This window comes from Streptomyces toyocaensis (genome assembly GCF_000725125.1).
GTDB classification, from domain to species: Bacteria; Actinomycetota; Actinomycetes; order Streptomycetales; family Streptomycetaceae; genus Streptomyces; species Streptomyces toyocaensis.
In genome coordinates this window covers 1-56,794 of sequence record NZ_JFCB01000037.1, presented here as the reverse complement: position 1 = coordinate 56,794, position 56,794 = coordinate 1, and the positions used below count along the sequence as shown (strand labels likewise).

The window sequence follows — 56,794 nt, the reverse complement described above, 5'->3', positions numbered from 1 at the left end:
CCTGGCGCCGTGTCCGGGCGGGCCGTGGGCGCAGGGGCGGACGGGGCGGACGGAGTCGAGGCCGCCCGCCCGGCGCCGTGGCGGGGCGGGCGCGCGGACCGGGCCGGACGCCGCGGGGTGGCTGGGCGGGCGCAGGATGCCGTGGTCGGGGTGCGGCCCGGAGGAGCGGCGGTTGCCGAGGGACGGCGAGGTCAGGCGGGGGTGCCGAGTTCGGCCCAGACCGTCTTGCCCGCGACGTCCCGGACCCGCACGACACCCCAGTCCAGGCAGAGCCGCTGCACGATGAACATGCCGTGGCCGCCCGGCCGGCCCGCCTGGTGCGGGGTGCGCGGGGCCGGCTGGCCCGTGCCCCGGTCGGTGACCTCCAGCCGGATCACCTTCCTGTCGCAGGTGATGGCCAGGTGGTCGGGCCCCTCCGCGTGCAGGCACGCGTTGGTGACGAGCTCGGAGACGACGAGCAGGACGTCCTCCGCAGCGGCCCGCTGGTCGGCGGAGGACGCGGGCAACCAGCCCCACTCGTACAGCGCCTGACGGGTGAAATCACGGGCGAGCGGCACGACGCCGCTCTGGCCGTCGAAGTCCAGCCGGCGGATCCGGCCGCCGTCCGGGGACACCGGCGGAGCGGCCACGCCGCTGTCGGGCGCGCCCCCGGCCGGCACCGCGTCCCCGGGCATCCCGGAAGCGCCGCCGGGCTCCTGACCGCGGTCGCCCGGCGAGTAGGGCCGGGTGGTGCTCATCAGCGCTTCACCTCACCGTGTCACCAGTTCACAATGAAAAATTCGCCGTACTCGGTTGGTCACGCGCGCACGGCACATCCGGTTCCCGTGTCCCTCGCGACCACCGCGTCCGGCACGTTCAGGAAGTCTCCTGCCCGGGCAGACCGAGGGGACACCCCCGTATTCGCACGAAAAGGCGCGACGGACGGTCCCCTCCGGCCGCGGGCGCGGCGGGTGCGTCCCGCCGCCGGGCGTGCCCCGGCGGCTCACGCCGAATCGTCGGCCAGAGCCGCCTCAAGAGTGTCGTGCACGGTGAACACCGCGTCCGCACCCGTGATTTCGAACACGCGCGCGACCACGGGCTGCATACCCACGAGGTGAACCCCGCCTCCGCCCGCCTCGGCCTTCAGCCGGGCACCGAGCAGCACGTTCAGCCCCGTGGAGTCACAGAACTCCAACCGGGAGCAGTCGATAACGAGCCGCTTGAATCCCTTGGCGAGGCAGCCCTCCAGTGGCTCACGCAACAAATCGGCGGTGTGGTGATCCAACTCACCCGCCGGAGTCACGACGGCACTGGGGCCCTCTTCTCGCACCTCGACCAGAAGCCGGCCCGACTGTGCGCTGCCGACCGTCCCGCGGTCCATGCCGTCTCTCTCCCGAGGTCGTGGCTGCATGCTGACGTCTTTGAACATTACGCCTTCCGGCCACGCATCGACACTCTAACAATCACGCACAAACAGACATATGCGAACAGATCTCACTTGCGATGAGGTTGCGCGAGCCGGTAGGGCTAGTAGGACACGTACCCGACACGGCCGGCTTTGGAGGCGCCGCACACCGCAGTGCACGTATCGGCTTCGGCAGCCACATGCCGAGAACGATGGAGGACATCATGTCACCCCGGCTCGACGCATCGCCTACCCCCGCAGCGACGTCGACACCCACTCCGGAACATCTGGATCCCATCGAGCAGGACGACCTGGGTGTCGTCCCGGACGACCTACTCGCCGGACTGCCGGAGATCCCCCCGTACGACGAGGTGGGCGCGGTCGACGCACGGGCCCTGTCCAAGACCCTCTTCGAGCGCCTGGAGTCGCTCGAGGAAGGCACCCACGAGTACTCGTACGTACGCAACACGCTCGTCGAACTGAACCTCGCCCTCGTCAAGTTCGCCGCCTCCCGCTTCCGCTCGCGCAGCGAGCCGATGGAGGACATCATCCAGGTCGGCACCGTCGGCCTGATCAAGGCGATCGACCGCTTCGAGATGTCGCGCGGTGTGGAGTTCCCCACGTTCGCGATGCCGACCATCATCGGCGAGATCAAGCGCTTCTTCCGCGACACCTCCTGGTCCGTACGCGTCCCGCGCCGCCTGCAGGAGCTCCGGCTCGACCTCGCCAAGGCCGGTGACGAACTGGCCCAGATGCTCGACCGCGCGCCGACGGTGGCCGAGCTGGCGGAGCGCCTGGGCATCACCAAGGACGAGGTCATCGAGGGCATGGCGGCGTCGAACGCCTACACGGCCTCCTCCCTGGACGCCCAGCCCGAGGAGGACGACGCCGAGGGAGCGCTGGCGGACCGGATCGGTTACGAGGACCACGGACTCGAAGGCATCGAGTACGTCGAGTCGTTGAAGCCGCTGATCGCCGAACTGCCGCCGCGGGACCGCAAGATCCTGTCCCTGCGCTTCGTCGCGGGCATGACCCAGTCGGAGATCGGCGAGGAACTGGGCATCTCCCAGATGCACGTCTCCCGCCTGCTCTCGCGGACCCTGGTGAAACTGCGCAAGGGACTCACCGTCGAGGAGTGACGGACCGCACGTCCCCCCACATGACGTGACCGCGCCCCGCGCCCCGCGGGTGCCCGATGCCTGTTCAGGGCAGCGGGCACCCACAGGGCGCGGGGCGCGTCTCATGGACCGGGTGACGGGCCCGTCCCGCCCGGCCCCGCGGCGCGGCTCACACCGGCCGCGGCTCCACCCTGCGTCCCCTCCGCCAGACCGCGCGCACCAGGGGCACCCCCGGCCGGTAGGCCAGGTGGACCGGGGACGGGGCGTCGAGGAGCAGCAGGTCCGCATACGCGCCCGGGGCGATGCGGCCGATGTCGTCGCGGCGCAGGGCCCTGGCCCCGCCCGCCGTGGCCGACCACACGGCCTCGTCGGGCGTCATCCCCATGTCCCGCACCGCGAGCGCGATGCAGAAGGGGACCGAGGAGGTGAAGGACGAGCCGGGGTTGCAGTCGGTGGACAGTGCGACCGTCACCCCCGCGTCCAGCAGCCTGCGGGCGTCCGGCCACTCGGCGCGGGTGGAGAACTCGGCCCCGGGAAGCAGGGTGGCGACCGTGCGGCTGTTCGCGAGGGCGTCCACGTCGGCGTCGGTGAGGTGGGTGCAGTGGTCGGCGCTGGCCGCGTCGAGCTCGACGGCGAGCTGGACGCCGGGGCCGTACGTGAGCTGGTTGGCGTGGACGCGCGGGTGCAGGCCCCTGGCCCTGCCCGCGGTGAGAATCGCGCGGGCCTGGTCGCCGTCGAAGGCGCCCTTCTCGCAGAAGACGTCGATCCAGCGGGCGTGCGGCGCGCAGGCGTCCAGCATCTCGCCGGTGACCAGGGCCACGTAGCCGGCCGGGTCCTCGGCGTACTCGGGGGCGACGATGTGGGCGCCGAGGAAGGTGACCTCGTCGGTGTGCCGGGCCGCCAGGCGCAGGGCCCGGGACTCGTCCTCGGTGGTCAGGCCGTAGCCGGACTTGGTCTCGAAGGTCGTGGTGCCCTGGCGCAGTGCCTCGGTGAGGAAACGGGTGAGGTTCGCCTCCAGTTCCGCGTCGGTGGCGGCGCGGGTGGCGGCGACGGTGGTGCGGATGCCGCCCGCGCTGTACGGGCGGCCGGACATACGGGCGTTGAACTCCTCGGTGCGGTCGCCCGCGAAGACCAGGTGGGAATGGGAGTCGACGAAGCCCGGGAGGACCGCCCGGCCCCCGGCGTCGACCCGGTTGTCAGTGGCGGGTGCTTTGCTTGATTCACCGGTCCACACGACGCGGTCGCCCTCGATGACGACGGCCGCGTCCCGGACCAGACCGAGGGGAGACCTGTCGCCCAGGGAGGGGTCGTTGGTGACCAGTGCGGCGATGTTGCTGATGACGGTGCTGCTCATGGTGTCCTCATGGGGGGTCGTCAGGCGCGCAGGGCCTCGACTGCCTGCGCGAGGGCTCCGGGTACGTCGGGTACGAGCGTGTGCGCCCCGTCGCGCACGACGTGCCGGCCTCCCACGATCGTGTGACGGACGTCCGCTGCCGTCGCGGCGAATACGGCCGTCTCGGCGCCGAGCCCGGGCAGCGGCCCCGCGGTTCTGACCGAGTCGAGGGCGAGGGTGACGAGGTCGGCGCGCGCCCCGGCCTCGATGCGTCCGGCGTCCTCCCAGCCGAGGGCGGCGTGGCCGTCGGCGGAGGCGGCCCGCAGCAGGGCGGCGGCCGTCCAGTGGCCCCGGGTGCGGGTGCGCAGCCGCTCGTTCAGCTCCATCGCGCGCGCCTCCTCGAACAGGTCGATCACGGCGTGGCTGTCGGAGCCGAGGGAGAGCGGGGAGCCCTCGTTCTGCAGGGCCGCCGCGGGGCCGATGCCGTCGGCGAGGTCCCGTTCGGTCGTCGGGCACATGCAGGTTCCGGTGCCGCTGCCGCCGATGAGCGCGATGTCCTCGGCGGTGAGATGGGTGTTGTGGACACCGGTGGTGCGCGGTCCGAGCACCCCGTGCACGGCCAGGAGTTGCGTGGGGGTGCACCCGTGCGCCTCGCGGCAGGCGTCGTTCTCGGCGGTCTGCTCGGACAGGTGCACGTGGAGCGGGGCCCGCCGCTCCTCGGCCCACCCTGCCACGGTCGCCAACTGCTCCGCCGGTACGGCCCGTACGGAGTGGATGGCCGCCCCGATCCGCGCGTGATCCCGTTCCTTGAGAAGAGAACAGCGTTCGGCCCAGGCGTCCGCGTCGCCGTCGGAGAAGCGGAGCTGGTGGGTGGTGGGCGGCCGGCCGAAGCCGGAGGAGAGGTAGGCGGTGTCGAGGAGGGTGATCCGGATGCCGGCCTCGGCGGCGGCCTCCACGAGCGCCTCGCCCAGGACGTTGGGGTCGGCGTAGGGCCTGCCGCCGGGGGCGTGGTGGACGTAGTGGAACTCGCCGACCGTCGTGATGCCCGCCAGTGCCATCTCGGCGTACACGGCCCGGGCGAGGGCGTGGTAGGTGTCCGGCGTGAGCCGTTCGGCCGTGGCGTACATGACCTCGCGCCAGGTCCAGAAGGTGCCGGAGCCCACCTGGACGGTGGAGCGCAGGGCGCGGTGGAAGGCGTGGCTGTGGGCGTTGGCCAGTCCGGGGAGGGTCAGTCCGCGCAGGATCTCGGCGCCGGGCGGCGGGGCGGGGGTGTCCGGACGGACGGCGGTGATCCGGCCGTCCCCGACCTCCAGGGTCACGCCCGGCTCGATGGAGGTCCCCCCTGTCCGAGCGGAGCCGAGAGCTCGGGGGAGGGTGCCGAACCAGGCGTGCTCCAGCCAGTACGTCCGCGGGGTGGCAGTCACGTGCGGGCCAGTCCTTCCAGTACGTCGGCGAGGGCGAGGACCCCGGCCACGCAGTCGTCCTCGGTGGCGGATTCGGCCGGGGAGTGCGAGACGCCGGTGGGATTGCGCACGAACAGCATCGCGGTCGGGACGCGCCCGGAGAGGATTCCGGCGTCATGTCCGGCGCCGGTGCCGAGGACGGGCACCTTCAGGTCCCCGTCGCCGCCCAGGATGCGGGCCAGTTCGTCGCGCAGGGCGTGGTCGAACCCGACGACGGGGGTGAAGGACTCGCGTGCGACGTCGAGGCCGACGCCGTGGGCGGCCGCGTGCACGCGGGCGGCCTTCTCCACCCCGGCGACCACGGCGTCCAGACGCTCCTGGTCGGCGGCGCGGGAGTCGAGCCAGCCGCGCACCAGGGAGGGGATGGCGTTGACGCCGTTCGGCTCGACGGCGATCTTGCCGAAGGTGGCGACGGCACCGGCGAGTTCCGCCTCCCGGCGGGCGGCCAGGACGGTCTCGGCGTACGGCAGCATCGGGTCGCGGCGGTCGGCGAGCCGGGTGGTGCCCGCGTGGTTGGCCTCTCCCCGGAAGTCGAACCGCCACCGGCCGTGCGGCCAGATGGCGGACGCGATGCCGACGCGGTCGCCGGACAGGTCAAGCGCCCGGCCCTGTTCGACGTGGAGTTCGACGAAGGCGCCGATGCGGGCGAGCCGTTCGGGGTCGGCGCCGATGGCGCCGGGGTCGTGTCCGGCGGCCTCCATGGCCTGCGGGAGCGTGATGCCGTCCCCGTCGGTGAGCCGGTGGGCCTGCTCCACCGTGAGCGCGCCCGCGGTGAGCCGGGAGCCGACACAGGCGAGCCCGAACCGGGCGCCCTCCTCGTCCCCGAAGTTGACGATGCCGAGGGGCTTGGCGAGCCGCACGCCCCTGCGGCCCAGTTCGTCGAGCGCGGCGAAGGCGGACACGACCCCGAGGGGCCCGTCGAAGGCCCCGCCGTCGGGTACGGAGTCCAGGTGCGACCCGGTGACCACCGCGTCCCCCCGCGCGGGATCCCCGAGCCAGGCCCACTGGTTGCCGTTCCGGTCGACCTCGTAGGCCAGCCGCCGGCCGCGGGCCTGCTCCTCGAACCAGTCCCGGCAGTCGGCGTCGGCGCCGGTCCAGGCGAACCGACGGTACCCGCCGGAGACGGCGCTGCGGCCGACGGGCAGCAGCTGACGCCACATCTCCTGGAAGGAGGGCTGCGGGCCGTCGTTCCGCGGTACGACGGGGGTGCGTTCCCGCGGCGGCGCCTGAGCCCCCACGGAGGAGTTGCCGCCGCTCATGCCGGGTCACCCTCACGCATCGGCACGCGCACACCCCGCTCGCCGGCCACCGACTCCGCGATGTCGTACCCGGCGTCGACGTGCCGGATGACACCCATCCCGGGGTCGTTGGTGAGCACCCGCCGGATCTTCTCCCCGGCCAGCGCCGTCCCGTCGGCCACCGTGACCTGCCCGGCGTGGATCGACCGCCCCATGCCGACCCCGCCACCGTGGTGGAGGGACACCCACGAGGCCCCGGACGCCACGTTCACCATCGCGTTCAGCAGCGGCCAGTCGGCGATCGCGTCGGACCCGTCCAGCATCGCCTCGGTCTCCCGGTAGGGGGAGGCCACCGACCCGCAGTCGAGATGGTCCCGCCCGATGACGACCGGAGCGGCCAGCTCCCCGCTCGCGACCATGTCGTTGAACCGCTCACCGGCCTTGTCGCGCTCGCCGTATCCGAGCCAGCAGATGCGCGCGGGCAGCCCCTGGAAGTGGACCCGCTCCCCCGCCATCCTGATCCAGCGGGCCAGGGACTCGTTCTCCGGGAAGAGCTCCAGGACCGCCTTGTCGGTCTTGGCGATGTCGGCGGGGTCGCCGGACAGCGCGGCCCAGCGGAAGGGGCCCTTGCCCTCGCAGAAGAGCGGCCGGATGTAGGCGGGGACGAAGCCGGGGAAGGCGAACGCGCGGTCGTAGCCGGCGAGTCGCGCCTCACCGCGGAGGGAGTTGCCGTAGTCGAACACCTCGGCGCCGGCGTCCTGGAAGCCGACCATCGCCTCGACGTGCCGGGCCATGGACTCACGGGCGCGGGTGGTGAAGCCCGCGGGGTCCTTCGCGGCGGCGTCGGCCATGTCCTCGAAGGCGACGCCGACGGGGAGGTACGCCAGCGGGTCGTGGGCGGAGGTCTGGTCGGTGACGATGTCGATGGGCGCGCCCATGGCGAGCAGCTGCGGAACCAGCTCGGCGGCGTTGCCGAGGACACCGATGGACAGGGGGCGGCGGGCGTCGCGGGCCTCGGTGGCCAGCTGGAGCGCGTGGTCGAGGCTGTCGGCCTTCACGTCCAGGTAGCGGTGCTCGATGCGGCGGTCGATGGCGCGGGGGTCGCAGTCGACGCAGATCGCGACGCCGTCGTTCATCGTCACGGCGAGCGGCTGGGCGCCGCCCATGCCGCCGAGGCCCGCGGTGAGGGTGATGGTCCCGGCGAGGGTGCCGCCGAACTTCTTCGCGGCGACGGCCGCGAAGGTCTCGTAGGTGCCCTGGAGGATGCCCTGGGTGCCGATGTAGATCCAGGAGCCGGCGGTCATCTGCCCGTACATGGTCAGGCCGAGGGCCTCCAGGCGGCGGAACTCCTCCCAGGTGGCCCAGTCGCCGACGAGGTTGGAGTTGGCGATGAGGACGCGCGGGGCCCACTCGTGGGTCTGCATGACGCCGACCGGCCGGCCGGACTGGACGAGCATCGTCTCGTCCTGCTTGAGGGTCCTCAGCGTCCGCACCATCGCGTCGAAGGAGCGCCAGTCGCGGGCGGCCTTCCCCGTCCCGCCGTAGACGACGAGCTTGTCGGGGTGCTCGGCGACCTCGGGGTCGAGGTTGTTCTGCAGCATCCGCAGGGCGGCCTCCTGCTGCCAGCCCAGGGCGCTCGGTTCGGTGCCGCGCGGCGCTCGGACGGGGCGGGGTCCGGGTCCGGGTCCGGCCATGGTGTGCCTCCTCGTGCTGCGGATGATTACTGCAGATATTCATATCCTCGACGTCTGAATAGACCTAGTCAAGACGGGGGGTGTGTCGGCGCCGCCGCGAGCGGGATGTTTGGCTGGAGGCATGCGCGCGAACAGGGAGCACGCCGATGGGACGGGGGACACGATGACGTACGACGACGGCCTGACGGACGAGGTGGACCCGCGGGGTACAGGGCGGGCGGCCCGGCGGGACGAGGCGGTGCGGGCCGCCGTCGAGCAGGGACTGCTGGACGGCGACACCCCCCTGGTGGCCCTGCTCGACGTCACCGGCATCAGGGAGTCGGCGGCCGGGCTGCGGGCGGCGTTCGACGCGGTGACGGCGCCGGGCACGCCCGTGCTGCACGCGTTCGCGGTGAAGGCGAGCCCGCTGGTGCCGGTGCTGCGGCTGCTGCGCGAGGAGGGCATCGGCGCGGAGGTGGCCAGCCCGGGTGAGCTGGCACTGGCGCGGGCGGCGGGGGTGGAGCCGGAGCGGACGGTCCTCGACTCGCCCGCCAAGACCGCCGCCGAGCTGCGGGAGGCGCTGGCGCTGGGGATCGCCGTGAACGCGGACAACCCGCAGGAGCTGGCGCGCATCGACGCCATGATGGCCGGGTCCGGCTCCCGGTCCCCCATCGGTATCCGGGTGAACCCGCAGGTCGGCGGCGGCTCCATCGAGGCGCTGTCGACGGCGACGGCGACGTCGAAGTTCGGGGTGGCGCTGCGCGACGAGGGCGCGCGGGAGTGGGTGGTGCGGGCGTACGCGGACCGGCCGTGGCTGACCCGGCTGCACGCGCACTCCGGTTCCCAGGGCATCGCGCTGTCGATGATGGCGCGGGGGATCGCGGAGACGTACGCCCTGGCGGAGGAGATCAACGGACGGGCGGGACGGCGGCAGATCGACACCATCGACATCGGCGGCGGGCTGCCGGTGAACTTCGCCTCCGAGGCGAGCAGCCCGACGTACGGGGAGTACGCGCGGCTGCTGCGCGAGACGGTGCCGGGGCTGTTCGACGGGCGGTACGGGCTGGTCACCGAGTTCGGCCGGTCGCTGCTGGCCAAGCACGGCACGGTGGTCGCGCGCGTGGAGTACGCCAAGAGCGCGGGCGGGCGTCCGGTCGCGGTGACCCACGCGGGCGTCCAGGTGGCGACGCGCACGGTGTACGCGCCTCAGTCGTGGCCGCTGCGGATCGCCGCCTACGACGCGAAGGGGCGGCCCAAGGAAGGGCCGGCGGTCGTGCAGGACGTGGCGGGACCGGCCTGCTTCGCGGGCGACCTCCTCGCGCAGGGGCAGGAGCTGCCGCTGCTGGAGCAGGGCGACTACGCGGCGGCGCTGGACACGGGCGCGTACTACTTCGCCCACCACTACGCGTACAACTCGCTCCCCCGCCCCGCCGTCCACGGCTTCGTCCCGGACGGGACGGGGGGAGTCGCCTTCGCGACCGTACGCGCCCCCCAGACGATCGAGGAGATCGTCGCCGAGTCGGGGGCGGCCCACGCCGACGCCCTCACCACGGGCCTGCCGCGCTGAACGCACCTGCGGGGCGCGGGCACGGACCACCGCACCCGCGCCCCGCGGGGGGCCCGTTCCTCAGGCCGCCGCGGCGAGCCGTCGGCGGGAGCCGCCCGGGGCCGCGTCACCCGCCGCGACACCCGTGGTGCGGTAGGCCTTCACGGCCTTGCCGGCGGGCCGCCCCGCATCCGCGCGCAGCCAGTCGACGCGCACCCACAGCAGGACCTCGCCCTCCTGCTCCAGCCGGCCGATCCAGGACGCCTTCCACCACAGCCCGGCCCCGCACCCGGCGAGCAGCAGACCGCCGGCGGCGGGTGCGGCGAACGCCGTGCCGAGGGCGGCGAGGAAGGCGAGCAGCAGCCACCAGCGGTGCGCCCGGCGCCAGTTGCGCGCGGTCACCGCACGGTCCTGGAGCACGTCGTACCTGCCCGCCCGCGCCGCCGTGCGGGCCAGCGCGCGGTACCGCCCCCGCCGCCCGTAGGCCACGACGGCCGCCGCCACGAGGAACAGCGTGGCGCCCGCCAGGACGCCGATCCGGCGCCCGGTCGCTCCCGGCACCAGCACCCCGATGCCCGCGGCGAGGAGTCCCAGCCACCACAGTGGCGCGGCCCCGGCCCGCACGACGACGGCCACCCGCGCCAGCCCTTGTCCTCCGCGCGTCACGTCCTGCCTCCCGTCCTCCGATACCTGTGTGTGTCCCAGGAGAGGCACGGTAGCGACACAACGTGAGACGAGTCTGAGAAGACGCGGCGGCCGGCCCGCCGTCCGCGGTCAGTCCACGAACAGCCCGCGTGCCGCCGCCTTCGCGTCGAACTCCTCCAGCCGCGCCTGCGCGTCGGGCAGGTCGTCACACATCGCCTCCAGCAGCACCCGGCCCAGCAGCATCGGCGCGCAGGCCGTGTCGAAGGCCAGCCCGGTGCCGACGGCGGCGGGCAGCAGCAGGTCGGACACCTTGGCGACCGGCGCGAACGGGGAGTCGGCGACGCTGACGACGGTCAGCCCCGTCTCCCTGGCGTGCGCGAGGGCGTCGACGACCTCCCGGGGATGGCGGGGCAGCGCGAAGCACAGCAGGGCGCTCGCCCCGGCGCGGGCGGCCGCGTCGATCCGGTCGTGGAGCATCGTGCCGCCCTCGTTGAGCAGCCGGACGTCCGGATGGACCTTGGCGGCGAAGTAGGCGAAGCCGTGCGCCTGCGCCGCCGCGGCCCGCAGCCCCAGCACGGGCAGGGGACGGCTGGCCGCGAGGACCCGCCCCGCCCGCCGCACGGGCCCGGTGTCGGCCAGCGCCTCCGCGAGATGGCGCAGGTTCGCGATCTCGGCCTCGACGGCCTGCTGGTACTCGTTGTACGAGCCGGTCTCCGGCGCCGGTTCGGCGGGCGCGACCTCACGCAGGTGCCGGCGCAGGGCGGGGTATCCGTCGAAGCCGAGAGCGACGGCGAACCGGGTCACGGAGGGCTGGCTGACCCCGGCCAGCTCCGCCAGCTCCACGCTGGACAGGAACGGGACGTCGGCGGCCCGCCGCACCATGCTGTGCGCGATGCGCCGCTGGGTCGGTGTCAGCCGATGCCCCTCGAAGAGCGCCTGGAGGCGCGCGGTGGGGCTCTCGGTGCCGCTCATGACCTGACTTCCCCCTCGGCCCTTCGGCCCATTCATCGATCGCTGTGTCTGCATGCCGTTATACAGGCGAACGGGACGTCGCGCCGTACACGCGTCGTGAGGGGCGGAGATCACGCACGGTGCCCGGCCGGGGACAGATCCGGATCTCGACGATTTTGCTACGACGTCGGCGCATCCCGTACGGGCCGGATAGCGTAACGCCTCGAACAATTAAGCGCCTTGGGATGCAAGCGCCCCTTGGGGCGCCCGACGGAGGACGGGTACGAGCGTGGACGCGCGAAGCCGAGGGCAGGCGGACGGGACCGACCCCGCCGACCAGTGGGTGCTCAACCCGGAGACCGGCGACTACGAGCTGCGGCTGAACGATTCCCCCGGGCCGCCGCCGTTCCCCGCGCAGCGCGGCACCTCCCGCCCCGGTTCCACCGCCCCCGCCCCCGGTCGCGTCCCCGGGCAGCGCGGCCGCCGCACCGTTCGCGCTCCCGCGCCCGCGCCCGTCCCGGACGACGCGCGTGACACCGGCCACCGGCGGCACCGGCAGCCGAGGCGGAGGAACAGCAGGAAGAGGGCGCTGGTGTGGACGGGAGGCGCCCTGAGCCTGGTCCTCGTCGGCGGCTCGGCGTTCGCCTACTACTGGTACGACCGCCTCTACGGCAACATCGACACCGTCGACATCGGTGACGTGGGCAGCGACGAGGTGCTGGCGGACGGCCCGGTCAACATCCTGATCATCGGCAACGACGTCCGTACCGGCGAGGGCAACGAGGCCTACGGCAACCGGGACAACGTCACCGGCCACGCCGACACCACCCTCCTGTTCCACGTCTCGGAGGACCGCACCAACGCGACCGTGGTGAGCATCCCCCGGGACCTCATGACGAAGATCCCGGACTGCGAGACCCGGCAGCCCGACGGCTCCACGAAGGTCATCGCCGGCTCCAGGGGCACCACCAGGTTCAACGAGTCCTACGGCGTGAACGGCCGCGACCCGGGCTGCACCATGCGTACGGTCGAGGAGATCGCCGACGTCGAGGTCGACCACTTCATGATGTTCGACTTCAACGCGGTCAAGACGCTGTCCACCGCGGTCGGTGGCGTCAAGGTCTGCCTGGACAAGCCCCTCAAGGACAGGGACGGCGGGACGAAGCTCGATCTGCCCGCCGGGGAGAGCACGATCCAGGGCGAGGACGCGCTGGCGTTCCTGCGCAACCGGCACGGTCTGAAGAACGAGAGCGACCTGGACCGGATCCAGATGCAGCAGAAGTTCGTCGCCTCCATGATCCGCCGGCTGAAGGAGGACACCCTGGACAGCCCGTCGAAGATGCTCGGCGTGGCCGACGCCGCCACCAAGTCCCTCACCGTGGACAAGGGGATAGGCAGCCCCGGCAAGCTGCTCACCCTCGCCAAGGAACTCGCCCGGATCGACCTGAAGAACATCACCCTGATGACGCTGCCGGTGATCGACAACCCGGCAGAGCCCACGCCCGTCACCGTCGTCCCGCACCCGGTCAAGGCACCGCAGCTGTTCAGCATGCTGCAGAAGGACGTCTCCCTCACCGAGGTGAAGAAGAAGGAGAAGGACGCCAAGGACAAGCAGGCCGCGCTGCTGGACGGTCCGCGGGCCGACGCGTCCGCCGTCCGCGTCGACGTCTACAACGGCGGCGCTCCGCAGGGCGCCGCACAGGAGACCGTGGTGTGGCTGCGGACCGGTGAGGGGGTCTCCGGGTCCAGGAACCAGGGGGTCGCCCCGGCCGAGGTCGGCAGGACGCGGCTGGAGTACGCGCCGGACCAGGCCGACCAGGCCCGCGCGCTCGCCGACCTCATGGGCCTGCCCGCCGCCGCACTGAAGCCCGGCACGGCGGGCGCGGACGCGACGGCGCCGATGACGCTCACCCTGGGCCCCGACTTCAAGAAGGCCGGCGTTCCCGTCGCCGCCCCGAAGAAGGTGGACGTCGAGCAGTCCCGGGCCGACGAGAAGATGTGCACGACGTAGGGAGCGGCGAACCCGAGGGCCGAGACGGGGGTTACCCCCAGTGTCCGCGGCCTCCCGCCTGCCTACCGTGGAGCGCATGACCGGAATGGACGCGCGGGACGCCGAGCTGAAGAAGGAACTCAACGCCTCCCTGCAGGCACGCAGGGAACTGGGCGAGGAGTACGAATCCGCGCTGGTCGACTCGTTCCTGGAGAAGGTCGACCAGCGCATCGACGGCGCGGTGGAGCGCCGGGTGCGCCGGCAGCTCGCCGAGCGGCAGCTGACGGTGGCCCGGGACGCGCGCTCGCCGAGGGTCACGGACTCCTGGGGCGAGCGGTTCGGCTTCGGGATCGTGTCGCTGGTCCTCGCGGTACCGCTGTCCGCGATCGGCGGGGGCGTGGGCAACCTGCCCGGTCTGCTGGTCACCTGGCTGGGCATCGTCGGCGTCAACGTGGTCCAGGCCGCCCGGACCAACCCGGGGCTGTTCGGCCGCCGCAAGTCCGCGGAGGACGGCGACTGGGAGGACTGAGGGCGGCCCCCGCGCGGACCGCCGCACCCCCGTCACCGGGGGGCGGGACGACGGCGGTCCCCGCGGGGGACGCGCGCCCGTCGAGGCGGGCTGCGCGTCCGAGGCGTCCTTGGAGGTCCGGGAGCCGCTCCGGAGGTCCTTCGACGCCGTCCGGCCGCCGGCCCGAACGGGGAGCCTCCCCCGGAGCTGAACGCCCGGGAGGTCCTCCCTCCGTCCCTGCCGGCACCCATGACTGTGCCGGACCCGTGTTAAGCGAGTGCTGCGCGGACGTGACGCCCCCGTACCACTTCCGCGAAGTCCACGAAGATCACGAACGCGGCAGCACCCGTCCGTTCACGGCGGGTTCACCGGCGCCTACGCCCGACGTACCGTCACTTCTCGTTCCGGGCGAGGAAGGACAGCAGGTCCTGGCGGCTGACCACACCCGTCGGCTTGCCCTCGACGATGACGATCGCCGCGTCCGCCTTGCCCAGGACGGCCATCAGGTCCGCGACGGGCTCGCCGGAGCCGACCTGCGGCAGCGGCGCGGACATGTGCTTCTCCAGCGGGTCGTCGAGCGAGGCGCTCTTGCTGAACAGCGCGTCCAGCAGGTCCCGCTCCACCACCGAGCCGACGACCTCGGCGGCCATCACGTCCGGGTGGCCGGCGCCCGGCTTGACCACCGGCATCTGCGAGACGCCGTACTCGCGCAGCACCTCGATGGCCTGGCCGATCGTCTCGTCGGGGTGCATGTGGACGAGGGAGGGGATGTGGCCGCCCTCCTTGTCCTCGAGGACATCGGCGACGCGGGCGCTGGGGCCCTCGTCCTCCAGGAAGCCGTAGTCGGCCATCCACTCGTCGTTGAAGATCTTGCTCAGGTAGCCGCGCCCGCTGTCCGGCAGCAGGACGACGACCACGTCGTCCTCACCGAGCCGGGAGGCCACCTCCAGCGCCGCCACGACCGCCATGCCGCAGGAGCCGCCGACCAGCAGGCCCTCCTCCTTGGCGAGGCGCCGGGTCATCTGGAAGGAGTCCTTGTCGGAGACGGCGACGATCTCGTCCGCGACGTCACGGTCGTAGGCGGTCGGCCAGAAGTCCTCGCCGACGCCCTCGACCAGGTACGGCCGCCCGGAGCCGCCGGAGTACACCGAGCCCTCGGGGTCGGCGCCGATCACCTTCACGGCGCCGTCGCTGGCCTCCTTCAGGTAGCGCCCGGTCCCCGAGATGGTGCCGCCCGTGCCGACGCCGGCCACGAAGTGGGTGATCTTCCCCTCGGTCTGCTCCCACAGCTCGGGGCCGGTGGAGTGGTAGTGGGAGAGCGGGTTGTTGGGGTTGGAGTACTGGTCGGGCTTCCAGGCCCCCGGCGTCTCGCGCACCAGCCGGTCGGAGACGTTGTAGTAGGAGTCGGGGTGCTCCGGCGCCACGGCGGTCGGGCAGACGACGACCTCGGCCCCGTAGGCCCGCAGCACGTTGATCTTGTCCGTGGACACCTTGTCCGGGCACACGAAGATGCACTTGTAGCCCTTCTGCTGGGCCACGATGGCGAGGCCGACCCCGGTGTTGCCGCTGGTCGGCTCGACGATGGTGCCGCCCGGCCGGAGCTCTCCGCTCTTCTCCGCCGCCTCGATCATGCGCAGGGCGATGCGGTCCTTCACGGAGCCGCCCGGGTTGAAGTACTCCACCTTGGCCAGGACGGTCGCCCTGATGCCCTTGGTCACGCTGTTGAGCCGCACCAGCGGGGTGTTGCCGACGAGGCTGATCATCGAGTCGTGGAATTGCACCGTTGTCTCCGGATGCTTGCAAAAAAAGTGGTCGTGGTGGTCGAACCAGCCTAGGCCCTTCCGCGCCGGGACCCGCCCGGGTCGTTCACTCCCCGTTGGGATTGGAGCACCGTCCGTACGGGGCAAGCACTGGGTACGGCTTCGAGGGAGGTGGCGGCGGGCATGACGGGTATGTCGAGGGCGCGGGTGGCCCGGCGGATCGCGGCCGGTGCTGCGTACGGCGGCGGGGGCATCGGCCTGGCCGGCGCGGCCACCGTGGGGCTGCTGCTGGCGGAGGCGCAACTGGCGCGGCGCCGCGTGGGCAACGGCACGAGTCCTCACGTACCGAACGCGGACGGTCTGTACGGCGCCGCGTACACGGTGCCCGGCGAGCCGGCGCTGCGGCTGACGATGCTGGGCGACTCCACGGCCGCCGGGCAGGGCGTGCACCGGGCCGGGCAGACGCCGGGCGCCCTGCTGGCGTCCGGGGTCGCGGCGATCGCGGAACGCCCGGTGGGGCTGAGCACGGTCGCGCTGCCCGGGGCGCGCTCCGACGATCTGGACCGGCAGGTGACGCTGGCGCTCGCGGATCCGTCGCGGGTGCCGGACATCTGCGTGATCATGATCGGTGCGAACGACGTCACCAACCGGATGCCGCCCACCCAGTCCGTGCGCCATCTGTCCTCGGCGGTGCGCCGGCTGCGGACGGCCGGGGCGGAGGTGGTGGTCGGCACATGCCCCGACCTCGGCACCATCGAGCCGGTGCAGCAGCCGTTGCGCTGGCTGGCCCGGCGCGCGTCCCGGCAGCTGGCGGCGGCCCAGACGATCGGCGCCGTGCAGCAGGGCGGGCGGACCGTGTCGCTGGGCGATCTGCTGGGGCCGGAGTTCGCGGCGAACCCGCGGGAGCTGTTCGGACCCGACAGTTACCACCCCTCCGCGGAGGGGTACGCCACGGCCGCGATGGCGGTGCTGCCGACGGTGTGCGCGGCGCTGGGGCTGTGGCCCGCGGACGAGGAGCGGCCGGACGCCGCGCGCCGCGAGGGGTTCCTGCCGGTGGCCCGTGCGGCGGCGGAGGCGGCGTCGGAGGCGGGCACGGAGGTCACGGCGGCGATGCCGTCCGGGCCGCGGGGGCCGTGGGCCCTCCTGAAACGCCGCCGCAGGCGCCGGCTCCCGGTGCCGGAGCGGCAGCCGTCGCCCCAGCGCGCGCCGTAGCCGAACCAGGAGCCGACGCGCGCCGGGTCCAGGGGCCGCCGCGCACCAAGCAAGCGCTTAGACAGTTGCGGTCCATGTCACACCGTGAGAGTCGTGACCCCGCTCATACGGCCGGGTAACTTCCCAAGGAGCCCCGCCCCGAGAAGCCACTGGAGCCGTGATGCCCGAAGCCGTGATCGTCTCTGCCGCCCGCTCCCCCATCGGCCGCGCCTTCAAGGGCTCCCTGAAGGACCTGCGCCCGGACGACCTGACCGCCACGATCATCCAGGCCGCCCTCGCCAAGGTCCCCGAGCTGGACCCGAGGGACATCGACGACCTGATGCTCGGCTGCGGCCTTCCGGGCGGCGAGCAGGGCAACAACCTCGGCCGCGTGGTCGCCGTGCAGATGGGGATGGACCACCTCCCCGGCTGCACCATCACCCGTTACTGCTCGTCCTCGCTGCAGACCTCCCGCATGGCCCTGCACGCCATCAAGGCCGGCGAGGGCGACGTCTTCATCTCGGCCGGCGTCGAGACGGTCTCCCGCTTCGCCAAGGGCAACTCCGACAGCCTCCCGGACACCCGCAACCCGCTGTTCGCCGAGGCTGAGGCCCGTACCGCCGCCGTCGCCGAGTCGGAGGGCTCGACCTGGCACGACCCGCGCGAGGACGGCCTGGTCCCCGACCCGTACATCGCGATGGGCCAGACCGCCGAGAACCTGGCCCGGCTCAAGGGCGTCACCCGCCAGGACATGGACGAGTTCGGCGTCCGCTCGCAGAACCTCGCCGAGGAAGCCATCAAGAACGGCTTCTGGGAGCGCGAGATCACCCCGGTGACGCTCCCCGACGGCACGGTGGTCTCCAAGGACGACGGGCCCCGCGCGGGCGTCACCATGGAGGGCGTCCAGGGACTCAAGCCGGTCTTCCGCCCGGACGGACTCGTGACGGCCGGCAACTGCTGCCCGCTCAACGACGGCGCCGCCGCGCTCGTCGTCATGAGCGACACCAAGGCCCGCGAACTGGGTCTCACCCCGCTCGCCCGGATCGTCTCCACCGGCGTCTCCGGCCTCTCCCCGGAGATCATGGGCCTGGGCCCGGTCGAGGCGAGCAAGCAGGCCCTGTCCCGCGCCGGCCTGACCATCGGCGACATCGACCTGGTCGAGATCAACGAGGCGTTCGCCGCCCAGGTGATCCCCTCCTACCGCGACCTCGGCATCCCGCTGGAGAAGCTGAACGTCAACGGCGGCGCCATCGCCGTCGGCCACCCCTTCGGCATGACCGGTGCCCGCATCACCGGCACGCTCATCAACTCGCTCCAGTTCCACGACAAGCAGTTCGGCCTGGAGACGATGTGCGTCGGCGGCGGCCAGGGCATGGCGATGGTCATCGAGCGCCTCAGCTGAGCGCCACAGCCGCACGGTGACCGTCCGGCCACCTTCCGTGACGAAATCGGCCCGGCATCCCGGTCGCACCGGGGTCCGGGCCGTTCCGTGATCCAATCTCCCCCAGGATGTGACCTATCCCTCTTGCCGAGGGGATCCCCGCAGGTCAGCGTCACACCCCTACCGGGCCCACGACCAAAGAGCTGTCCGTTTCGTGACGTTACGCACTGACAGAAGGTTAGTCCGCCCTTCAAGCTGATGTAGGAAGTCGGGGGTCGACTTTGAACCGGGAGTACGTCAGTGAGCGCCATGCCGATCGCCCTGCTGATCACCACGGCCGCCACCGGCGCCGTGGGCGTCGCCGTCCTGCGCAGCATCATGGTGCTGCGCCGACAGGTCGCGGCCCTGCACACCGAGCTGGCCGGGGACCAGACCGCCACGCGCGCGCACGTCCCCTCCGCCCGCTCGGCCGGCACCGACGAGATACGCGCCGCCGTGGCCGAGGCACTCGCCGAGGAGCGGGAGCGGGAGCTCGCCGAGGCACGGGCCTTCTGGGCCGCCCAGGAGGCGCGTGACGCCTCCGACGCGCCGTCCCTGCTGGGCCTGGCCGACAGCGAGCTGTTCCTGCCCCGGCAGACCGATTTCGTGGGTCTTGAGCCGGTGAGCGAGCCGGGCGCCGACGTCCCCGAGGAGTACGCCGGGGACTCCCCCGAGCTGGCCGCGGCCCGCCGCCGGCACCCCTCGCATCCGGACTTCGTGCCCCACCCCTCACCCGTCGCGAACGACCACGAGCGCACCGTGGCCGCCCTGGAGGAGCTGGCCTCCTCCCGCACCGAGCTGACCGACGTCCGTCCGGGTCCGCTGGGCACCCTGGACGTCTACGTGTTCGCCGACGGCACGACGCTGTGCATGACGCCGGGCCACCGCGAGACCTCGGAGCGTCTGGCCGCGGCCCTGCGCGCGGGCGAGACCCCGTTCCTGCTGGGCGGCTCCGGCATCTCGGGCGCGTACACGCTGACCTTCGCGTGCGGCGAGGAGAGCGTCTACATCCTGGCGGACCGCGTCATCGCGTCCCTCTAGCCCCCGCGGCCCCCGGAGGCTAGACCCCGGCGCGTTCGCGTGCCTGTTCCACGAGGCGCACGGCCTCCTCGACCTCGTCGTCGCTCTTCAGTACGAGGGCCAGGTCGTGCCCGGCGACGGTGATCTGGTCGGCGGCGGCGAACATCCCGGCGTCGGGCATCTCGCGGGGTTCGGTGCCGGGCTCCTCGACCAGTTGGGTGCGCCGCGCCAACTCCCTGGCCAGCGCGAGGGCTTCGGCGGCCCCGCCCCGCTGCAGCCGGCTCTGCGGCGCGGCCCGGAGGCGGTCGGCGAAATGATCCACGGCACGGGTGAAGGGCGTCGTATCAACCACGCGGTGAGCGTACGCGGCGCGGCGGGACTGTTGCCAACGGGCGGACGCTCAGGCACGGTGACCTGAAGGACCGGCTTACATCCCAGCGTCCGGAGGCGCCGATGTCCCAAGTCTTCTCCGCAGAGACCCACCGCAACATGCTCGCCCGCATCCCCCACTGCACCGGTCGTGAGATCTCCGACTGGCTGCGCACCGTCGAAGAAGGCCCTTCGCTCTTCCGCTTCGAGGAGAAGGTCAGCTGGCTCCGGCACGAGTACGACCTGGCGTACGGTCACGCCAAGGCGATCGTCCACGAGTACGACCTGAGGAGGGCGGCGCGCAAGCTGCTCTAGCGCGCACGGACGAAGGGCCCCGGTGAACACCGGGGCCCTTGCCTGTGACGCAGGTGGCGTACGGAACGCCGGCTGCCGTCAGTCGCTGCTGTTGAAGATCGCGATGAGCCGCAGGAACTCCATGTAGATCCACACCAGCGTCAGCGTGAGGCCGAAGGCGGCGAACCAGGCCTCCTCGCGCGGGGCACCGTAGGCGATGCCGTCCTCGACCTGCTTGAAGTCCAGGGCGAGGAAGCAGGCACCGAGAATGATGCCGATGACACCGAAGACGATGCCGAGCGGGCCGCTGCGGAAGCCGAGGCCGTCACCGCCGCCGAACACCGCGAACAGCAGGTTCACGGCCATCAGCAGGATGAAGCCGAGCGCGGCCGCCATCACGAAGCCGTAGAACCGGCGGTTGACGCGGATCCAGCCCGCCTTGTACGCCACCAGCACGCCGGCGAAGACCGCCATGGTGCCGAGCACCGCCTGCATGGCCGCACCGTCGGCGATGCGGTTGTCGACGATGCTGGAGATGACGCCGAGGAACACACCCTCGAACGCCGCGTACGTCAGGATCAGCGCGGGCGTGGGCTTGCGCTTGAAGGACTGCACGAGCGCCAGCACCATGCCGACCAGCGCGGCGCCGATGCCGATGCCGTAGGACCGGTTGATGTTGGCGTCGTCGACCGGCAGCAGCGCCCAGGAGAGCGCGGCGGTCACGATGAGCAGGCCGAGCGTGCTCGCCGTGCGCACGATGACGTCGTCGATCGTCATCCGGCCGGTGGCGGCCGGGGCCTGCGGCGGGGCGCCGTACTGCAGGTCCTGCTGCGCGTACGGGTTCTGGGCGTACGGGTTGCCAGTCGGCTGCGCGTACGGGTTGGCCTGCGTGGCGACAGCGGGACCCCCGGCCTGCGGCGCGGTGTTGAAGCCCGCGTAGCCGTTGTCGCGGCTGAACCCCCGTCGCGAGAAGACCGGGTTTCTGCTCCTCATTTCACTCCTCCATGGCCACTCGATGCGGCCTTGGCTCCAGAGTAATAGGTAGGCAAAGGATTCACCCCAATGCTTGGGGAGGATCTTTCCCTCGTCATGCTGCGCAACACGCTACGCGGCCGGGTGATTCCCCTCACCACGGGGGACCGAACCATGACCGACCCGGTACCTGCCCGGAACCGTCCGGAGATCATCCGCTTGCTCCGGCCGGGTGAACCGACACGGTTTCCACCCGCATACGGACGGTGCCGTCGGCCGCACGGCGGCGCGCGAGGGGGCCGTCGACGATCAAGAGGCGCGAAGCGTGGTGGTGCCCGGAGCCGGACTTGAACCGGCACGCCCGCTCAGGGGCAGCGAGGTTTAAGCTCGCCGTGTCTGCATTCCACCATCCGGGCAGGCCATGGGCTCCGCTTCGCGGCTCCGAGCCTATCGGTGACCTTCACGCCGCAGACGGCGGGATGGGCCGATCTTGTCTTATTTTATTGGCGCCTGAGGGTGCATCAGCACCCGGAACTCGCCGTCAGCACGTGCCACCAGCCTTCCGGCTGACGGTCCGCCATGTATGCGGAATGACGGAATTTCACCGTCCGAACAAGGGCGCCCCACCCGTTCTCGTCACGGCCCGCTCAGGGTGCGCCGTCATCCCCAGGTATGACACCGCGTCCGGCGGTCCGCCCGGAGTCGCCCCCCGGAACCGGAGCAGCGGGTGACTACACGGCGGCAAAGCGGCGGAACGATGGACGACGTCCCCGAGAACACGTCGTCCCGACAGGAGCGTCCATTCCGTGACCACCGCACCCCCAGCCGACCGGACCACCGCAGTGGCCGCGCGCGCCACGGAGCTGTCGAAGATCTACGGCCAGGGCGAGACCCAGGTGGTCGCCCTGGACCGCGTCTCCGTCGCCTTCCGGCAGGCCGAGTTCACCGCGATCATGGGCCCGTCCGGCTCCGGCAAGTCCACGCTGATGCACTGCGTGGCCGGGCTCGACACCTTCTCGTCCGGTTCCGTGCGCATCGGCGAGACGGAGCTGGGATCGCTGAAGGACAAGCAGCTGACCAGGCTGCGCCGGGACAAGATCGGCTTCATCTTCCAGGCGTACAACCTGCTCCCGACGCTGTCCGCCCTGGAGAACATCACCCTCCCCATGGACATCGCCGGCCGGAAGCCGGACAAGGAGTGGCTGGACACCGTGATCCGGATGGTGGGGCTGTCGGACCGGCTGAGCCACCGGCCCTCCCAGCTGTCCGGCGGTCAGCAGCAGCGCGTCGCCGTGGCCCGGGCCCTGGCGTCCCGGCCCGACATCATCTTCGGCGACGAGCCCACCGGCAACCTCGACTCCCGCTCCGGCGCCGAGGTCCTGGGCTTCCTGCGGAACTCGGTGCGTGAGCTGGGGCAGACGGTCGTCATGGTGACCCACGACCCGGTCGCCGCCGCCTACGCGGACCGCGTGATCTTCCTGGCCGACGGCCGGATCGTGGACGAGGTGCACGGACCGACGGCCGACTCGGTGCTCGACCGCATGAAGCGGTTCGACGCCAAGGGCCGCACCAGCTGACCCCACCCGCCCGCCGCCCGCCCCCTCGTACGTCTGGACTCGAGAAGACACCCATGTTCCGTACCGCCTTGCGCAACGTGTCCGCGCACAAGGCCCGGCTCCTGATGACCGTGCTCGCCGTGATGCTCGGCGTGGCCTTCGTGTCAGGGACCCTGGTCTTCACCAACAGCCTCTCCGATGCGCTGCAGAAGCAGTCCGCCAAGGGCTTCGACCACGTCGACGTCGCCGTGACCCCCGAGTGGAAGGAGGCCGAGGGCGACAAGGTCGGCGCGTACCGGGAGCTGACCCGCGAGCTGGTCGACGACAGCGCCGCCGTGCCCGGCGCCGCGCGGGCCATCGGCACCGTCCAGGGCTTCACCGCGATCGCCGGCAAGGACGGCAAGCTGCTCGGCGACGGCTTCCAGTCGCAGGGCGGCAACTACTGGGGCACCGACGACCCCCGCTACCCGCTGGTCAGCGGCCGTGCGCCGAAGGGCGAGGGCGAGATCCTCATCGACTCGGAGAGCGCGAAGCGGGCCGGCTACCAGGTCGGCGACACCGTACGGATGTCGGTCGACGGCCCCGTCCTGGAGCCGGTGATCACGGGAATCTTCACCACCGACGACGGCAACGTCGCGGCCGGCGGCAGCCTCACGCTGTTCGACACGGCGAGCGCGCAGAAGCTGTTCGGCAAGGCGGGCACCTTCGACGAGATCGCCGTCAAGGCGAAGGACGGCGTCAGCGAGACCGAGCTGCGGGCCCAGCTGGAGAAGGCCCTGCCCTCCGACGTGGTGGAGACCACGACGGGCACGCAGCTCGCCGACGACCAGGCGGAGATGATCGCGTCCTCCATGAGCGGCCTGAAGCAGGGCCTGCTGGTGTTCGCCGGGATCTCGCTGTTCGTGGGCACGTTCATCATCGCCAACACCTTCACCATGCTGGTCGCCCAGCGCACCAAGGAGCTGGCCCTGATGCGCGCGGTCGGCGCGTCCCGGCGGCAGGTCACGCGGTCGGTGCTGATCGAGGCGTTCGTGGTCGGCGCGGTCGCCGCCGTCGCCGGACTCGTCGCCGGTGTCGGCATCGGCGTCGGGCTGCGCTCCCTGATGGGGACGCTGGACGCGCCCATGCCCGACGGGCCCCTCGTGATCAGCCCGGGCACGATCGGCTCCGCGTTCGCGGTCGGCATCCTGGTGACCATGCTCGCCGCGTGGCTGCCCGGCCGCCGGGCCGCGAAGATCCCCCCGGTGGCGGCGATGAGCGCGGTGCACGCCACGGCGACCACCAAGTCCCTGGTGCTGCGCAACACGCTGGGGGCGCTGTTCTCGGCGGCCGGCGTGGCGGTCGTCCTCGCGGCCACGACGATGGAGGGCTCCGACGGCCAGGCACCCATGGGGCTCGGCGCGGTGCTGCTGATCATCGGCGTCTTCATCCTGACCCCGCTGCTGTCCCGCCCGCTGATCGCGGCGGCCGCCCCGGTCCTGCGCGTCTTCGGGGTCTCCGGCAAGCTGGCCCGGCAGAACTCGGTGCGCAACCCGCGCCGCACCGCGGCCACCGCGTCCGCGCTGATGATCGGACTCACCCTGATCACCGGGATGACGGTGATGGCCGGCAGCCTGCAGAAGTCCATCGACAAGATGGCGGCCTCCGCGATCGAGGCGGACTACATGGTGTCCATGGCGAACGGACACCCGCTGTCGCCGGACGTCGAGAAGAAGCTGGAGCGGGCCGGGGACGTCACCGCCGTCAGCCCGATGCGCAACGCCGACGCCCGCATCGACGGCGAGACCGAGTTCGTGACCGGCGTGAACGGCGCCACGATCGAGGAGCTGACCACCTTCCCGGTCCTGCAGGGCTCCTTCGAGGTCGGCGGCTCGCGGGTCGTGGTGGACGAGGAGACCGCGACGTCCTACGGCTGGAAGGCCGGTTCGGCCTTCACCATCGCCTACGAGGACGGCGAGAAGCAGCGGCTCACGGTCTCCGGCGTCTACGAGGCCAACGAGCTGATCAGGGGCATCATGGTCGACACCGCCGCCCTCGACCCGCACCAGTCGGAACCGGCCGACATGATGGTCATGGTGAAGACCGCCGACGGCACCTCCGACGCGGCGAAGGAGTCGCTGGAGAAGGCCCTCGGCACCAACCCGGCGATCAGGGTCCAGGACAAGCAGGACCTCTCCAACGAGATCGCGAAGATGTTCACCCTGATCCTGAACCTGGTCTACGGACTGCTGGCGATGGCGGTGATCGTGGCCGTCCTCGGGGTCGTCAACACCCTGGCGATGTCGGTGTTCGAACGCTCCCAGGAGATCGGCATGCTGCGGGCGATCGGCCTGGACCGCAAGGGCATCAAGCGGATGGTCCGGCTGGAGTCCCTGGTGATCTCGCTGTTCGGCGGGGTGCTCGGCCTCGGTCTGGGCGTGTTCTTCGGCTGGGCGGCCGGTGAGCTGGTCGGGTCCAGGATGGCGACGTACGAACTCGTCCTGCCGTGGGGCCGGATGGGGCTCTTCCTGCTGCTGGCCGCGGTGGTGGGCGTGCTGGCGGCGCTGTGGCCGGCGCGGCGGGCGGCCCGCCTGAACATGCTCCAGGCGATCAAGGCCGAGTAGCGCCCGGCCGCGGCCGTGACGCGGGCCCCGTCCCTTCCGGAAGGGACGGGGCCCGTCGGCGTGCGGGGCCTCGGCGGCGTCAGTTCCAGGTGCGGGCGCGCAGGGGGAGCGCGGAGGCGCCGGACTCGGGGGTCCGGACGGCGAGGACCTGGTTGACGCCGATGCGGTTGCGCTCGAAGGCGAGGGCGGAGGCGGCCGTATACAGCTGCCAGACGCGCGCCCGTCCCGGGCCGGTGAGGGCCACGGCGCGGGCCCAGCCGGCCTCCAGGTTCGCCACCCAGCGGCGCAGGGTGAGCGCGTAGTGCTCGCGGATCGACTCCACGTCGCGCACCTCGAAGCCGGCGCGCTCCAGCAGGGACACCGTCGTGCCCAGCGGGGCGAGTTCGCCGTCGGGGAAGACGTAGGCGTCGATGAAGGCGTCCACCCGGTACGACGTCTCGTCCCGCTGCGGGCGGCGCGCGATCTGGTGGTTCAGCAGCCGGCCGCCCGGCCTGAGGAGGCGGTGCAGGACGGTGGCGTACTCCAGGTAGCGCTCCGATCCGACGTGCTCGGCCATGCCGATGGAGGAGATCGCGTCGTACGGCCCGTCCGCGACGTCCCGGTAGTCCTGCACGCGGATCTCGACACGGTCGGTCAGGCCCTCGTCGGCGACGCGTTTACGGGCGTACGCGGCCTGCTCCTGGGAGAGGGTGATGCCGACGACGCGCACGCCGTGCTCACGGGCGGCGTGGACGGCCATGGAGCCCCAGCCGCAGCCGACGTCCAGCAGGCGCCCGCCCGGCTCCAGGCCGAGCTTGCGGGCGACGAGTTCGAGCTTGTTGTGCTGGGCCTGTTCGAGGGTGCCCCGCGGGGGCGGGGCGGGCCAGTAGGCGCAGGAGTACACCATCGACGGGCCGAGGACGATCTCGTAGAAGTCGTTGCCGACGTCGTAGTGGTGGCTGACGGCCCGTCTGTCGCTGTGCCGGGTGTGCAGTCCGCGGCGCGGGCGACGGGCCTCCTCCGGGGGCGGGGCGGGCGGCAGGGGGTGGCCCGCGAGCCCGAGGAGGTCCCGGGCGGCGGAGCGGAAGGCGGGGTCGCGCAGGGCCCGGGTGAGCGTACGGGCGTCCCCGTCACGCTCCCAGACGGGGCCGGCGAGCCGTTCCAGGGCGGCGTAGAGGTCGCCCTCGACGGTGAGGTCGCCGGCCACCCAGGCGCGGGCCAGGCCGAGTTCGCCAGGCTTCCACATCAGGTGGCGCAGGGCGCGGCGGTTGCGTACGACCAGGGCCGGGGCGTCCGGGGGGCCTGCCTGGGACCCGTCCCAGGTGCGGACGCGGACGGGGAGGGACGTGCCGAGCAACTGCTCGAGGATGCCTTTCAGCCGTGGGGCGGCGTCTGCCATGGTGTACACCTCCGTGACGGGGAATCCCGGAATGTCCTCACCACGAAAACACCTTCGGCGTGCCCTGGCAGCCCCCGGCGCGCGTCACGTCCGGGCAAAGGACGCAAACGCACCCGCTGGGACGCACGGAGGGCTGCGCCGGCCACCCACCACCCGACCCGGATGCCGAGACGCACCCCACCGGACTGCTCCCCGCCCCGAGGCGGGGCCCCGCGGGGCCGGGTCGGTGGCTGAGCACGTCCCGGGAACGGCGAAGGGGCCGCCCGCACCACGGATGGCGGGTGGCCCCTTCGGGGAGTGACCGGGGGTCAGGAGGCCTTGGCCTCGGTCTTCTTCGGCTCCTGCGGCGCCGCAGCGGGCGCCGGCGCCGGCTTGGCCGCCTCGTAGAACTCCTCGCGCGGCGACTCGATCGCGCCCAGGGACACGACCTCGCGCTTGAGGAACATACCGAGGGTCCAGTCGGCGAAGACGCGGATCTTGCGGTTCCAGGTCGGCATCGCCATGCCGTGGTAACCACGGTGCATGTACCAGGCGAGCCGGCCCTTGAGCTTGATCTTCATCTTGCCCATGACGATCATCGCCACGCCCTTGTGGAGGCCGAGGCCCGCCACCGCGCCCTTGTTGGCGTGCGAGTACTCCTTCTGCGGGAAGCCCCGCATGCCGGAGATCACGTTGTCGCCGAGGACCTTGGCCTGACGCAGCGCGTGCTGGGCGTTCGGCGGGCACCAGGCGTTCTCGTTGCCGGCCTTGCGGCCCACGAGGTCCGGGACCTGGGCGTTGTCGCCCGCGGCCCAGATGTAGTCCGTGCCCTTGACCTGGAGCGTCGGCTCGGTGTCGACGTGGCCGCGCGGGCCCAGCGGCAGGCCGAAGCGGGCCAGCGCCGGGTTGGGCTTGACGCCCGCCGTCCACACGATGGTGTGGGAGTCGACCTCGAGGCCGTTCTTCAGCACCACGTGGCCGTCGACGCAGGAGTCCATCGACGTGGACAGGTAGACCTCGACGCCGCGGCTCTCGAGGTGCTCCTTGCCGTACGCGCCGAGCTTCGGACCGACCTCGGGGAGGATCTTGTCGGCGGCGTCGACGAGGATGAAGCGCATGTCCTCGCGGGACACGTTGCTGTAGTACTTGGCCGCGTCCCGGGCCATGTCCTCGACCTCACCGATGGTCTCCGCGCCGGCGAAGCCGCCGCCCACGAAGACGAAGGTGAGTGCCTTGCGCCGGATCTCCTCGTCCGTGGTGGAGTCGGCCTTGTCGAGCTGCTCGAGGACGTGGTTGCGCAGGCCGATGGCCTCCTCGATGCCCTTCATGCCGATGCCCTGCTCGGCGAGGCCGGGGATCGGGAAGGTGCGGGAGACCGCGCCCATCGCGATGACCAGGTAGTCGAAGGGCAGCTCGTACGCCTCGCCGACGAGCGGGGCGATCGTGGCGACCTTGCGGTCCTGATCGATGGTGGTGACCCGGCCGGTGAGGACCTCCGCCTTGGGAAGCACGCGTCGCAACGGGACGACGACGTGCCGCGGGGAGATGCTGCCGGCGGCGGCTTCGGGGAGGAAGGGCTGGTAGGTCATGTACGACCGCGGGTCGACGACGGTGACGGTCGCCTCGCCGTAACGCATCTTCTTCTGGATGCGCCGAGCTGCGTACAGGCCTACGTACCCACCGCCTACTACGAGGATCCTGGGACGCTCCGTGGTGCTCATGCCATCGAGTATCCACCCGCTTCGGGGGGGTACCTCGTGCGCCCCTTCACAAGCTCCGGCAGGGCCTGTGCTACCATCCCGCGCTTCTTGATCCAGATCACAGTGCGGACCGGGAACCGGAGCATCGCGCGGGGCGTTGTCAATGCCGCGTGAGCTGCCTCTCTGTCGGTTCACGGCGACTGTGAGGCCGGCCGGCCGGTCCGCGCCACGCTTCCGGGCGAAGCGTCCCGCCACCCCTTCTGAACGTGTTCAAAGGGGTGTTGAGGGGCCGAACGGCTCAACCGGACCCACTTCTTCGTTCCGCCGGGGACATTTCCTTGTGAAGAACTTCACGAACTTTCCCGGCGGAGCCGTCCCGAGGGGCTCGCGAAGGCCCCCCGGGGGTCGCTCAAACGCTATCCCGACTGCTCAGCGGAGTGCTACTGGTCAGTAGCAAAAGGAGACCTAGGCCACGGACCAGGCGATGCCGTCGAGGATGTCGTGCTCCGACACCACGACCTCCTCGGCGCCGATCCGCTCCATGACCGACAGCAGCACCAGGGCCCCCGCACCGATCACGTCGACCCGGCCCGGATGCATGGAGGGCACCGCCGCCCGCTCGGCGTGGGTGGAGCGCAGCAGCCACCCGGTGATCTCGCGGACCCGGTCGCGCGAGACGCGGGAGTGGTGGATGGCCTCCGAGTCGTAGGCGGGGAGGTCCTGGGCGATCGCCGACACGGTCGTGACCGAGCCCGCCAGTCCCACCAGGGTGTGCGCCTCACGCAGCGGGACCGTCTCCTCGGCGCGGTCGAGCGCGGCCTCGATGTCCGCGCGCATCGCCGCGATCTGCTCCTCGGTGGGCGGGTCGGTCACGGACCCGTCGCGCACCAGGTGGCGCTCGGTCATCCGTACGCAGCCCACGTCCACGGAGCGGGCGGCGCGTACGTGGTCGTCGCCGACGACGAACTCGGTCGAGCCCCCGCCGATGTCCACCACCAGGAACGGGCGGCGCAGATCCGTCCGGCCGGTCAGCTCCCTGGTGGCGCCGGTGAAGGAGAACTCGGCCTCCTGGTCGCCGGTGATGACCTCGGGCTCCACACCCAGGATGTCCAGCACCCCGCGCACGAACTCGTCGCGGTTCTCCGCGTCACGGGAGGCGGAGGTCGCGACGAAGCGGAGGTGTTCCGCGCCGTGCTCCTTGATCAGCTCCGCGTACGCGCGGCAGGCGGCGAAGGTGCGCTCCAGCGCCTCGGGCGCCAGCCGGCCCGTGCGGTCGACGCCCTGGCCGAGCCGCACGATCGTCATCCGCCGGTCCAGGTCGGTCAGTTCACCGCTGCCCGGGTCGGCGTCGGCCACCAGCAGCCGGATGGAGTTGGTGCCGCAGTCGATGGCGGCGACCCGGGTCACTGGCCGCCCTCCTTCGCCGTGCCGGCCTCGGGAAGCGTCACGCAGGCGCCCTTGCTCCACCACTGGGGCAGCATGGCCAGCGCCTCGTCGCCCAGCGGGTTTACCCCGGGGCCCGCGGCCAGCGAGTGGGCGACCAGCACGTGCAGGCACTTCACCCGGTCCGGCATGCCGCCCGCGCTGGGGAAGTTCCTCAGCTCCTCGATCTCGTCACGGCGCCGGACGTAGTCCTCGTGCGCCGCGCGGTACGCGGCCGCCAGCTCCGGGTCGGTGCCCAGCCGCTCCGTCATCTCCTTCATCACGCCGTTCGCCTCGAGCGTGCCGATCGCGGAGTTCGCCTTCGGGCACGTCAGGTAGTACAGCGTCGGGAAGGGGGTGCCGTCGGGCAGCCTCGGCGCGGTCTCCACGACGTCGGGCTGCCCGCAGGGGCAGCGGTGCGCGATGGCGCGCAGCCCGCGCGGGGGCCGCCCGAGCTGCTGCTTGAAGGCCTCGACGTCGGCGTCGGTGGGCTCGGTCCTGGGCGTCGTGGGTGGAGGGGTTTCCATGCGAGTCTTTTCCGCGGCTTTCGGTGAAGGGTTACTGGCCGGCGGCGTCGGCCTTGTCGACGCCGTCCCAGACATTGGAGTACCAGGGGCGGTCGGCGGCTTCGAGGTCCGTGCGGGACTTCCTGACCGTGCCCGGGTCGATGACGATGTAGCCGGTCTCGCCCGGCATGACGTAGTGCAGCCGCCGGCGGATCTCCTGCTCGGCGTACGCGTCGTCCTGCCAGCGCGCCTTCAGGTCGCGCAGCCGTTCGACCCGCTGCCGGGTCGCGTCCTGCTCCTGCTGGAGGTCGGCGATGTCCGCCCGCTGGGAGACGTACTGCCGCATGGGATAGGCGAGGGCCACGATCAGCGAGCAGACCACCAGGGCGAGCAGCGCCGCCCGCCCGGTCAGCCGGGAGCGGCGGGCCTGGCGTTTGGTCTGCGAACGGTAGACCCGGGCCGCGGTCTGCTCACCGATCAGCCGGATCCTGGTCGCGGTGGAGAAACGGTCCCGGTCCTTCACCGCCATGTTCCGCCTCCGGTTCGCCTTCATACGCGCGTACGTCCCCGCACACGGTACGGGACCGGGTACGGGGACGTACGTACGACGCTGCCCACGCGAGCGCTCAGCCCTGGCCGTGCCTACTTCGCGGAGCGGAACCGCGGGAACGCGCTGCGGCCGGCGTACACCGCGGCGTCGTCGAGGATCTCCTCGATGCGCAGGAGCTGGTTGTACTTGGCGACGCGCTCCGAGCGGGCCGGGGCGCCGGTCTTGATCTGGCCGCAGTTGGTGGCGACGGCCAGGTCGGCGATGGTGACGTCCTCGGTCTCGCCGGAGCGGTGGGACATCATGCACTTGAAGCCGTTGCGCTGGGCCAGCTCGACGGCGTCCAGCGTCTCGGTCAGCGAACCGATCTGGTTCACCTTCACGAGCAGCGCGTTGGCCGCGCCCTCCTCGATGCCGCGGGCCAGACGCTCGGGGTTGGTGACGAACAGGTCGTCGCCGACGAGCTGGACCTTGTCACCGAGCTTGGCGGTGATGGTCTTCCAGCCCTCCCAGTCGTCCTCGAACAGCGGGTCCTCGATGGAGACGAGCGGGTACGCGTCGACGAGCTCGGCGTAGTACTCGGTCATCTCGGCGGCGGAGCGCTCCTTGCCCTCGAAGGTGTAGGAGCCGTCCTTGTAGAACTCGGACGCGGCGACGTCGAGCGCGAGCGCGATCTGCTCGCCAGGGGTGTAGCCGGCCTCCTTGACGGCCTCGAGGATGAGGTCGAGGGCCTCGCGGTTGGAGCCGAGGTTCGGCGCGAAGCCGCCCTCGTCGCCGAGCCCGGTGGCCAGACCCTTGCTCTTCAGGACCTTCTTGAGGGTGTGGTAGACCTCGGCGCCCCAGCGCAGGGCCTCGGAGAAGGACTCCGCGCCGATCGGGGCGATCATGAACTCCTGGATGTCCACGTTGGAGTCGGCGTGCGAGCCGCCGTTCAGGATGTTCATCATCGGCACCGGCAGCAGGTGCGCGTTCGGGCCGCCCAGGTAGCGGAAGAGCGGGAGGTCGGAGGCCTCGGAGGCGGCGTGGGCCACGGCGAGCGAGACGCCGAGGATGGCGTTGGCGCCGAGGGAGCCCTTGTTGTCGGTGGCGTCCAGGTCGAACATCGCCTGGTCGATCAGGCGCTGCTCGGTGGCGTCGTAGCCGACGAGCTCCGGGCCGATCTGCTCGATGACGGCCAGCACGGCCTTCTCGACGCCCTTGCCCAGGTAACGGCCTGCATCGCCGTCACGGAGTTCGACGGCCTCGAAGGCGCCGGTGGAGGCGCCGGACGGGACGGCGGCACGACCCGTGCTGCCGTCGTCGAGGCCGACCTCGACCTCGACCGTGGGGTTGCCTCGGGAGTCCAGGATTTCCCGGGCTACGACGACGTCGATGGACGGCACGAGCATCTCCTTCTTGGATGTGACGCGGGTGAGCAAGGCCACGGGGGTCTTGCGAGACCGAGCCTAACCGGCTCCGGGCGATCGGCCATCCGGCCGCCCATCCCATGGACAGAACCGAGCGTAGATTGTTTCTACACGGAACAAAGGCGGTTCCGGAAACCGTGACCTGAATGCGCCCGAGAAAAAACCCCGCCCCGGTGCGTACGGGGGAGGACGCACCGGGGCGGGGAGCCCGTGGGGGTGGGGAGGGACCTGCGGCGTTCCCTTACTTCAGGTGCAGCTGCTGGCCCGGGTAGATGAGGTCGGCGTCGTCGACGATGTCGTCGTTCAGCTCGAACAGCTCGGCCCAGCCACCCTTGACGTCGTGCTCCTGGGCGATCGTGCTGAGGGTGTCACCCTTGACGACCTTGTACTCGCCGTCACCCTTCTCGACCTTCTTGCCGGTCGGGGTGGTGACGGTCTTCTTCTCGGCCTTCGGCGTGGCCTTCGGCTCGGCGGCCGGGCGCTCGACGGAGCGGGAGGCCTTCTGCTCGGTCTCACGGGTCTCGGTGGAACCGGTGTCCTGCGAGCCCGCCGAGGAGCCGGTGTAGGCGGCACCGGACAGGTTCTTGCCGCAGACCGGCCAGGCACCCTTGCCCTGGCCCGCCAGGACCTTCTCGGCGATCTCGATCTGCTGGGCCTTGGTGGCCTGGTCGGCGGTGGCGGCGTACTGCGTGCCGCCGTAGCCGGCCCAGGTGGAGGCGGAGAACTGCAGACCGCCGTAGTAACCGTTGCCGGTGTTGATGGACCAGTTGCCGCCGGACTCGCACTGGGCGACGGCGTCCCACTCGGAGGCGGTGGCGGCGGAGGCGTTGCCGGCCGCCATCAGCGGGGCGGCGACGGCGGCGCCGGTCACACCGGCGATGGCGATGGCGCGGGTGGCCTTGGACGAACGACGGTGCTTGCCCTTGCCGGAAAACAGCATGGATGGATCCCCTCACCGACGCCTACGAGGTGAGCTGTCGGGTTCGGGCCGGTTGAGTTGCCCGGCCGCGTCCCTCCCGGGACGCGGCTTCACCCCAAGCCGTATCCGGCGTCAACTGCCCGGATGCGGCGCTTACCTGGGTCCCCCGCTCCTGCCTGCGGCGCATGACGCGACGACTGTTCCCGTGCTGCCACTGGCAGGATTCGGCGTGGCGGCAGCCGGGGCCCGCGGTGGCGAGCGGTCACGACCGTAGGCACGCGATCCGCGGAATTTCAAAGACGATCAGGGCTTCTGAGACCTATCTCTCACAGCCTTTAAATCGGACATTCGACGCGAATTATGACGTCAACTGCCGCCTTTCGCGGGCATTTTCAGGCGTCGCCCTCCACCCGCTCCCTCCCCGGCCGCAAGCCCCCGACCCGGCTAGACGATGCCCGGACCGCCGCCGATGAGCTGCTCGTTCACCACGTGGAGCGCGCGCCATCCGTCGTCGGCCGCAAGGGAATCGGTGACCGACGAGAGGCCACCACCGTCACTCTCGTCCGAGGAGTCGCCGACCGTGCCGCCCCAGGCATTGAGTCCGCGCGAGGCGTGCCGGCCGGAGGATTCGGACGCACGGTCCCGCTCCTCGTCCTCCCCGGCGCTGGCGCCGCGATGACGACCGGTGCCCTCGGTGGCGGCCGAAGCATCACCGCTCTGTCCTGACTTGTCCGACTCGCCGCCCTCAGGGCCGGACGAGGGTGAGGACGAAGCGCCGGAGCCGGCGTCCGCGTCACGGTCCGAACCGGCGGTTGGTTCGGCCGAGTTGTCCGGCTTACCCGATTCATCCGTCGACGCCTCCGGGGTCTCCTCCCCGCCGGCGGTCGCCGACGGGGAGACGGAGGGAGAGGACGAAGGGGAGGAAGCGGACGGGTCGCGCGACTCCGACGCATCCCGCGCATCCGTCTCGTCCGATGTCGAACCGTCGGCCACACCCGTGTCGACATCGGCCGGGGGCGCGTCCTGGTCCAGGCCCGCGAGCAGTCCGCACGTGCGCCAGGCGCCGACACCCTGGTCGGCGAGGATCTTCTCGGCCACGGCTATCTGCTGGCCGCGGCTGGCCTGGTCGGGGCTCGACGCGAAGTCCAGGCCGCCGTACTTCTCCCAGTCCTCCTGGGTCAGCTGCAGACCGCCGTAGTAACCGTTGCCGGAGTTCTGGCTCCAGGAGCCGCCGCTCTCGCACTCGGCGACCCGGTCCCAGTTCAATCCCTCGGCCGCACTGGCGCTGCCCGCACCGAGGAGGGGGATGGCGATGGCGGAGCCGGTCACTCCGGCCGCGACGAGAAGAGCCGGAGCCTGACGGGGGCGACGGTGACGACCGTTCCCGGAGAGCATACGGAGACCTTTCACACGACAGCGATGACCGGCGCGGTGAGAAGAGCTCGAGCCACCGCACTTGATGGGTGAACGTATCGGCAGTCGATCACTTGTCACAAGTTAATGCCGCACAGATCACGTGAAGATCACAGAGTTGAAGGTGTGTCATGTTTGCGTTCACCGATCCGGGGGCACGGAAAGGTCGCCTGGTCCGTCACGCGCGCGGAGGGGTGAACTCCACGGGAAGCGTGCGCAGTCCGCGCATGATGAGCCCGCCGCGCCAGCGGAGTACGGCCGGTTCCACCGCGAGCCGCAGATCCGGAAGGCGGGTCAGGAGCGTGGCGAGCGCGGTCTGGCCCTCCAGGCGGGCCAGCGGAGCCCCCAGGCAGTAGTGGATGCCGTGGCCGTAGCCCAGATGCTGGTTGTCGCGCCGTCCGAGATCGAGCACGTCCGGGTCGGCGAAGCGCTCCGGATCCCGGTCGGCGGCGGCCAGGACGACGAGGACCGGGTCGCCCGCCGCGACGCGCTGCCCGCCGATGGTGACCGGTTCGGTGGCGAACCGCCAGGTGGCGAGTTCCACCGGACCGTCGTAGCGCAGGAGTTCCTCGACGCCCGTCTCCAGCAGTCCGCGGTCGCCGGCGGCGAGGGCCCGCTGCAGGCGGGCGCGCTGGCCGGGGTGGGTGAGCAGGGCGTAGGTCCCGTTGCCGATGAGGTTGACGGTGGTCTCGAAGCCCGCGAACAGCAGGATGAACGCCATGGCGGCGGCCTCGTTCTCGGTGAGGTGCTCACCGTGGTCGGAGGCGCGGATCAGGCCGGAGATGAGGTCCTCGCCGGGTGCGGGATCGGCGGGCAGCGCCTCCCGCTTGCGGTGGATCAGCTCGGCGAGGTAAGCGCGCATCTTCTTCACGGACCGGGCCACTCCGCCGCGCGGTCCCCCACCGTGACGGATCATCATGCCCGCCCAGTCCCGGAAGTCGTCCTGGTCCTCGCGCGGGACGCCGAGCAGGTCGCAGATGGCGTAGATGGGGAGCGGGAAGGCGAAGTCGTGGATGAGGTCGGCGGAGCCGCTGTCCGCGAACCGGTCGATGAGTCCGTCGGTGAGCTCCTGCACGCGCGGCGCGAACTCCGCGACCCGGCGCGGGGTGAACGCCTTGCTGACCAGTCGACGCAGCCGGGTGTGGTCCGGCGGGTCGATGTTCAGCAGATGCGTCATCAGTTCCGCCTGGCGTTCGCCGGGGATACCGGTCTTGCCCTTGGCGTGCGCCGGTTCGTCGTGGTGCGCGGGATTCTTGGACAGGCGGTTGTCGGCGAGGGTCTGCTTGGCGTCGGCGTATCGCGTGACCAGCCAGGCCTCCACCCCACTGGGCAGCCGGGTCCTGCGCACGGGGGCGTGTTCACGGAGCCAGGCGTAGGCGGGGTAGGGATCGGCGGCGAACTCCCAGCTGAACAGCTCGGGAACGGGACCCTGCGGGGCGGAGGCGGCGGGCTGGTCATGCATGCGGCGACCCTAACGGGCGGGGAGCCGTACGGCGCGGGGAGCCGTACGGCGCGGGGAGCCGTACGGCGCGGGAGAGCTCCGGTGGCGCGGAAGAGCTCGGGTGGTTGGACGTCGGGCGGGTGCGGGTGCGGTGTGGTTGTTCGCGCAGTTCCCCGCGCCCCTGGCGGGCACGGCACGACGAAGACCCTGCCGCCCATACCCTCGCTCAGCCCTCGCCCCGACCGCCCTCCGCGAAGCGGATGGCGTCGCGGTACGCCCGCGCCGCCGCCCGCAGCGCCGCCTCCGGGTCGACGCCTTCCGCCTCCGCGCCGGCCGCCAGGGCGAGCAGCTCGTAGCCGATGCCCTCGCCCGTGGGGAGGGGGACGGAGAGGCCGGCGGTGCGGACACGGGACGCCAGCTTCGTGGCGAGGGCGAGGGCGGGCTGACCGAGGGGGATGCCGTCGGTCACGGACTCGCGCCGCTTCTCGATCGCCTTCGTGCGCAGCCAGTGCGCCTTGACGTCCTCCGGAGTGTCCGCCGTCTCCTCACCGAAGACGTGCGGATGGCGGTGGATCAGCTTGTCCACGATGCCGCCCGCGACGTCGTCGACGGAGAACGGCTCCTCCGGGTGCTCCTCGGCGATCCGGGCGTGGAAGACGACCTGGAGCAGGACGTCCCCCAGCTCCTCGCGCAGTTCCTCGCGGTCGCCCTCCTCGATGGCCTCGACGAGTTCGTACGCCTCCTCGATGCCGTACTTCGCCAGGCCCCTGTGGGTCTGGCGGGACGACCACGGGCACTCGGCGCGGATGCGGTCCATGACCTGCACGAGGTCGAGCAGACGGGCGCCCGGCAGGTCGTAGGAGGCGGGAAGCAGTTCCAGCTCGGGCATCCGCACCCGGCCGGACCCGGCCAGCCGCGCCAGCCCGTCGGTCAGCGCCGGCTCGCCCTCCCCCGTCGCCACGACCACGACCGTCCGGCCGCCCGCGCAGGCGTCCACGACGTCCTCGGCGGCGGGCGACGCCTCCTCGACGGATATCCCCGCTTCCCGCAGGTACGGCAGCTGCGGATGGGCGGCGTCCGCGCACAGCACCCGGTCGGCCGCGTGCAGGGTCCGCCAGGCCGGCCAGGACAGCAGGCCGGGCGCGACGCGGTGGCTGGTGGTGAGCAGGACGACACGGCCGGGGGCGGCCTCGGGGGTCGGTGCGGGGCTGGTTGCGTTCACGCTCCGAAACTAGCCCACCCGGCCGACGGGCCCCGAGTTGTCCACAGGCCGGTTGTCCACAGGCCCGGTCAGAGGCCCTGCGGCGCCGGGACCGCGGTGACGTCCCGCACCCACGGCGTCTTGGCGTCGACCCGGCTGCTCTTCTCCACGTCCCAGTCGCCGTAGCGCGGGTTGAGGTCGACGTCGAGTTCCTTGCTCGCCTCGGACAGGGCCTGCCAGAACTCGGGCCGGCTGGTGTCGGTGCCGAGCTGCTGGGCGAGCTTCTGTGCCTGGAGCTGGAGGCGGAGGTTCGCGTCGAGACGCTTCGGCGGGATGCCGTACTGCTGGAGCCAGGCGGCCTCCAGCGCCTCCCCACCGCCGGCCTGCTGCTCCAGACCGGACCGCATCTGCTGGACCTGGCGGTCCGTGACCGTCACCCCCGCGTCCCGCGCGGCGCGCTCCAGCACCCGGTCCAGGACCATGCCCTGCAGGGTGTCGCGGGTCAGGCTGCCGGTCCGCGCGATGGCCTGCTGGTACTGCGCCTCGTCCGGTACGGCCGCCCGCTGTGCCGCGCGGACCTCGTCGACCCGGTCCTCGAGCTGCGACACGGTGATCCGCTCCCCGCCGACCACGGCCGCGGCACCGGGGTGCGCGTCGTTTCCGCAGGCGGTGAGCAGGGGTGCCGCCGCGATCGCGGCGGTGAGGAGGAGCGCGGTGCGACGGCGGCGGTGCAAGGAGACCTCCTGAGGAGAGCTTGTGCGGCGGTGCACAAAGTCTTGCGGTGATCGATGGTAGGCATCGGCCAAGCTCTGGCCAACCCATTCGACCAACGATTCACCGGGACTTCCGGCACCGCCCCGCCGCGCCGTCCGGCCGTATGGCCCCTTTGCGGCCCGCTGTCCGGTTATCCCCGCACCCCTTATCCCCGCACCTGGCCCAGCCACTGCAGGGTGCGGCGGATCTCCGCGGCCAGCGGGGATCCGGGGCCCTGGAGGCGCTCCACGTCGTGCAGCAGCCGCACCAGCGTGTCGTGCGCGGCGGCCCGGTCGCCGAGGGCGAGCAGCAGATGGCCGATGCGGCGGCGGACGTCGTGGGCGAGCTGCGGGTCGCCGGCCGCCACGTACTGGTTCTCGTAGTACGTCAGCAGCGCCCGGTACTCGGCGAGCGCCGCGGCCGGTTCGCCGAGCTGCTCCAGGCACTGGGCGGCCTCGTAGCGGTGGCGCAGGGACTGCGGGTCGGCCTGGCCCGCCTCGGCGGCGCGTTCGTCGGCGAGGCGGCGCAGTTCCGGCAGGGCGCGCCGGTACTGGCCGTCGTCCAGCAGGGTGGCCGCGTACTGCTTGCGCAGGGTGCGGACGACCGGGGAGTGCTCTCCGTGCTGGTCGGCGGCGACGGGCAGGATCGAGCCGAGGATGTCGACGGCCTGGGTGATGCGGCCCTCGCCGAGCAGCCGCTTCACCTCGTCCACGGCGGCGGCGACATCGGCCTTCCCCGCCACGGGTGCGGGCGGCGCGGCGGGTGCGGGCTGGGGCGCGGGCGTGCGCGCGCGGTCCGGCCAGGGGGCGTGGGGGCGCAGGAAGGGGCGGGTGGGGTCCAGGGGCGAGCCGGTGGGCGTTCCGCGCGCCGGGAGCAGCCGCCACAGGTGCTCGTAGACCTCCTGCGCGGAGTCAGGACGGTGCTGCGGGTCCTTGGCGAGCAGCCGCAGCACCAGCGACTCCAGGGCCTCGGGCACCTCCGGGCGGATCCGGCGCACCGGCACCGGCGGCTCGTACAGGTGCCGGTGCAGCACCCCGAGCGCCGTGGAGCCGGCGAACGGCACGTCACCGCTGAGCAGCTCGTGCATCAGCACTCCGAGCGCGTACAGGTCGGTGTACGGGCCGACCGCGCCGCCCATCGCCTGTTCCGGGGCCATGTAGGCGGGCGAGCCGATCGGGGTGCCGGTGTGGGTCAGGCGGGTGGTGTCGGCGTCCATCACGGAGGCGACACCGAGGTCGAGCACGGTGACCGTGCCGTCCTGCTTCACCATCACGTTGCGCGGCTTGAGGTCGCGGTGGACGATCGGCACGGCGTGCACGGCGCTCAGCACGGCGCACAGCTGCGCGGCGACCGCCACCGCCCACTGCCACGGGTACGGGTCGTGCTCGGCGAGGTGGTCGCCGAGGTCGGCGCCGTCGACGAACTGCATGACGAGGAACAGCTCCTCGCCCTCGCTGCCCGCGTCGTGCACGGTGACCAGGCCGGGGTGGTCCACCTGGGCGGTCACCCGGCACTCACGCACGAAGCGGCGGCGCAGTTCGTCGGCCTCCTGGCCGGCCACCTTGTCCGGGCGCAGCAGCTTCACCGCCACCCGCCGGTCCAGCCGTTTGTCGTACGCCGTCCACACCTGGCCCATGCCGCCCTGCCCGATGAGCGTGGACAGTTCGTAGCGGCCGGCGACGACACGTCCCGTCGTCACGCTCACCTTCCGCCCTCGTCGTGGCCCTGCTGACCGTGCTGCCGGCCGTCCTGGCGGCGCAGGTAGTCGCTGAGTTCGTCGAGCTCGGCACGCACCTGGTCGATCCGGGCCGGCGCGGGACGCTGCGGCGGCTGCGACTGCGGCGGTACGGGGGCGGGGGGCACCGGCGTGTGCGGGGCGGGGGTGTGCGGGGCCTGCGGCTGCGGAACGGGCGTGGGCCCGTAGGGCGACGACTGCTGCGGGTAGCCGTACGGGGTGTGGACGCCGGGGGCGTGCGTCGTCGTGGGGTGCGGCGACGGCGGCATCTGGGCCGCGTAGGGGCCCTGCCGCCGGTGGAGGCGGATGTCCACGGTCAGGTAGTACGCGCTCGCCGCGGCGCCGAGGATCAGCACCGCGGCCAGGGCGACGTCGGTGCGGCGGTCCGACTCCGGGAGGGCACCGACCACCGCCAGGCAGGCTATGGACAGCGGGATGCTCACCCAGGCCGCCACCCAGTCGAGCAGCCGTCCGCGCAGGAACGCGACGCGGAACAACGGCACGGCGGCGAGCAGACCGCAGCACAGGACGCCGGCGGCGGCGTACAGCACGCGCTGCGTGATGACCGATGCCGCGCTGGGTGGGGGCGGCGCCACGCCGTGGCCGTACATGACTGCTCCTGGACAGGTGTAGCCGATGGGAACTCGGTGCGAGACTCCGAGCGTATAGGCCGACAGGGACAACGGGTCCCTGATGTACCGAACCGTTGTCGTACTGATCACTTCGTCCGGCTGCGCGAAGTCCCGCGCGCGGGTGCCCGTCCGGCACCTCAGTCCGGGGGGATCGTCCCGTCGGTCAGGCCGTCGTACATCCCGCGGACGAGTTGTTCGCCGAGCCGGCCCGCCCGCCTGAGCGCCCGCTCGAACTCGTCCAGGGCCCGGAAGCGGGCGCCGTAGCGCCGCTGTTCGTCGAGCGGGAGCCGGGGCAGTTGCAGGCGGCGCACGTCGAGCCGCGTGGCCGTGGACGCGTAGCTGCTGGCCTGGCGGTTGTTGGTGGTGCCGCGCAGGAAGCCGGCGAGGAACCACGCGTCGAGCGCGGCGGGGTCGGGGCGCAGCAGCGCGAGGTTGCGGCCCAGGGCGGCTCCGGCGGTCGTCTCGTCGACGACCCGTGCGACGGCGCCTCCACCGAGCACGGGGACGACGACGTCGCCCGGTTCGGTGAGCACCGCTTCCTCCTCGCTTTCCGGGAGCGTCCCGGAGGGGGCGGTTCCGGAGAGGACGTCGTGGTCGGTGAGCACGGGCACGCGCGCGTGGCCTCCGCTTCCGCCCGTACGCATCACCAGGGCGCCCCCGCGCGCGAGTTCGCCGACGGTGGTGAGGGGCAGCCGACCGGAGGCGGCGGGCGGCCCGGGATCCACGGGGGGCGGGGCCAGTTCGGCGGTCAGGCGCAGCGTCTCGTCGAGCCGGCCGCGCACGGCGGAGAGGCGTCCGGCGCCGTCCGCGGCGGCCGGGGGCGGCAGATGGCGGGCCGGTGCCAGGTCGACGTCGTCGTCGAGGAGTTCGATGACGGGCACGGAGCGGGCCAGTCCCGGCCGTTCGTCGAGCCGGCCCGCCCGGTCGAAGGCGCGCCACGCGTCGAGGACCGCCTCCCGCACTCCCGGCCAGTCGGGGCCGCCGCGCCCTTCCACGGCGAACCGCCCGGCGTCGGCGAGCAGCACCTCCGGCTGCGCGGGCGTCTGTTCGGGCCGGCGCAGCACCCACAGGTGCAGCGGGATGTTGTACGGGGGTGCCGCGCCGACCGGCAGCGCGACGACGGCGCGCAGCGCGCCCCGGCGCAGCAGGTCGGCCCTGATCCTGCGTCCGGAGCGGCGGGAGGCGGCGGCGGGCGGCATCAGCAGCACGGCGGTGCCGCCGTCCCTCAGCCGGGCGAGCGCGTGCTGCACCCAGGCCAGCTCGGACTCGGCGCGCGCCGGGAAGCCGTACTCCCAGCGCGGGTCGTAGGCCAGTTCGTCGTGTCCCCAGTTGCGCTCGTTGAACGGCGGGTGGCACAGGACGGCGTCGGCCCGCAGCCCCGGGTGGGCGTCGGCGCGCAGGGCGTCGCCCGCGGCGGCGTGCACGCGGGCGCGGGTGTGCAGGGCGAGGCGGAGCGAGGTGAGGGCCGCGAGTTCGGGGGCGTTGTCCTGGGCGTGGAGTGCCTGTCCGGGACGGGGGGTGACGGAGCGGAGCAGGGCGCCGGTGCCGCAGGCCGGGTCGAGGACGGTGCGGGGTGTGCCGGCGAGGTCGGCCATGAGTCCGGCGAGGTCGGCGGGGGTGAGGGTGTACTGGCGCGGGTTGGCGTCGAGGTGCCGGCCGAGCAGGAACTCGAAGGTGTGCCGGGCGCCGAACTCGGCGGCGAGTTCGGCGACACCGCGCAGGAGGGGGACGGAGGGGAGCAGCCGGGGAGCGGTGGGGAGTTCGAGGGCCGGGGTGGCGGCCGGAGCCGCGGCGAAGGAGTTCACAGCTCCCGGAGAGTTCACAGGTGAACCGCAGGCCTCGTCCAGCCTCGGCGTGAGCACCTGCTGCAGCGCCGCGGGGAGCATCGCGGCGAGTCGCTCATCGGTGCCGGAGCTCACCTCCAGCCAGACCGGGGAGCGGTCGTGGATGAGGAGCAGGACGCAGCCGGCGTGGGTGAGTGCGGTGACCGGTCCCGCGGGGTGACCGGCGAGCTGCTGCCAGACGCGCTCCCTGAGGGGGACCTCGGCGAGCTTGCGGTGCCGGCGCAGCCAGTCCTCGACCTCGGCGAGCGCGAACGAGGGGCTGGTCTCGGTGCCGCCGACGGGCCGGGGGAAGTCGGCGTGCCGCCGTCGCCAGTTGCTCACGGCGGCGCGGCCGACGCCTGCCAGTCGCGCGATCCCGGCCGCGGTCACTTCTGTCGCGTTGTCCTGCATGCCCGGCACCCCGCCCCGCTTTCCCTCTGTCCCGTGTGTGGCGACGAGCATAGCGAGGCACGCGCATCCACGGATTCACGCGTGTGTATCCCTCAACTCCTGTGAATTGCGTTGACTCGGTTCACAGCGTCTGCTCTTATTGACCCCGCGAACGGGTGACCGTCAGCAGGTGGCGGTCGCAGCCTCGGGAGGGAACACAGTCATGGGCATGAAGAGCAAGATCGCGCTGGGCGCCGTCGTGGGAATCGCCGTCATCGGCGCCGTCTCGGCGAACTCCGGGGACTCGGACGGCGGTTCCACCGGCAAGGGAGCCTCCGCGTCCGCGCAGCGGCAGTCCGGCGGCACCACGTCGGACGGTGGGTCGGACACCAGGTCAGCCGAGGACAAGGGCGTCGAGAAGGCGTCCCAGGCCGAGCAGTTCAAGGCGTTCGTCAAGAAGAACGGGACGGCCCAGGAGAAGGAGGCCGTCTCCCACGTCACCAAGGTCCAGGGCGCCGACGAGCAGAACGACATCCTCGACGCCGCGGACGTCTACACGGACTTCACCGGCGGCATCATGGGCGAGGGCACGGGCCCCGCCAAGCTCATCGCCTCCGCCTTCGCCGACTGGAAGCAGAGCGACAACGGCCTCGTCACCGTCTACGACGCCGACGGCGAGCTGCTCGGCAACGGCTCCTTCTGAGACCGGGGGACCAGCGGGCGCCCGCCGCCCCGCTCAGCCGCCGCACTGCTCCAGCATCATCCGCCGGTCGGCCGGCGTCACGGGCATCTCGTACTTGACGGCGACCTGCGCGAAGCGGACCGCGTAGGCGCACCGGACGCCCTTGTTCGGGGGAAGCCAGGCCGCCGGGCCGGAGTCGCTCTTGGCCGAGTTGGCCCGGCCCTCGACCGGGATCAGGTTGAGGGTGTCGTTCGCCAGTTGCCGCCGCTTGGACTCCGGCCAGCGCGAGGCGCCCATCTGCCAGCTGTAGGAGAGCGGCACGACGTGGTCTATCTGCACCTCGGCGGCCTGCTGCTTGCGCCACTCGATGGTCCTGCCGGTGTAGGGGTCGGCCAGGGTCATGGCGACCACGACGCAGTTGGAGCCGGAGCGGAAGCGCAGCTCACGGCCGTCGCGCTGGAGCAGGTCGTTGCGCGTGTCGCAGCCGTTCCTCGCGAGCGGCACCCCGTCGGCGGTGTCCATCCAGGCGTAGCCGAACTCGTCGCGGTCGTACCCGGTCTTCGGGCCCCGGCCCTTGGTGGTCACCTTCTCGATGAGGGCGACGGCCGCGGCGCGGTCCTTCTCGCCGGTCACGGGCGCGAGGCCCGGCGCGGTGCCGTCGGGGTTGTCCAGCGGGCTGACGGCGCGGCCGTCGGGCGCCGCGGCCCCGCTCCCGCCGCCGGCGGGGGACCCGGAGTCCTGCAGTCCCTCGCACCCGGCGAGCAGCGCCACCGCGGCGGTCACCGCGCCTGCCGTGTGCCGGAGCCGTCCGCCCCACCCCATGTTCCGCGTCACCGCGCCCCTCCCTTGTTCTCCTGTATTCCTGCCCCGGCGGGGGCGGTCCGATCCCGGAACTCACCGTAACGGGCAAGAGGTCCAGACCAGACCGGCGGCCATCTGGGCATTCGCCCCACAGCGCGCGTATCGTCGGTTTTGAGTCACTCCGGAAGGAGCTCTGGATGGGCATCCTCGACAAGTTCAAGAGCAACAAGGCGGCACGTGACAAGGCCAGGCAGGCCTCGGACGCCGCGGAGAAGAAGGCGAACGAGAGGACCGGCGGAAAGTACGAGCAGCAGATCGACACCGGGCAGCAGCAGGCCGAACGCCGGCTCGGCATGGACCGCGACCGCCCCGACCAGCCCTAGGACCTCACACACGCGTCAGGGTCCGTCCACGGCGGCATCCGCCGTGGACGGACCCCTGTCCGCGCCGGGGCCCCTCAGGAACCGAGCACCGACGTCAGGAACTCCCCGACCCAGCCGAGCAGTTCCCGCCCGACCAGCGGCTTCCCGCCCACCTTCGCGGTCTTCGGGCGCGGCACCAGCACCTGGTGCGCCGCGGCCTTGACGACCGTGCCCGGGTACAGGCGCTTGAGCCGCAGCTCCTGCGACTCGCGCAGGTCCACCGGCGCGAAGCGGACGTTGGTGCCCTGCAGCACGATCTCGCCGACCCCGCACGCGCGGGCCAGCATGCGCAGGCCCGCCACCAGCAGCAGGTTCTCCACCGGCTCCGGCAGCTTGCCGTAGCGGTCGACGAGTTCCTCGCGTACGGCCTTGACGTCCTCCTCGCTGTTGGCGGAGGCGATCGCCCGGTACGCCTGGAGACGGAGCCGCTCGCCGGGGGCGTAGTCGTGTGGGACGTGCGCGTCGACGGGCAGCTCGATCTTGACCTCGAGCGGCGGCTCCTCCTCGATCTCGCCGGTCTCCAGCTGACGCCGGTAGTCCGCGACCGCCTCGCCGACCATCCGCACGTACAGGTCGAAGCCCACACCCGCGATGTGACCGGACTGCTCGCCGCCGAGCAGGTTCCCGGCGCCGCGGATCTCCAGGTCCTTCATCGCCACGTACATGCCCGCGCCCATCTCCGTGTGCTGGGCGATGGTGGCGAGCCGCTCGTGCGCGGTCTCCGTCAGCGGCTTCTCCGGCGGGTACAGGAAGTACGCGTACCCGCGCTCCCTGCCCCGGCCGACGCGGCCGCGCAGCTGGTGCAGCTGGCTGAGGCCGAAGTTGTCGCCGCGCTCGACGATCAGCGTGTTGGCGTTGGAGATGTCGATGCCCGACTCCACGATCGTCGTCGACACCAGCACGTCGAACTTCTTCTCCCAGAAGTCGACGACGACCTGCTCCAGCGCCGACTCCGACATCTGCCCGTGGGCGGTGGCGATCCGCGCCTCGGGCACGATCTCGCGCAGCCGGGCCGCCGCGCGGTCGATCGACTCCACCCGGTTGTGGATGTAGAAGACCTGGCCCTCGCGCAGCAGTTCGCGGCGGATCGCGGCACCGATCTGCTTCTGCTCGTACGGGCCGACGAACGTGAGCACCGGGTGCCGCTCCTCCGGCGGCGTGGTGATCGTCGACATCTCGCGGATGCCGGTGACCGCCATCTCCAGGGTGCGCGGGATCGGCGTGGCGGACATGGTCAGCACGTCGACGTTGGCGCGCAGCTTCTTCAGCTGCTCCTTGTGCTCGACGCCGAAGCGCTGCTCCTCGTCGACGATGACCAGGCCGAGGTCCTTGAACTTCGTCTCGGAGGAGAACAGGCGGTGGGTGCCGATGACGACGTCCACCGAGCCTTCCTTCAGGCCCTCCAGGACCGCCTTGGCCTCCGTGTCGGTCTGGAAGCGGGACAGTGCCTTCACGACCACCGGGAACTGCGCGTACCGCTCGCTGAACGTCCCGAAGTGCTGCTGCACCAGCAGCGTGGTCGGGACGAGTACGGCGACCTGCTTGCCGTCCTGTACGGCCTTGAAGGCGGCCCGTACCGCGATCTCGGTCTTGCCGTAGCCGACGTCGCCGCAGATCAGGCGGTCCATGGGGACCGACTTCTCCATGTCCTCCTTGACCTCGGCGATGGTGGTGAGCTGGTCGGGCGTCTCCGCGTACGGGAAGGCGTCCTCCAGCTCGCGCTGCCAGGGCGAGTCGGCGCCGAAGGCGTGGCCGGGGGCGGCCATGCGCGCGCTGTACAGCTTGATCAGGTCGGCGGCGATCTCCTTGACGGCCTTCTTGGCGCGTGCCTTGGTCTTCGTCCAGTCCGCGCCGCCGAGCCGGTGCAGGGTGGGCGCCTCGCCGCCGACGTACTTGGTGATCTGTTCGAGCTGGTCGGTGGGGATGTACAGCCGGTCGCCGGGCTGGCCCCGCTTGGCGGGGGCGTACTCCACCACCAGGTATTCGCGGGTGGCGCCCTGCACGGTGCGCTGCACCATCTCGATGTAGCGGCCCACACCGTGCTGCTCGTGGACGATGTAGTCGCCCGCCTCCAGGCTGAGCGGGTCGATGGTCTTGCGGCGCCGCGCGGGCATCCGGGCGCCCTCGCGGCCGGATGCCTTCTGGCCGGTCAGGTCGGTCTCGGTGAGGACGGCCAGCCCCAGGGCCGGGTCGACGAAGCCGTGGTCGATGCAGCCGCACGCGACGTGCACGACGGACGGGGTGATCTCGCCGAGATCCGTGTCGAGCCGCGCGGCGATGCCCTCGCCACCGAGCACCTCGACCGTGCGGGCGGCCGGGCCGTGGCCCTCGGTGACGAACACCGTGCGCCAGCCGTCGGCGAGCCAGCCCTTGGTGTCGGCCAGCGCCCGCGCGGTGTCGCCGCGGTAGGTCTCGGGGCCGCGCATGCCGAGCTTGAGGGTGTCCGCCTCCAGTGTCTCGTCGGCGGCGAACGGCGACACCGACCACCACATCATGCCCAGCTCGCGGGCCCGGTCGCGGACGTCCGCGATGGGCCACAGGGAGGCGGCGCCGACGTCGATGGGCGCCTCGCCCCCGCCGGCCGTCGCCGCCCAGGAGGCCTGCAGGAACTCCTGGCTGGTCGCCACCAGGTCCGACGCGCGCGTACGCACCCGCTCCGGGTCGCAGACGACGGCCATGGCGCCCCGGGGCAGCACGTCCAGCAGCAGCTCCATGTCGTCGACGAGGACCGGCGCCAGGGACTCCATGCCCTCCACGGCGATCCCCTCGGCGATCTTTCCGAGCAGTTCGCCCAGCTCCGGGTGGAGCTCGGCGAGGGCCCGCGCGCGCTCCCGCACGTCGTCGGTGAGCAGCAGCTCGCGGCACGGCGGGGCCCACAGGCCGTGCTCGGCGACCTCCAGCGAGCGCTGGTCGGCGACCTTGAAGTAGCGGATCTCCTCGACGTCGTCGCCCCAGAACTCGACACGCAGGGGGTGTTCCTCGGTGGGCGGGAAGACGTCCAGGATGCCGCCGCGGACGGCGAACTCGCCGCGCTTCTCCACCAGCTCCACGCGCGCGTACGCGGCGGCGGCGAGGGCCTCGACGATCTCGTTCAGGTCGGCACTCTCACCGGTCCGCAGGGAGACCGGCTCCAGGTCGCCCAGACCCTTGACCTGCGGCTGGAGCACGGAGCGCACCGGCGCGACGACGACGGAGACCGGGCCGGTCTCCGGGTCGTCGGGGCGGGGGTGGGCCAGTCGGCGCAGGACGGCCAGGCGGCGGCCGACGGTGTCGCTGCGGGGGCTGAGCCGCTCGTGCGGGAGCGTCTCCCAGGAGGGGTACTCCACGACGCCCTCGGGCGGGAGGAGCGAGCGCAGGGCCGCGGCCAGGTCCTCGGCCTCGCGGCCGGTCGCCGTCACGGCGAGCACGGGACGGCCGGTGTCGCGGGCCAGGGCGGCGATCGTGAAGGGACGGGCCGCGGGCGGGCCGACGAGGTCGACGTGCATGCGGTTGCCGTCGGTGGCCGCGGTGATCGCTTCCGCGAGGGCGGTGTCCTTGACTACGGCGTCGAGCAGACCGTGCAGGCTCATTCGGGGGCGCTTTCCGTCCGGGGGTGTGCAACACGACGGGCCCGACGCGCGCTGCGGGCCGGGGGTGTCCAGGGTACGTCGCCGCGTCCGCGGGCGCGGGGGCTGTGGATGACGTCCGCCGGTGCGCTCCGCGGAGGGGGCGCCGGACCTTCTCGCGGTGGCCCCGCCGGCCCGTGGGCGGCTGCGGCCCGGTCGGGGCCGGTGGCGCGGTTCCCCGCGCCCCTGGGGAGCCGGACGGTCCCCGGGTGACAACGCGCCCGGAGCCGGTGCGCGACATGCACGTACCCGGCGCCGGACGGTCCCCCCGAGGACTGTCCGGCGCCGGGTGTTCCCCCGCAACCCCCGTGTGCGGTGGCTAGTCGGTGGCGATGGCGTTCAGGACGTTCATGCGGCCGGCGCGGAAGGCCGGGACCAGGGCCGCGAAGAGGCCCACGAAGGCCGAGCCGATGAAGACGCCGGTGATCGTCGGCCACGGGATGTCGAGGACCTTCATGCCCTCCAGGGCGAGGAGCTGCTGCGCGGTGGCTCCCCAGCCCATGCCCAGTCCCAGGCCCAGCAGGGCACCGAACAGGGCGATCACGACCGACTCCATGCGGATCATGCGGCGCAGCTGCCGGCGCGAGAGGCCGATGGCCCGCATCAGGCCGATCTCCCGGGTGCGCTCCACCACCGACAGGGCCAGGGTGTTCACCACGCCGAGGATCGCGACGACGATCGCCAGGGCCAGCAGACCGTAGATCATGTTCAGCAGCTGGCCGATCTGGTCCTTCAGCGCCTCCTTGTAGTCGGTCTGGTCGCGCACCTCGTACTGCGGGAAGCCGTCCAGCGACTCCTTCAGCGCCTTGTACGCGGCCTCCTTCTGCCCGTCCGCCGCCGAGGCGAAGACCAGCGCGTCCAGCGGCATCCTGTCGGCCGGGACGTACCTGGCGAGGGTGTCGATGGACGTGTACATCGCGCCGGCGTCGACCACGCCCTCGCTGCTGGTGATGGCGCGGACCGTCAGCGTCCCCGTCCGGCCGTCCTTGAAGGCGACGTCGATCGTCGAACCGACGGTGACGCCGTGGTCCTCGGCGAAGTCCTCGTGGACGGACATCGAGTCGGGCCGGTAGGCGTCGGCGAGCTTGCCGGCGACGGTCTCGACCCGCAGATCGGTCGCGTACGTCGGGTCGGCGGCGGTGATCGCGGTGTCGTCGGTGGTCCTGCCGTCGGGTGTGGTGAAGTCCGCCTCGGTCCACTTGTACTCGGTGACCCGGTCGAGCCCCGGCGTCGCCTTCACGGCGGCCACGGCCTGCGGGACGATCTCCTGCATGTCGTCGTTCTGGACGATGAAGTCGGCGCCGACCGTCTTGTCGAGTTCCTCGGTGGCCGAGGCGACCATGGAGGATCCGACCACCGACAGGCACGCGACCAGCGCCAGGCCGATCATCAGCGCGGCGCCCGTCGCGCCGGTGCGGCGCGGGTTGCGCAGGGCGTTGCGCTCGGCCATGCGGCCCACGGGGCCGAAGGCCCGCAGCAGGACCGCGCCGAGGACGCGGACCATGCCGCTCGCCAGCACCGGGCCGATGACGACGAAGCCGATCAGGGACAGCACCACGCCCAGGCCCAGCCACAGGGAGCCGTCGGCGGCCTTGTCCGCGGTCCCCGCCAGGTAGAGGGCGGAGCCGCCGGCGCCGGTGAGGACGAGGCCGGTCACGGCACGGATCCATCCGGCCTTGGCGTCCGCCGGGGTACCGGCGTCGCGCAGCGCGGCCATCGGGGAGATCTTCCCGGCCCGCCGGGCGGGCAGGTAGGCGGCGAGCACGGTGACGACCACACCGAGGAGCAGCCCGAGCGCGGGGGTCGTCCAGGCCACCGTGAGGTCGTCCGTGGACAGTTCCATGCCCATCAGGCCCATGAGCTTCATCAGCCCGACGGCGAGGCCGACGCCCGCGCCGACGCCGAGGACCGAGCCGAAGACGCCGAGCAGCAGCGCCTCGGCCAGCACCGAGCGGTTGACCTGCTTGCGGGACGAGCCGATCGCCCGCATCAGGCCGATCTCCCGGGTGCGCTGGGCGACCAGCATGGAGAAGGTGTTGATGATCAGGAAGATGCCGACGAGGAAGGCGATCCCGGCGAAGCCGAGCATCGCGTACTTCATGACGTTCATGAAGTCGCCGACGCTCTCCTTGTTGGCGTCCGCGCTCTCCTTGGCGGTCTGCACCTTGTAGCCGCCGCCGAGTTCGGCCACGACGTTCTTCTGCAGCTGCGCGTCGCTGACACCGGCCGCGGCGGTGACGTTGACGTTGGTGTAGACGCCGCTCTCGCCGACCAGGGTCCGCTGCGCGGTCTTCGTGTCGAGGTGGAAGATGGCCGCGCCGGGGTTGGTGACGGTGAAGTCGGTGATGCCGGAGATCTTCGCGGTGTGCGTGCCGACCGCGGTGATCACGCCGATCTCGTCACCGGGCTTCAGGTCGTGCTTGTCGGCGGTGTCGGCGTCGACCATGATCTGGCCGGCGCCCTCGGGCGCCGCACCGGTGGTGATCTCCATGGTGCGGGCCTCGTTGGCGTTCCAGCTGCCGACAATGGTCGGTCCGCCGCCGGTCGGCGAGAGGCTGCCCTTGTCGGCGTCGACGACGGTCACCGAGGTGGAGAACACCGCGCCCTCGGCCGACTCCACACCGTCCGCACGCCGCACCTCGTCGACCACGGAGGCCGCGATCACCGGCGGCTTGCCGTTGCCGGACCTGGTCTCGCCGGTGTCGGAGGCGCTCTTGGCGCTCACCGTGACATCCGAGGACGTGGCCGCGAACAGCTTGTCGAACGTGGTGTTCATGGTGTCCGTGAACACCAGGGTCCCGCACACGAACGCCACCGACAGCAGCACCGCCACCGCGGACAGCGCCATGCGTCCCTTGTGCGCGAAGACGTTGCGCATCGAGGTCCTGAGGACGGTCATGACGTGCGCCCCCGGGCGTCGAAGTCCTTCATCCGGTCGAGGACCTGTTCGGCGGTCGGCTGGTGCATCTCGTCGACGATGCGGCCGTCGGCGAGGTACAGCACCCGGTCCGCGTAGGAGGCGGCGACGGGGTCGTGGGTGACCATCACGATGGTCTGGCCCAGCTCGTCGACCGAGCGGCGCAGGAAGCCGAGGACCTCGGCGCCCGCGCGGGAGTCGAGGTTCCCGGTCGGCTCGTCACCGAAGATGATCTCCGGCCGGGCGGCCAGCGCCCGCGCCACGGCGACCCGCTGCTGCTGGCCGCCGGAGAGCTGCGTCGGCCGGTGCTTGAGCCGCCCGGCGAGCCCGACGGTCTCCACGACCCGGTCCAGCCAGGCCCTGTCGGGCTTGCGGCCGGCGATGTCCATCGGCAGCGTGATGTTCTCGAGGGCGTTCAGCGTCGGCAGCAGGTTGAACGCCTGGAAGATGAAGCCGATCCGGTCCCGGCGCAGCCGCGTGAGCTTCTTGTCCTTCAGGCCCGTGATCTCGGTCTCGTCCAGGTAGATCTGCCCGGAGGTCACGGTGTCGAGCCCGGCGAGGCAGTGCATCAGCGTGGACTTGCCGGACCCCGAGGGGCCCATGATCGCGGTGAACCGGCCGCGGGCGATGTCCACGTCGACGTGGTCGAGGGCGACGACACGGGTCTCGCCCGACCCGTAGGCCTTCACGACCTGCCGCGCCCGAGCGGCAACGGCCGTTCGCCCTCCAGTGCCCCCGTGCCTGGGAATGGTCACAGCCGATGTCACGGTAAGTCTCCTATGTCGGTCAGCAAAGTGAACGCGGTGCCCCGGCGCCCGCCCTCCGTATCCGGCGGCCGTTCGGTGCGTTGTGGTGCGACGTGCTTCAGTCTCGCGGTGGGAGGGGGTCGGGCGCCCTGGTGTTCAGCGCAGTCTTTTCCTGAGGAAAACCCCACCCCCGCCGCTGTACCTGGCCACCCCCCGGCGGCGTGAAGCCAGGTTATGGGCGGCTCCGTCCCCTTCTCGTCCTCCGCCGGTACGAACCCTCCCCGAGCCGTAGTACGGAGGTACCCCTAGGGGCTCTCCACCGACGGGCGGACTCCGCCTCGGGGCCGGCTCCTCCCACGGGCGCACCCGAGCCTCCACCCTTCCGTCGCGTCAGGGTCAAGTCGGAGGCCAGTCAAGGGAGTTCATGCCACAAAGGTCTGAGTTAATCCGGGTAACACCCCGGGCCGGACCCAGGGACGGCGCGGTAAGCGCATACCGACCGCTCAGTTCGGCCAAAACGCAGCGCACCCCCGTACGCGCGAGTAGCGTGCGGGATCCGCTCCCCACCCCCTCCCTGCCGTCCCCGCACGGACCGAGCCCCGCAAGGAGAACGGGATGTCCACCGACCCGTACCGGCACCACCCCCACCGACACCGGGCCCCCCACCCGCGGCCCCCGTACGCCGCCTCCCCCTCCTCCGCCGCCTACCCCTGGCGGCCCCCGCCCGCCCCGCCCGCCCCCGAACCGAGGCGCACCCCCCACCACGCCCCGCTGGGGCACCACTCCGACCTGCGCCGCCTGCGCACCGCCTACCGCTGGCAGCGCCGCACCGCCACGCTCACCGCACTCGGGTACTTCGTCCTCTTCCTGGTCCTGTCGGCGTTCGCCCCGTCCTTCATGACCGGCACCGTCACCGACGGCGTCCCCACGGGGCTGCTCCTCGCCGTGCTCCAAGTGCCCGTCACCTGGATGGCGATCGCCCTGTACGAGGGCACCGCCCGCCGCCGCGTCGACCCCCTCGCCGGCCTCATCCGCCGTCAGGCCGCGCTGGACGCCAAGCGGGGGGGCGGCACGATGAACCCGCAGTCCGGCGGCGACACGCAGGCCATGGCCCTCGTCGGCTTCTCCGCGGTCGCCACGGTCACCCTGCTGCTGTGTGTGATGACCGGTCCCGACCGGGACGACCTCGACGAGTTCTACACCGGCTACGGCTCCCTCTCCCCCCTGCGCAACGGCCTGGCCATCGCCGGTGACTACATCTCCGCCGCGACCGTCCTCGGCACCGGCGGCGTCATCGCGCTGTTCGGGTACGACGGGACCGTGCTCGCGCTGAGCACCGCCCTGTCCCTGATGCTGCTGATGTTCCTGCTGGCCGAACCCCTGCGCAACGCGGGCCGGTTCACCATGGGCGACGCGCTCGCCCTGCGCATGCCGCAGGGACGCGGGATACGGATCACCGCGAGCGTCGTCACCCTCGCCGCGCTGCTGCCGCTGATGCTGGTGCAACTCGCCGGCACCGGACAGCTGATGGGGTTCATCCTCGGCTTCTCCGGCCAGTCCCTGCAGACGGGCTGCATCGTCGGCGTGGGCGCCCTGATGATCAGCTACGCGGCGATCGGCGGCATGAAGGGCACCGCCCTCATCCAGATCTTGAAGATGGTGCTGCTGCTCGGCTCCGGCATCGTCGTCGCCGCCCTCGTCCTGAACCGGTTCGACTGGGACCCGGGCGCCCTGCTCGACGCGGCCGCGGCGGGCAGCGGCGTGGGCGACGCGTTCCTCGCCTCCGGCCTGCAGTTCGGCGGCGGCGCCAGTCCCGGTCTCGACATGATCACCTCGCAGCTGACGGTCGTCCTCGGCGGCGCCTGCCTCCCCCACGTCACCATGCGCATGTACACCGCCTCCAGCGCCCGCCAGGTGCGCCGCTCGATGTCCTGGGCGGTGTCCGGTGTGGCGCTGTTCGTGCTCGTCATCACCGTCATCGGCTTCGGCGCGACGGCGCTGGTCGGGAGGGCCGCGATCGCCCAGGCCGACCCGCGGGGCAACACCGCCTATCTGCTGGGCACGCGGGCCGCGTTCGGCCCGGAGGTGTCCACGGCGGAGACCTTCCTCTTCACCACCGTCACCACGGCCATCTTCCTCACCGTCCTGGCGTCCGTCGCCGGAATGATCCTCGCCTGCGCCAACTCCCTCGCCCACGACGTCTTCGCGGCCCGCGTCCAGGAGATGTCGCCGCGCCGCGAGATGATCCTGGCCCGCCTCGCCGCGCTCGCGGTGGGCGTCCCCGCGATCCTGCTGGCCACCCTGGTGCAGCACCACAGCCTGCAGCCCCTGGTCACGCTGTCCTTCTGCCTCGGCGCCTCCGCCATCGCGCCGGCCCTCGTCTACAGCCTCTTCTGGCGCCGCTACACCCGCACGGGCCTGCTCGCCACCCTCATCGGCGGCTCCCTGTCCGTCCTGCTGCTGATGCCGGGCACCAACCTGGTCTCCGGCTCGCCCGTCGCCGCCTTCCCCGACGCCGACTTCAACTGGTTCCCGTTCACCACCACCGGCCTGCTCTCCATCCCCGCCGGCTTCCTCTGCGGCTGGCTCGGCACGGTGGCCTCCGGACGGGCCCGGGCGGAGGAACAGCGGCGCCAGTACGAGGCGGTCGAGGGCTGGATCCTCGCCGGGGCGGCACGCAGGAGGACGTGAACGCGCTCACTCCACCACGCGGCCGGTCAGCGCGCTGAGGCTGGCGCACACGTGGTCCATGTGCGTCTGCACGTCCTCCCGCCGGTCGGCGTGGTCGCGCAGCACCCGTTCGGTCTCCCGCGCGATGCCCTCCGCGCGGGCGCGCGCCTCGGCGAGCACTTCCGCCGCGCGTTCCTCCGCCTCCTCCGCGCGGCGGCGGGCCGCCTCCTCCGCGTCGGCGAACACCTGCCGCGCCTCGGCCAGCGCGGCCTGCGCGCGGGCCTCCGCCTCCGTCTGACGGGCGTCCAGCGCGGCCGCCCGTCCGGCCTCCTCCCGCTCCACCTCGTCCAGCCGCGCCGCCTGTTCCCCGGCTGCCTCGGCGAGCATCACGGAGGTGCGCTCCCGCATCTCCCGCAGCCCCGCCAGCGTCCGCCCGCGCCCCTCCCTCACCTCCAGCCGGGCCTCGATCCGGATGCCGTCGGCCTCCTCGCGGGCCGCGAGCAGCAGCTCACGGGCGCGTTCGTCCGACCCGGCGCGCACCGTGTCCGCGTACGCCTGAGCGGCGCCCCGCACGCCCGCCGCCTCGTCCCGCGCCAGGTCCACGGCGTCCTGCGCCCACTGCCGGGCCGCCTCCCGTACGGCCGTCGCCTCCTCCCGGGCCAGCTCGAACAGCCGCCGGGCGCCCTCCCCGAGCGACTCGTACGTCTGCGGAGGCAGCGCGGCCACCCGTGCGCGCAGCAGCTCCAGTTCCTCCTCCATCTCGCGGGCGAGCACGGTGAGCCGCGCCGCCCGCTCCCAGGCGGCGTCACGCTCGTCCGAGAGTGCCTCGACGTACGCGATCACCTGCAGGGGACGGTAGCCACGCCCCCGCACCACCTCGAAGCCCTGCGACGACACCGATGCGCTGCTCACCCTGGAACCCCTCTCCACCGACGGACACGAAGCCCACCACGACGACCGAGTACGAAATGGGATGAATCGCGCACATCTTGATGGATCACACGGAAGTGTTCATAACGCGACACTCCGCGGAGCGGGCACGCAGAAGCCGGGCCCGGTCGTCCCACGACCGGGCCCGGCTCCTCACGTCGGACAGGGTTCAGCGGCGGCGGATCACAACAGGCCGTCCCACATCTGCTCCAGCAGCACCGACCACCAGCTCTCCGGCGACCCCAGTGCCGCCGGGTCCAGCGCCGCCAGCTGCGCCTGGAAGTCCACGGTCCAGCGGCCCGCCTGCTCCTGGTTCAGCCCGAACCGCAGCCGCCACATCCGGCCCAGCAGCGCCAGACAGCGCGCGAACTCCGGCAGACCGGTGTTCACGAACTGCGGGGGCACCGGCACCCCGCCCGGTCCGGCCTCCACCGGCACCGCCACGATGTTCGCCGTGCCGTACTGCACGCAGATCGCCTTGCCGAAGTCGCTGCCCATCACCAGGTACGAGCCCGCGTCCGGGGCCGCCTGCACACCCCGCTCCGCCGCCAGCTCCGCCAGCGTCGGCACCGGGCGGCCCGGCTGCGCCTGCGCCCAGAAGAACGGGCCCATGTCCAGCGGCAGTCCCGCCGCGACCAGCGTGTGCGCCACGACCGGCGGGACGCCCTGCCGGGACACCGCCGCCTGCTCGAAGCGGAACACACCCGGCCCGAACGCCCCCGCCAGTTCCTGCGCGACGGCCTCCGGCGGGACCGGCGGCGCCGGCTGCACCGGCGGGATCGGTGCGCGGACCGGCGCGGGCCGCGCAGGGCCGTCCGCCACCTGGTGCAACTCCCCTTGATGAGCCAGCAGTTGCCGCATGCCCTGCTGCCGGCTCGCGTGATCCGTGCCGTACGGGGCGATGCTCGTGATCCGCGCCTGCGGCCACTGCTCCCGGATCATCCGCGCGCAGTACGCACCCGGCAGCGCGCACGACTCCAGTTCGGTGTGCAGCTCCAGCACCTGGTCCGGCGGTACGTTCATGGCGCGCAGCTCGTGGAAGATCTGCCACTCCGGGTGCGGCGTGCCCGGCGCCGAACGCCGGATCAGCTGCTGCTCGGACCCGTCCTGCGCGCGGTAGCGCAGCACGGCCTGATAGCCGGGCCCGACGGTCGGCAGACCGGTGGGCTGCGGCGGGTAGCCGTACGTCGGCGGCTGCCCGGGGCCTGGGACACCGGGCGGCACGGCTCCCGGCGGCACGGCTCCCGGCGGCATCGGGGGAGCACCGCCGGGCACACCGGGCGGAGCCGGCGGGCGAGGCGCACCGGGGCCGCCCACCGGGGGCGCGGCCAGCACGGTCTCCGCGTGGTGCACGGGCGGACGGCCGCCTCCCGCCGCGCCGGGCGCGCCGGGCGCACCCGGGGCACCGGGCGGCTGGGGAGCTCCTGGAGCACCGGGAGGCGCCGGTGTTCCGGGAGCACCCGGCGCGCCCGTCCCTCCCGGGTCGGCGAACATCGTCGCGGCGTGGTGGACACCACCGGGCGGCGTCCCGCCGGGCGCACTCGGCGCGCCCGGCGGAGGCGGCGTCGGGGTGCCGGGCCCCTCGGGGCCGAGCGCCGACACCAGCTGCGTCGGTACGTACCCGCCGGCCGGACCCGGCGGAGACGGGGGCGTGCCGCCCGGCCGCGCGCCCGGCGTCCCCGGGGCGCCCGGAGGAGGCGGCGGCGTCGCGCCCGGGCCGCGCCGCGGCGGCCGGGTCGCCT

Annotated in this window: 44 protein-coding genes, 1 tRNA gene, 1 pseudogene and 1 riboswitch; of the genes and pseudogenes, 14 read left to right on the top strand and 32 right to left on the bottom strand. The window is 72.3% G+C overall.

The genetic code is table 11. From position 1 onward, the window contains the following. Nucleotides 1-191: 191 nt before the first annotated feature. Nucleotides 192-737, bottom strand: coding sequence for an ATP-binding protein (locus tag BU52_RS28765; protein WP_037939910.1), 546 nt, complete (start codon nt 735-737; stop codon nt 192-194). 245 nt (nt 738-982) lie between these two features. Beyond that, entirely contained in the window at nt 983-1,360 is a 378-nt protein-coding gene (locus BU52_RS28760; RefSeq protein WP_037939920.1) for an STAS domain-containing protein, read from the bottom strand. Between the two features lie 248 nt (nt 1,361-1,608). On the opposite strand from BU52_RS28760, the gene BU52_RS28755 reads away from it, so the two are divergent. Then, complete coding sequence (locus BU52_RS28755) at nt 1,609-2,523, top strand: RNA polymerase sigma factor SigF (protein ID WP_107061294.1); 915 nt, start codon at nt 1,609-1,611, stop codon at nt 2,521-2,523. Between the two features lie 148 nt (nt 2,524-2,671). On the opposite strand, the gene hutI is transcribed toward BU52_RS28755, so the two are convergent. The 4 genes from hutI to hutU form a co-directional block, all read right to left on the bottom strand. Next, nucleotides 2,672-3,856, bottom strand: coding sequence for an imidazolonepropionase (hutI, locus tag BU52_RS28750; RefSeq protein WP_037939907.1), 1,185 nt, complete (start codon nt 3,854-3,856; stop codon nt 2,672-2,674). 20 nt (nt 3,857-3,876) lie between these two features. Continuing rightward, the gene (locus BU52_RS28745; protein WP_037939906.1) at nt 3,877-5,259 is read right to left on the bottom strand and encodes a formimidoylglutamate deiminase; all 1,383 of its coding nucleotides are present in this window, start codon (nt 5,257-5,259) and stop codon (nt 3,877-3,879) included. Then, nucleotides 5,256-6,458, bottom strand: a complete 1,203-nt coding sequence (locus tag BU52_RS28740; protein ID WP_037939919.1) for an allantoate amidohydrolase — start codon at nt 6,456-6,458, stop codon at nt 5,256-5,258. The genes BU52_RS28745 and BU52_RS28740 overlap by 4 nt, the downstream gene beginning before the upstream one ends. A 95-nt stretch (nt 6,459-6,553) precedes the next feature. Continuing rightward, nucleotides 6,554-8,230, bottom strand: a complete 1,677-nt coding sequence (gene hutU / locus BU52_RS28735; protein WP_037939904.1) for a urocanate hydratase — start codon at nt 8,228-8,230, stop codon at nt 6,554-6,556. Between the two features lie 163 nt (nt 8,231-8,393). On the opposite strand from hutU, the gene BU52_RS28730 reads away from it, so the two are divergent. After that, nucleotides 8,394-9,776, top strand: a complete 1,383-nt coding sequence (locus tag BU52_RS28730; protein WP_051858679.1) for a type III PLP-dependent enzyme domain-containing protein — start codon at nt 8,394-8,396, stop codon at nt 9,774-9,776. A gap of 60 nt (nt 9,777-9,836) precedes the next feature. On the opposite strand, the gene BU52_RS28725 is transcribed toward BU52_RS28730, so the two are convergent. Both BU52_RS28725 and BU52_RS28720 read right to left on the bottom strand, forming a co-directional pair. Further along, nucleotides 9,837-10,421 (bottom strand): hypothetical protein, encoded by a 585-nt coding sequence (locus BU52_RS28725; protein WP_078903493.1) that lies wholly within the window; start codon nt 10,419-10,421, stop codon nt 9,837-9,839. Between the two features lie 108 nt (nt 10,422-10,529). Continuing rightward, nucleotides 10,530-11,372 (bottom strand): MurR/RpiR family transcriptional regulator, encoded by an 843-nt coding sequence (locus BU52_RS28720; RefSeq protein ID WP_037939900.1) that lies wholly within the window; start codon nt 11,370-11,372, stop codon nt 10,530-10,532. Between the two features lie 268 nt (nt 11,373-11,640). Here BU52_RS28720 and BU52_RS28715 point away from each other — a divergent pair, with 268 nt between their 5' ends. Further along, nucleotides 11,641-13,362 (top strand): LCP family protein, encoded by a 1,722-nt coding sequence (locus BU52_RS28715; RefSeq protein WP_037939899.1) that lies wholly within the window; start codon nt 11,641-11,643, stop codon nt 13,360-13,362. A gap of 85 nt (nt 13,363-13,447) precedes the next feature. Beyond that, nucleotides 13,448-13,870, top strand: coding sequence for a hypothetical protein (locus BU52_RS28710; protein ID WP_037939897.1), 423 nt, complete (start codon nt 13,448-13,450; stop codon nt 13,868-13,870). Nucleotides 13,871-14,241: 371 nt separating this feature from the next. Here BU52_RS28710 and BU52_RS28705 read toward each other — a convergent pair whose 3' ends face one another. Beyond that, a complete protein-coding gene (locus BU52_RS28705) occupies nt 14,242-15,630 on the bottom strand; it encodes a cystathionine beta-synthase (RefSeq protein WP_037939896.1) in 1,389 nt (462 codons plus the stop codon). A gap of 162 nt (nt 15,631-15,792) precedes the next feature. Here BU52_RS28705 and BU52_RS28700 point away from each other — a divergent pair, with 162 nt between their 5' ends. From BU52_RS28700 to BU52_RS28690, 3 genes are all read left to right on the top strand, one after another. Beyond that, on the top strand, nt 15,793-16,821 hold the full coding sequence (locus tag BU52_RS28700) for an SGNH/GDSL hydrolase family protein (protein WP_037939894.1): 1,029 nt from the start codon (nt 15,793-15,795) through the stop codon (nt 16,819-16,821). Between the two features lie 160 nt (nt 16,822-16,981). Beyond that, complete coding sequence (locus tag BU52_RS28695) at nt 16,982-18,202, top strand: acetyl-CoA C-acetyltransferase (protein ID WP_037939893.1); 1,221 nt, start codon at nt 16,982-16,984, stop codon at nt 18,200-18,202. 279 nt (nt 18,203-18,481) lie between these two features. Next, nucleotides 18,482-19,261, top strand: coding sequence for a hypothetical protein (locus tag BU52_RS28690; protein ID WP_037939891.1), 780 nt, complete (start codon nt 18,482-18,484; stop codon nt 19,259-19,261). Nucleotides 19,262-19,280: 19 nt separating this feature from the next. Here the strand turns inward: BU52_RS28690 and BU52_RS28685 are convergent, their stop codons facing one another. Then, nucleotides 19,281-19,592, bottom strand: a complete 312-nt coding sequence (locus tag BU52_RS28685) for a hypothetical protein (RefSeq protein WP_107061292.1) — start codon at nt 19,590-19,592, stop codon at nt 19,281-19,283. A 101-nt stretch (nt 19,593-19,693) separates the two neighbouring features. On the opposite strand from BU52_RS28685, the gene BU52_RS28680 reads away from it, so the two are divergent. Next, entirely contained in the window at nt 19,694-19,924 is a 231-nt protein-coding gene (locus tag BU52_RS28680) for a DUF4287 domain-containing protein (RefSeq protein WP_037939887.1), read from the top strand. 78 nt (nt 19,925-20,002) lie between these two features. Here BU52_RS28680 and BU52_RS28675 read toward each other — a convergent pair whose 3' ends face one another. Together BU52_RS28675 and BU52_RS28670 are read right to left on the bottom strand one after the other, a co-directional pair. Beyond that, entirely contained in the window at nt 20,003-20,896 is an 894-nt protein-coding gene (locus BU52_RS28675; RefSeq protein WP_037939886.1) for a Bax inhibitor-1/YccA family protein, read from the bottom strand. Between the two features lie 308 nt (nt 20,897-21,204). Continuing rightward, nucleotides 21,205-21,291, bottom strand: a tRNA-Leu gene (locus tag BU52_RS28670). A 390-nt stretch (nt 21,292-21,681) separates the two neighbouring features. Between BU52_RS28670 and BU52_RS28665 the strand changes: the two genes are divergently transcribed. After that, a complete protein-coding gene (locus tag BU52_RS28665; RefSeq protein ID WP_037939884.1) occupies nt 21,682-22,452 on the top strand; it encodes an ABC transporter ATP-binding protein in 771 nt (256 codons plus the stop codon). Nucleotides 22,453-22,505: 53 nt separating this feature from the next. Next, nucleotides 22,506-25,034, top strand: a complete 2,529-nt coding sequence (locus BU52_RS28660) for an ABC transporter permease (RefSeq protein ID WP_037939883.1) — start codon at nt 22,506-22,508, stop codon at nt 25,032-25,034. Nucleotides 25,035-25,113: 79 nt separating this feature from the next. Here the strand turns inward: BU52_RS28660 and BU52_RS28655 are convergent, their stop codons facing one another. The 14 genes from BU52_RS28655 to BU52_RS28590 form a co-directional block, all read right to left on the bottom strand. Further along, a complete protein-coding gene (locus tag BU52_RS28655) occupies nt 25,114-26,412 on the bottom strand; it encodes an SAM-dependent methyltransferase (RefSeq protein ID WP_037939918.1) in 1,299 nt (432 codons plus the stop codon). A gap of 308 nt (nt 26,413-26,720) precedes the next feature. Further along, nucleotides 26,721-28,112, bottom strand: a complete 1,392-nt coding sequence (locus tag BU52_RS28650) for an NAD(P)/FAD-dependent oxidoreductase (protein ID WP_078903492.1) — start codon at nt 28,110-28,112, stop codon at nt 26,721-26,723. A gap of 444 nt (nt 28,113-28,556) precedes the next feature. Next, on the bottom strand, nt 28,557-29,498 hold the full coding sequence (locus BU52_RS28645; RefSeq protein ID WP_037939880.1) for a Ppx/GppA phosphatase family protein: 942 nt from the start codon (nt 29,496-29,498) through the stop codon (nt 28,557-28,559). Beyond that, complete coding sequence (locus BU52_RS28640; RefSeq protein ID WP_037939879.1) at nt 29,495-30,040, bottom strand: DUF501 domain-containing protein; 546 nt, start codon at nt 30,038-30,040, stop codon at nt 29,495-29,497. Before BU52_RS28640 ends, BU52_RS28645 begins: the two co-directional genes overlap by 4 nt. A 31-nt stretch (nt 30,041-30,071) precedes the next feature. Next, a complete protein-coding gene (locus BU52_RS28635) occupies nt 30,072-30,548 on the bottom strand; it encodes an FtsB family cell division protein (RefSeq protein ID WP_037939916.1) in 477 nt (158 codons plus the stop codon). Between the two features lie 113 nt (nt 30,549-30,661). Further along, nucleotides 30,662-31,948: a phosphopyruvate hydratase gene (gene eno, locus BU52_RS28630; protein WP_037939915.1), complete on the bottom strand. Its 1,287-nt coding sequence runs from the start codon at nt 31,946-31,948 to the stop codon at nt 30,662-30,664. 265 nt (nt 31,949-32,213) lie between these two features. Beyond that, on the bottom strand, nt 32,214-32,912 hold the full coding sequence (locus tag BU52_RS28625; protein WP_037939878.1) for a LysM peptidoglycan-binding domain-containing protein: 699 nt from the start codon (nt 32,910-32,912) through the stop codon (nt 32,214-32,216). A 4-nt stretch (nt 32,913-32,916) separates the two neighbouring features. After that, nucleotides 32,917-33,085: riboswitch (cyclic di-AMP (ydaO/yuaA leader) on the bottom strand. Nucleotides 33,086-33,335: 250 nt separating this feature from the next. After that, on the bottom strand, nt 33,336-34,220 hold the full coding sequence (locus BU52_RS28620) for a transglycosylase family protein (RefSeq protein WP_435857018.1): 885 nt from the start codon (nt 34,218-34,220) through the stop codon (nt 33,336-33,338). Nucleotides 34,221-34,482: 262 nt separating this feature from the next. Then, a complete protein-coding gene (locus BU52_RS28615; RefSeq protein WP_037939875.1) occupies nt 34,483-35,766 on the bottom strand; it encodes a cytochrome P450 family protein in 1,284 nt (427 codons plus the stop codon). 205 nt (nt 35,767-35,971) lie between these two features. After that, on the bottom strand, nt 35,972-36,967 hold the full coding sequence (locus tag BU52_RS28610; RefSeq protein ID WP_037939873.1) for a nucleoside triphosphate pyrophosphohydrolase: 996 nt from the start codon (nt 36,965-36,967) through the stop codon (nt 35,972-35,974). 68 nt (nt 36,968-37,035) lie between these two features. After that, complete coding sequence (locus BU52_RS28605) at nt 37,036-37,680, bottom strand: SurA N-terminal domain-containing protein (RefSeq protein ID WP_037939872.1); 645 nt, start codon at nt 37,678-37,680, stop codon at nt 37,036-37,038. 185 nt (nt 37,681-37,865) lie between these two features. Further along, nucleotides 37,866-39,362 (bottom strand): serine/threonine-protein kinase, encoded by a 1,497-nt coding sequence (locus BU52_RS28600; RefSeq protein ID WP_268747629.1) that lies wholly within the window; start codon nt 39,360-39,362, stop codon nt 37,866-37,868. Between the two features lie 38 nt (nt 39,363-39,400). Further along, complete coding sequence (locus BU52_RS28595; RefSeq protein WP_037939869.1) at nt 39,401-40,045, bottom strand: membrane protein; 645 nt, start codon at nt 40,043-40,045, stop codon at nt 39,401-39,403. 158 nt (nt 40,046-40,203) lie between these two features. After that, nucleotides 40,204-42,300, bottom strand: a complete 2,097-nt coding sequence (locus tag BU52_RS28590) for an N-6 DNA methylase (RefSeq protein ID WP_037939914.1) — start codon at nt 42,298-42,300, stop codon at nt 40,204-40,206. A 202-nt stretch (nt 42,301-42,502) separates the two neighbouring features. On the opposite strand from BU52_RS28590, the gene BU52_RS28585 reads away from it, so the two are divergent. Continuing rightward, nucleotides 42,503-42,982 (top strand): hypothetical protein, encoded by a 480-nt coding sequence (locus BU52_RS28585; protein ID WP_037939868.1) that lies wholly within the window; start codon nt 42,503-42,505, stop codon nt 42,980-42,982. Nucleotides 42,983-43,015: 33 nt separating this feature from the next. Here the strand turns inward: BU52_RS28585 and BU52_RS28580 are convergent, their stop codons facing one another. After that, nucleotides 43,016-43,783: an HNH endonuclease family protein gene (locus tag BU52_RS28580; protein WP_037939913.1), complete on the bottom strand. Its 768-nt coding sequence runs from the start codon at nt 43,781-43,783 to the stop codon at nt 43,016-43,018. A gap of 176 nt (nt 43,784-43,959) precedes the next feature. Between BU52_RS28580 and BU52_RS28575 the strand changes: the two genes are divergently transcribed. Beyond that, the gene (locus BU52_RS28575) at nt 43,960-44,145 is read left to right on the top strand and encodes an antitoxin (RefSeq protein WP_037939867.1); all 186 of its coding nucleotides are present in this window, start codon (nt 43,960-43,962) and stop codon (nt 44,143-44,145) included. Between the two features lie 74 nt (nt 44,146-44,219). On the opposite strand, the gene mfd is transcribed toward BU52_RS28575, so the two are convergent. The 3 genes from mfd to BU52_RS28560 form a co-directional block, all read right to left on the bottom strand. Then, nucleotides 44,220-47,753, bottom strand: a complete 3,534-nt coding sequence (mfd, locus tag BU52_RS28570; RefSeq protein WP_037939866.1) for a transcription-repair coupling factor — start codon at nt 47,751-47,753, stop codon at nt 44,220-44,222. A gap of 355 nt (nt 47,754-48,108) precedes the next feature. Further along, nucleotides 48,109-50,688, bottom strand: a complete 2,580-nt coding sequence (locus BU52_RS28565; RefSeq protein ID WP_037939864.1) for an ABC transporter permease — start codon at nt 50,686-50,688, stop codon at nt 48,109-48,111. Continuing rightward, complete coding sequence (locus BU52_RS28560; RefSeq protein ID WP_037939863.1) at nt 50,685-51,473, bottom strand: ABC transporter ATP-binding protein; 789 nt, start codon at nt 51,471-51,473, stop codon at nt 50,685-50,687. The genes BU52_RS28565 and BU52_RS28560 overlap by 4 nt, the downstream gene beginning before the upstream one ends. A 594-nt stretch (nt 51,474-52,067) precedes the next feature. Here BU52_RS28560 and BU52_RS36575 point away from each other — a divergent pair. Both BU52_RS36575 and BU52_RS28555 read left to right on the top strand, forming a co-directional pair. Then, nucleotides 52,068-52,475, top strand: a pseudogene (locus tag BU52_RS36575) (DUF485 domain-containing protein); the annotation flags it as partial. A 51-nt stretch (nt 52,476-52,526) separates the two neighbouring features. Then, complete coding sequence (locus tag BU52_RS28555) at nt 52,527-54,143, top strand: sodium/solute symporter (protein ID WP_037939912.1); 1,617 nt, start codon at nt 52,527-52,529, stop codon at nt 54,141-54,143. A gap of 6 nt (nt 54,144-54,149) precedes the next feature. Here the strand turns inward: BU52_RS28555 and BU52_RS28550 are convergent, their stop codons facing one another. Next, entirely contained in the window at nt 54,150-55,034 is an 885-nt protein-coding gene (locus tag BU52_RS28550) for a hypothetical protein (RefSeq protein ID WP_037939861.1), read from the bottom strand. A 201-nt stretch (nt 55,035-55,235) separates the two neighbouring features. Beyond that, on the bottom strand, nt 55,236-56,794 hold a 1,559-nt coding region (locus tag BU52_RS28545; RefSeq protein ID WP_037939911.1), incomplete at its 5' end, for an SUKH-4 family immunity protein.

Bases quoted from the DNA above. Each gene is read 5' to 3' on its own strand.
- BU52_RS28660 (WP_037939883.1), top strand. From the start codon at position 22,506: ATGTTCCGTACCGCCTTGCGCAACGTGTCCGCGCACAAGGCCCGGCTC.
- BU52_RS28625 (WP_037939878.1), bottom strand. From the start codon at position 32,912: ATGCTGTTTTCCGGCAAGGGCAAGCACCGTCGTTCGTCCAAGGCCACC.
- BU52_RS28650 (WP_078903492.1), bottom strand. From the start codon at position 28,112: ATGAGCACCACGGAGCGTCCCAGGATCCTCGTAGTAGGCGGTGGGTAC.
- BU52_RS28695 (WP_037939893.1), top strand. From the start codon at position 16,982: ATGCCCGAAGCCGTGATCGTCTCTGCCGCCCGCTCCCCCATCGGCCGC.
- BU52_RS28655 (WP_037939918.1), bottom strand. From the start codon at position 26,412: ATGGCAGACGCCGCCCCACGGCTGAAAGGCATCCTCGAGCAGTTGCTC.
- BU52_RS28635 (WP_037939916.1), bottom strand. From the start codon at position 30,548: ATGGCGGTGAAGGACCGGGACCGTTTCTCCACCGCGACCAGGATCCGG.
- BU52_RS28575 (WP_037939867.1), top strand. From the start codon at position 43,960: ATGGGCATCCTCGACAAGTTCAAGAGCAACAAGGCGGCACGTGACAAG.
- BU52_RS28555 (WP_037939912.1), top strand. From the start codon at position 52,527: ATGAACCCGCAGTCCGGCGGCGACACGCAGGCCATGGCCCTCGTCGGC.
- BU52_RS28595 (WP_037939869.1), bottom strand. From the start codon at position 40,045: ATGTACGGCCACGGCGTGGCGCCGCCCCCACCCAGCGCGGCATCGGTC.
- BU52_RS28590 (WP_037939914.1), bottom strand. From the start codon at position 42,300: ATGCAGGACAACGCGACAGAAGTGACCGCGGCCGGGATCGCGCGACTG.
- BU52_RS28720 (WP_037939900.1), bottom strand. From the start codon at position 11,372: ATGAGCGGCACCGAGAGCCCCACCGCGCGCCTCCAGGCGCTCTTCGAG.
- BU52_RS28755 (WP_107061294.1), top strand. From the start codon at position 1,609: ATGTCACCCCGGCTCGACGCATCGCCTACCCCCGCAGCGACGTCGACA.
- BU52_RS28765 (WP_037939910.1), bottom strand. From the start codon at position 737: ATGAGCACCACCCGGCCCTACTCGCCGGGCGACCGCGGTCAGGAGCCC.
- BU52_RS28730 (WP_051858679.1), top strand. From the start codon at position 8,394: ATGACGTACGACGACGGCCTGACGGACGAGGTGGACCCGCGGGGTACA.
- mfd (WP_037939866.1), bottom strand. From the start codon at position 47,753: ATGAGCCTGCACGGTCTGCTCGACGCCGTAGTCAAGGACACCGCCCTC.
- BU52_RS28680 (WP_037939887.1), top strand. From the start codon at position 19,694: ATGTCCCAAGTCTTCTCCGCAGAGACCCACCGCAACATGCTCGCCCGC.
- hutI (WP_037939907.1), bottom strand. From the start codon at position 3,856: ATGAGCAGCACCGTCATCAGCAACATCGCCGCACTGGTCACCAACGAC.
- BU52_RS28710 (WP_037939897.1), top strand. From the start codon at position 13,448: ATGGACGCGCGGGACGCCGAGCTGAAGAAGGAACTCAACGCCTCCCTG.
- BU52_RS28615 (WP_037939875.1), bottom strand. From the start codon at position 35,766: ATGCATGACCAGCCCGCCGCCTCCGCCCCGCAGGGTCCCGTTCCCGAG.
- BU52_RS28675 (WP_037939886.1), bottom strand. From the start codon at position 20,896: ATGAGGAGCAGAAACCCGGTCTTCTCGCGACGGGGGTTCAGCCGCGAC.
- BU52_RS28585 (WP_037939868.1), top strand. From the start codon at position 42,503: ATGGGCATGAAGAGCAAGATCGCGCTGGGCGCCGTCGTGGGAATCGCC.
- BU52_RS28700 (WP_037939894.1), top strand. From the start codon at position 15,793: ATGACGGGTATGTCGAGGGCGCGGGTGGCCCGGCGGATCGCGGCCGGT.
- BU52_RS28760 (WP_037939920.1), bottom strand. From the start codon at position 1,360: ATGGACCGCGGGACGGTCGGCAGCGCACAGTCGGGCCGGCTTCTGGTC.
- BU52_RS28740 (WP_037939919.1), bottom strand. From the start codon at position 6,458: ATGTGGCGTCAGCTGCTGCCCGTCGGCCGCAGCGCCGTCTCCGGCGGG.
- BU52_RS28565 (WP_037939864.1), bottom strand. From the start codon at position 50,688: ATGACCGTCCTCAGGACCTCGATGCGCAACGTCTTCGCGCACAAGGGA.
- hutU (WP_037939904.1), bottom strand. From the start codon at position 8,230: ATGGCCGGACCCGGACCCGGACCCCGCCCCGTCCGAGCGCCGCGCGGC.
- BU52_RS28580 (WP_037939913.1), bottom strand. From the start codon at position 43,783: ATGGGGTGGGGCGGACGGCTCCGGCACACGGCAGGCGCGGTGACCGCC.
- BU52_RS28640 (WP_037939879.1), bottom strand. From the start codon at position 30,040: ATGGAAACCCCTCCACCCACGACGCCCAGGACCGAGCCCACCGACGCC.